Source organism: Brevibacterium rongguiense, from assembly GCF_009857845.1.
Taxonomy (GTDB): domain Bacteria; phylum Actinomycetota; class Actinomycetes; order Actinomycetales; family Brevibacteriaceae; genus Brevibacterium; species Brevibacterium rongguiense.
In genome coordinates this window covers 1-52522 of record NZ_WWEQ01000019.1, presented here as the reverse complement: position 1 = coordinate 52522, position 52522 = coordinate 1, and the positions used below count along the sequence as shown (strand labels likewise).

Here is a 52522-nt window from a genome sequence, read left to right as displayed (position 1 = left end):
GCGCCCGCGCGCCTCGGGCGCGGCGGACTTCCGGGCCTGCCGGGCCGCCTGAGCGCCAACCGGCCGCCTGCGTGCCCGGGCGGCCGGGGCGCGGGGCGGCTCAGACCTCGCCGGTCGCCTCGTAGTCGGCGATGATGCTCAGGCGGCGCACGTGGCGCTCGTCGTCGCTGAACGCGGCGGCGAGGAACGCGTCGACGATGGCGAAGGCCTCGTCCTGCGGGTGCTGGCGCGCTCCCACCGCGACGATCTGGGCGTCGTTGTGCTCGCGGGCGAGCTTCGCGGTCTCCGTGTTCCAGGCGAGCGCGGCGCGGGCGCCGGGCACCTTGTTGGCCGCGATCTGCTCGCCGTTGCCGGAGCCTCCGATGACGACGGCGAGCGCGTCCTGGCCCGCGGCGCGCTCGTCCACGGCCGCCTGGGCGGCGGCGATGCAGAACGCCGGGTAGTCGTCCTGGGCGTCGAAGGCCTCCGCGCCGTGGTCGATCACCTCGTGACCGGCCTTGCCGAGGTGCTCGCGCAGCGCTTCCTTGAACTCGAATCCTGCGTGGTCCGTTCCGAGATGGACTCTCATGTCCGCCTTTCTGCCCGACCGTGCGTGCGGCCGGGATGTGGGTGTGTCGTGCGGGTGCAGGGGCGGGCGGGCCGCCGCGCACCGGGCTGGGCCGGGAGGTGATGCCATCGTCGGCGGCGCCTGCGGCTCAGTCGAAGACGGGGCCGGTCGTGCGGGTGCGCTTGAGCTCGAAGAACCCGGGGACGCCGGCGACGGCGAGCACGCCGTCGTAGAGGCGCCCGGCCTCCTCGCCCTTCGGGGCCGGCGAGACGACGGGGCCGAAGAACGCGACGTCGCCCACGGCGATGACGGGGGTGCCCACGTCCTCGCCCACCTTCTCGATGCCCTCGCGATGGGAGGCGCGCAGCTTCTCGTCGTACTCGTCGGAGTGGGCGTACTGTGCCAGTTCGGCCGGCAGGCCCACCTGGGCGAGCGCATCGGCGATGACGCCGTCCCAGTCGTCGCGGCCGCCCGGGTGGATGAGCGTGCCCATGGCGGTGTAGAGGGGCTCGATGACCTCCTCGCCGTGCTGGTCGGCGGCGGCGATGACGACGCGCACCGGGCCCCAGACGGCATCCATCTTCGCCCGGTACTCCGCCGGCAGCTCGCGGCCCTCGTTGAGCACGGACAGGCTCATGACGTGGAAGCGGACCGTGACGTCGCGGACCTTCTCCACCTCCAGGGCCCAGCGCGAGGTCATCCACGCCCACGGGCAGATCGGGTCGAACCAGAAATCCATCGTGCTCTTCGCCATGGGGCCTCCTTGAAGCGGTGGGCGGGTGCCGGGTCTGCGCGGACAGCGGCCCGGTGGACGGGCCGACGCCGTGCGTACGTGGAACAATGGGATCGCCCCCATCATTTCAAACGGCGGGCAGAATCCGGAAAATGCGGGAAGGGTCTCAGTGCCACAGCACAATCTCACACGCGTCGAAGCCGCGGAGCGCGCCTCGCTCCTGTCCGTGACGTCCTACGACGTCACCCTCGTCCTCGACGGGCAGGGAGAGACGTTCCGGTCCGTGACCACCGTGCGCTTCACCGCGCACGAGGGCGCCTCCTCGTTCATCGACGCGATCACCGCGTCCGTCGACCGGCTGATCCTCAACGGCGAGGAGCTCGACGCGGCGGTGCTGCGCGGGGACGCCCGCATCGAGCTGCCGCACCTGGCCGCGGAGAACGAGCTCGTCGTCGACGCCCGCTTCTGCTACATGAACACCGGCGAGGGAATGCACCGCTTCGTCGATCCGGTCGACGACGAGGTCTACCTCTACTCGCAGTTCGAGGTCCCGGACTCCCGCCGCGTCTTCGCCGTGTTCGAGCAGCCGGACCTCAAGGCGAGCTTCTCGTTCACGGTGCTGGCCCCGCAGGCCTGGACGGTGGTGTCCAACGCGCCCACCCCGCAGCCGGAGGACGCCGGTGCTGTGGCGGAGGCGCTCGGGATCTCCGGCGAGGGCCTCGCGGCCTGGATCTTCGCCCCCACTCCCCCGATCTCCAGCTACATCACCGCCATCATCGCCGGACCCTACCGGGGCGTGCACGATGCGGTGCGCAGCTCCGACGGGGAGGAGGTCGCACTGGGCGTCTACTGCCGGGCCTCGCTGTTCGAGTACCTGGATGCCGAGGCGATCATCGGCATCACGAAGGCCGGCTTCGAGTTCTACGAGGCCGCGTTCGACACGCCCTACCCGTTCGAGAAGTACGACCAGCTCTTCGTCCCCGAGTTCAACGCGGGAGCCATGGAGAACGCCGGGGCCGTGACGATCGTGGAGAACTACGTCTTCCGTTCCCGCCCCACGGAGGCGATCGTCGAGCGCCGGGCCGTCACGATCCTCCACGAGCTCGCGCACATGTGGTTCGGCGACCTCGTCACGATGAAGTGGTGGAACGACCTGTGGCTCAACGAGTCGTTCGCGGAATTCATGTCCACGCTCGCCACCGCCGAGGCCACCGAGTTCGCCTCCGCGTGGACGACGTTCGCCTCGCTGGAGAAGTCGTGGGCCTACCGCCAGGACCAGCTGCCGAGCACCCACCCCATCGTCGCGCCCATCGAGGACCTCGCGGACGTGGAGGTCAACTTCGACGGCATCACGTACGCGAAGGGCGCCTCCGTGCTCAAGCAGCTCGTCGCCTGGGTGGGGCGGGAGAACTTCTTCGCCGGGCTCAAGGCCTACTTCGATGCGCACAGCTGGTCCAACACTGAGCTTCCCGACCTGCTGCGCGCGCTGAGCGAGGCATCGGGCCGCGATCTCGACTCCTGGACCCGCCTGTGGCTTCAGGAGTCCGGCATCAACGTCGTGCGCCCGCTCGTCGAGGCCGATGAGGAGGGCCGGCTCACCCGCCTGGCGCTCGTGCAGGAGCCGTTCGCCATCGCCGGGCAGCCGGTGCCCTCGCTGCGTCCCCACCGGATCGGCGTGGGCCTCTACGCGCTCGAAGGCCGCACCCTGGTCCGCACGGGGTTCGCGGAGGTCGACCTCGACTCCGCACTCGCTGAGGTGCCGCTCGAGCTGGGCGGGCCGCGCCCGGACGCGATCATCGTCAACGACGCGGACCTGTCCTACGCCAAGGTCCGCTTCGACGAGGCCACCCTCGCGACGGTGCTGGCCCGCCTCGACGGCTTCGAGGACTCGCTGACGCAGGTCATCGTGCTCACCACGCTGTGGGACATGGTCCGCGACGGCGAGCTGCCGGTCAGCGACTACATTGCCGCGCTCACCCGCCACCTGCCCTCGATCGAGCAGTCCACAGCCCTGCTCGTCCAGTTCCGCCAGCTCGCCACCGCACTGGGCTCCTACCTGGCGCCCGAGGCGCGCCCCGCCGCCCGCGCGCGACTCGCCGAGGCACTGTGGGACATGCTCGCCACCGCCCCCGCCGGCTCGGACCAGCAGTTCCAGTGCTTCCAGGCCTTCGTCAAGCACGCCCAGACGCCGGACCAGCTCGACCGCCTCGCGGCGATCCTCGCCGGTGCCGCCGAGGCGCCGGCCGGCATCGTCATCGACACGGACCTGCGCTGGGAGCTCATCATCGCGCTGGCCGCCGCCGAGCGGCTCGACGCCGAGGCGATCGCGCGCTGGCGCGAGTCCGACGACACCGCCGCGGGGCGCCGCGCGGCCGCGACCGCGCTGGCCGCGCCGGCCACCCCGGAGGCGAAGTCGCGGGCCTTCACCATGCTCAGCGAGGACCGCGAGCTGCCCAACGCCATGGTCGCGGCGATCGCCCGCGGGTTCGGCATCGGGCTGGAGCGCCCCGACGGCAGCCCGGTGGCAGCCGAGGCGCCACTCGACGCCTTCGCCGCCGAGTACTTCGCCCGGCTCGCCGGGTGGTGGGAGACGCGCACCCTCGAGATCGCGCAGACGCTCACGCTCGGCCTCTATCCGCCGGCCTCGGAGGCGGCAGTCGGCGCCACGCGGGTGTGGCTGGACTCTCATCCCGCCGCCCCGAAGGGGCTGGTGCGGCTCATGCGGGAGAATCTCGACACCGCCGAGCGCGCGCTCGCCATCCGCGCCGCCGACCGCGCAGACGCCTGAGCGCGCAAGGCCCCGCCCGCACCGGATGGCCGCCCCGATAGGCGGGAGTGCCCCGCTGACCTGCAGCGGAGCCCGCGCCGGTTGGCAGCGGGCCCCGCTGCCAACCGCGCTCGGCCGGCGCGGGGCGGGGGCGCCTCGGCGGCGGAGGGGGGCGTGGCCCGCAGCGCGGGCACCCGGGTGGGGCTGGCGTGCGCACGAGCACGGCCGGTGTTTCTGGGTGCGGCCTCAGCCGCACCTTGGAGCGGCGCTCAGACTCCGCCGGTAGCCTCGGAGGCGATATGACGAACGACCTCCTCACCCTCGCCTCGCCCTCGCTGCCGGGCTCCCTGTCCGCGGCCGCCGCTCAGCTGGCCGCCATCAACTGGGAGTTCATCCTCGGCACGCCGCTGCGCATCGCGATCGTCATCGTCGTGGCCGTGCTCATCAACATCGTGCTGCGCAAGGCGATCCGCAACTTCGCCCACAAGATCGCCGACGGCACGACCGCCGTGTCCCGGCGCCGCTTCTCCTCCTCCGGGGCCGACGAGCAGCAGGTCGAGCCCGCGCGCCATCGCACGGAGGCCCGCGCGGACGAGGAGACCCTCAAGCGCCGCGCCCAGCGGGCCCGGACCGTCGGCTCGATGCTGTCCTCGTTCGCCACGATCATCGTCTTCATCATCGCCTCGCTCTTCGTGCTCCAGGAGCTCGGCTTCGACCCGACGCCCATCCTCGCGTCCGCGGGCGTCGCCGGCGTCGCGATCGGCTTCGGGGCGCAGTCGCTCGTCAAGGACTACCTGAGCGGCTTCTTCATCGTCGTCGAGGACCAGTACGGGATCGGCGACTCCGTGGACCTGGGCGAGGCGATCGGCGTCGTCGAGGGCGTGGGCCTGCGGATCACGAAGGTGCGCGGCTCCGACGGCACGCTGTGGCACGTGCGCAACGGCGAGATCCTGCGGGTGGGCAACCAGTCACAGGGCTGGGCGCGCGCGGTCATGGACATCCCCATGCCCTACAACGCCTCGCAGACGCTCATCGACGAGATCGTCCACACGGCGATCGCGAACCTGCGCAAGTCGCCCACGATCGGCCCCGACATCATCGAGGACCCGGAGGTGCTGGGCGTCCAGGAGCTCACCGGCACGTCCATGACGATCCGCACGCTCATCAAGACCAAGCCCAACCAGCAGTGGGCGGTGGCGCGGGCCTACCGCGCGGAGATCAAGCGCCAACTCGATCGGCGCGGCATCGCCATCGCCCTGCCGGAGCAGACGGTGCTCACCACGATGCCCGACCCGGTGCAGGCGGCCGCCACGGCTCCCTCCAGCACTCCGACCGACGGCGATACGGCCGGTGACGGCGCATGATCGACCACGTCTCGCTGCAGCGCCCGGACAGCTTCTACGCGATGATCGGCGGGCACGCGACCTTCACGAAGCTCGTCGACGCGTTCTACGCCGGGGTCGCCCAGGACGAGCTGCTCATCTTCATGTACCCGGACGGCGCGGACCTGACGGGCGCCAAGCACCGGCTCCAGGGTTTCCTCGAGCAGTACTTCGGCGGCCCGGGCACCTATTCGCAGGAGCGCGGCCACCCGCGCCTGCGCATGCGCCACCTGCCGTTCCCCGTCACCCCGCAGGCCCGCGACCGGTGGCTCGTCCACATGCGCGCCGCGCTCGATGCGATCGAGGTGCCGCCCATGTACGACGCCATGATGTGGGACTACTTCGAGCGGGCCGCGACGGCCATGGTCAACAGCCCCGAGGGCGCCACCGAGGGGCCCGGGCTGCCGGAATCGCGCTGAGCCGCGCGCGGGGCACCGGGTCACCGGCTGGCCCGCCCAGCCGCGGGGGGGGCAGAGCCACCGGCTGCGGGGCGCAGCCGAGCCATTCTTCGCTTCGGGGAGGGGCGGAGGCATTCGCGCCGGGGAGAAGCCGAGCCATTCGCGCCGGAAGAGGCGGAGTCACCCGCTCCAGGGAGTCGCTGTGTCACCCGCTGGCTCGGGTGAGGATGTGCCCGCCGCGGGTGCTCAGCCGCAGCCAGGGCCCGCTGGCGAAGACGGTCGCCGGCTCGGAGCCCGCGGCCAGGAATCCGAGCGCGTCCATCCCGAACGCCGCACCCGCCGGAAGGAGGCCGAGCACCGGCGAGGCACCGCCGGCCGGCTCAGCGGGTCGTGCGCGGGCCGAGGCGTTGTCGGCCCCGGTGGTGCCGGCGGCCTGGGCGGTGCCGGCGGCGCCCATCCCCTCGGCGGTATCGGCGGCGCCCACCCCCTGGGCGGAGTCGCCGGCGCCCATCCCCTCGGTGGTGTCGGCGGCGCCCGCCCCCTCGGTTGAGTCGGGGGCGCCCAGCCGCTCGGCGGCCCCACCCGCCTCGACGAGGCTGCGGCCCCAGACGCGGCGGCGCAGCGCGGCCACCGCGTGCGCCCCCGAGCCCTCCGGTGTGCCCCGTGCGATCTCCGCGATGCCGGCGCGGGCGATAGCGTGCAGCACCGCGGCGGGCACGCTGCCCGCGGCCGACCAGCCCCCGCGCGGGGGCGCGATGCCGGCCCAGGCGGCGTGCACCTCCTGCGGCGGCACGCCGATGTGCAGGGAACCGCGCGAGTTCGCGCGGGCGAAGCGGTCGAGGAGCGCCGCCGCCGGCACCACGGCATCGAGGCCGTCGGCCGAGGAGTCGGCGAGGCGGATCATGCGCATCCCCAGCACCAGCGGCATGCCGTCGCCCAGGCTCGCGGGATAGAGCGGCGCGCACGTGAGCACGAGCGTCGAGCCGGCGGCGCTCAGCCGGATCGCGGCCTCGGGATCCGCGCGGCGGGCGCGCTCGACCAGCGTCTGCCAGTCGGCCAGCGCGGCCGCGCTGGGCAGGGCGATGCTCACCGGCGGCGCTTGAGCGGAATCGGGTCGACGACGACCCGGCCGAGCGCCTCGACCTCGTCCTCGCGCAGACGGCGGGCACGGCCGGAGTCCGGATCGACGAAGACGACGTCGGTCTCCGCCACCGTGTAGACCCGCGACTCGTCGGGCTCGAGGACGACGTAGCCCACCGTGATCGTCACGGGGCTCACCCGGCTGATGACGACGTCGACGGCGATCGGGCCCTCCCTGTAGGGAATGGGCAGCCGGTACTCGACGGTGTGCGTGGACACGAGGATGTCCGTGTCCGCCGAGGCGGCGCGGAAGACCGGCGGGATCGGCACGCCGAACACGGAGGGGGCGGCGCCGTCCGCGGGATCCGAGGGCGCGGCATCGCGGGCCGCGGTGGGCGAGCCGAACGCGCGCACGCGCGCCTCCTCCAGCAGCCGAACCTGGGTCACATTGTTCACGTGGCCGTACGCGTCCATATCGCCCCAGCGCAGCTCGAGCAGCACGCGGGTGAAGGGGCCCGCGATGAGCGGATCGTGTGGGGTGCGTTCCATGCGCCCCATCTTGCCATCGGGGGCCGGGGACCGCGGCGGGCGGGTGCGCGCGGTGTCCTGGGCGCCGTGGGCGGCGGCTAAGCTGATCGCAGTCAAGCAGGAGGACACATGGACGATGCGCAGAACGCTGCGAACATGGCCGAGCTCGCACGCGTGCTCGACCTCGAGCCGCTGGGCGGACCCGGCCCGGGCGGCGAGGCACACGCGTTCCGCGCGTGGAACCAGCCCAAGCCCGGCGGGCGGCTGTTCGGCGGCCAGGTGCTCTCCCAGTGCGTCATGGCCACGTCGGCCACGGTCGACGATGACCGGCCCATCCACTCGTTCCACGGCTACTTCCTGCGCGCGGGCCACGACGACGTCGAGCTGCTGTTGGGCGTCGAGGACCTGCGCGACGGCGGGTCCTTCACCACGCGCCGCGTCCAGGCCTATCAGGACGGCACGCCCATCTTCTCCGGCATCGCCTCGTTCCAGCTCCGGCAGTCGGGCCTCGAGCACCACGACGAGATGCCCGCCGGCGTCCCGCGGCCCGAGGACGTTGCCCCGCTGCAGGACATGCTCGCCGCCTCGGACAACCCGCACGTGGCCGGCTGGGTGCTCAAGCGCCCCTTCGACATCCGGCCCATCGGCGGGGAGATCCACTCGCACTTCCACGGCCCCCAGGCACCCGACCAGCGCTTCTGGCTGCGCGCGGCGACCGCCTTCCCCACGGACCCGGTGCGCAACGCGGCCGCCGCGGCCTACGCCTCGGACTACAGCCTCCTCGAGCCCACCCTGCGCGCGCACGGGCTGAGCTGGAGCGACGCCCGCCTGCGCATGGCGAGCCTCGACCACGCGATGTGGTGGCACGCCCCCATCGACTTCAACGACTGGCTGCTCTTCGACTACCGCTCCCCCGCCGCGGAGAACGGGCGCGGCCTGGGCATCGGCCGGATCTTCAGCCGCGATGGGCGCCTGCTCGCCTCGGTGGCCCAGCAGGGCATGGTGCGCGTCAAGGAGTAGCACCGCCCCTGTGGGCAGGAACGCAGTGGGACTCACCGCCGGCCCGCGCATGCGAAAGGGGGCGCCGCCCGGCAGTGCCGGGCGGCGCCCCCTTGCGTGAACCGCAGGCGCGGGTGAGGCTCAGTCGCGCGTGAGGCGGCGGTGGGTGATGCGGTGGGGGCGTGCGGCCTCCTCACCCAGGCGCTCGACCTTGTTCTTCTCATAGGCCTCGAAGTTGCCCTCGAACCAGTACCAGTTCGCGGGATTGTCCTCCGTGCCCTCCCAGGCCAGGATGTGGGTGGCGACGCGGTCGAGGAACCAGCGATCGTGCGAGGTGACCACGGCGCAGCCGGGGAAGTCGAGGAGCGCGTTCTCCAGCGAGCCCAGGGTCTCGACGTCGAGGTCGTTGGTGGGCTCGTCGAGGAGCAGCAGGTTGCCGCCCTGCTTGAGGGTGAGGGCGAGGTTGAGCCGGTTGCGCTCACCGCCGGAGAGCACCCCGGCCTTCTTCTGCTGGTCAGGGCCCTTGAAGCCGAACGCGGAGACGTAGGCGCGCGAGGGCATCTCCACCGCGCCCACCTGGATGAAGTCCAGGCCGTCGGAGACGACCTCCCAGAGCGACTTGTCCGGGTCGATGCCGCCGCGGGACTGGTCGACGTAGCTGATCCGCACGGTCTCGCCGACCTTGAGGTTGCCGCCGTCGATCTCCTCGAGGCCCACGATCGACTTGAACAGCGTCGTCTTGCCCACGCCGTTCGGGCCGATGACGCCCACGATTCCGTTGCGCGGCAGAGTGAAGGACAGGTCGTCGATGAGGAGGCGGCCGTCGAAGCCCTTCTCCAGGTCCTTCGCCTCGATGACGATGTCGCCCAGGCGCGGGCCCGGCGGGATCTGGATCTCCTCGAAGTCGAGCTTGCGGGTCTTCTCCGCCTCCGCGGCCATCTCCTCGTATCGGTTGAGGCGCGCCTTCGACTTCGTCTGGCGGGCCTTCGCGTTCGAGCGGACCCACTCGAGCTCTTCCTTCAGGCGCTTCTGCAGCTTCTGGTCCTTCTTGCCCTGGACCTTGAGGCGCTCCTGCTTCTTCTCCAGGTAGGTGGAGTAGTTGCCCTCGTAGGGGTAGAGGTGGCCGCGGTCGACCTCCGCGATCCACTGTGCGACGTGGTCGAGGAAGTACCGGTCGTGGGTCACGGCGATGACGGCGCCGGGGTAGCTGGCCAGGTGCTGCTCGAGCCAGAGCACCGATTCGGCGTCGAGGTGGTTGGTGGGCTCGTCGAGGAGCAGCAGATCCGGCTTCTCCAGCAGCAGCTTGCACAGCGCCACGCGGCGGCGCTCACCGCCGGACAGGTTGGTCACCGGGGTGTCCGGCGGCGGGCAGCGCAGCGCGTCCATGGCCTGCTCGAGCTGCGAGTCGAGATCCCAGGCGTCGGCCGCGTCGATGGCCTCCTGCAGCTTGCCCATCTCCTCCATGAGCGCGTCGAAGTCCGCCTCCGGATCCGCCATGAGCTCGGAGATCTCGTTGTAGCGGTCGACCTTCGCCTTGATCTCGCCCACGCCCTCTTCGACGTTGCCGAGGACGGTCTTGTCCTCGTTGAGCGGCGGCTCCTGCTGGAGGATCCCCACGGTGTAGCCGGGGCTCAGGCGGGCCTCGCCGTTCGAGGGCTGATCGAGGCCGGCCATGATCTTGAGGATCGTCGACTTGCCGGCGCCGTTGGGCCCGACCATGCCGATCTTGGCCCCCGGGTAGAAGGACATCGACACGTCGTCGAGGATGACTTTGTCACCGTGCGCCTTGCGCGCCTTGTGCATGGTGTAAATGAATTCGGCCATAGTGGTCCCAGGTTATCCGCCGGGCCGGTGGCCTGCCAGTCGGGGCGCGTGGGCAGGCGCTCAGTTGCCGCCCAGGCCGCCGCCGGAATCGGAGTCGCCGTCCGAGTCTCCCGAGTTCGAGCCACTGGAGCCGGGCGATCCGCCGGACGTCGAACCGCTGCCGGAGCTCGGCGACTGCGTCGACTTGGGGTTGTTGAGGTCATCGCCGGGCAGGTGGCCCGCCCCGTTGTCGGTGTCGCCGCTGCGGCGCTGCTCGCCGGTGGGCGCCTTCACGCCCTTGGGCCGCTCGACCTTGCCCATGAGGCAGGTGCCATCGGACTTCATCGGGGGCATGAGCTCGGCGGTGACCTTGCCGTCGCGGATCTCGCCGACGACGCAGCCCTCCTTGACCTTGACGCCGAACATCTTGGCGGGCACATCGTGCTTGAGAGGAGAGGAGTCGATCGTCGTCTCCAGGTTCTTCTTGGCGTACCCGGCCTTGGTCATGGCGGCGAAGAACTGCTTGCTGTCGGGCATCGTGCCCGCGTCGGTGAGCGGCTTGAGCGCGGCGGCGACCTTGTCGACCGCGGCGGGCACCTCCTTCTCCTCGGTCTTGGGCGCATTGCCCTTGGGGCCGAAGAAGCCGCACCCGCTGAGCGCGGCGAGGCCGGCACATGCGACTGCGACGGGCGCTGCCCGGAGGATGCTGTTGCTCACGCCCGCAAGCCTACCGCGAACCGGCCCACGAGCGGCCAGCGCACCGCCGCGGGGCCCTGCCTGGGCCCGCGCGACACAGCACGAGGAGCTCCGGAGGCCGGGGCGAACGCGCCCGAGTGCGCCGAACCCCGAACGGAGCCCGCCCTCGGTCAGAACGGCGGGGAATCACCGCCCCCGCCGTCCGCACCGGCGCCCACGAGGCTGCGCTCACCGTCCGCCTCGTCAGCGGAGCCCTCGGAACCGCGACGCTGGGTCTGGGCAGCGCGCCCGCCCGCTCCCGCTCCTCCCTCGACCGCGCGCTCCTTGCCGGGGCCTCCTGCACCCGCGGCGGCACCGCCGGGGCCACCACCGCCGGCCCCGGGTGCGCCCGCCGTGCCCGGGACGGTCTCCTGGGCGGTCTCGCCGCCGTCGGGGCGCTTGGCCGCGCGGCTGAAGCGCGTGGCTCCGAAGCGCATGTTGTGGCCCACCATCTCCGCGACGACCTGCGGGGTGGAGCCGGACTTCTCCTCGGTCTGCCACTCGCGCACGCGCAGCCGGCCGACGACGATGACGGGCTCGCCCTTGTGCAGGGAGGCGAAGAGGTTCTCGGCCAGCGCGCCGAAGGCCGACACGTCGAACCAGGTGGTGTCGTACTCCTCGAAGGCGCCGGTGGACGGATTGAAGCCGTCATGGGAGACGGCCATCCGGAAGCTCAGCCAGCGCTTGCCGTCCGCGGTCGTGCCCGCGCGCGGCTCTGAGCCGACCGTGCCGATGAAGTGGTTGAGGATCTTCATGGTGTCTCCTTCTGAGTCCGGGCCCAGGCAGGGCCGTGCTCAGAGGAGATCACGCGGCGGACGCGCACCCCGGGCAAACGGCGGGCGCTGTGGACGCACCTCCGGCGTCCCCAGCCACCACCTCACACCGGGCGCGGGCCTTCCACCGCTCGCAGCCGCCGCGGCCGCACGGGGAACCCGCTCAGTACAGAGGCTCCGCGCGGCGCACGCGCGCGCTTGGCAGCGCCAGCCTCAGCGCAGCGCGTCGTAGATGGCCCGGTGCTCGGCGAGGACCTGTGCGATCGGCGCGAAGTATGAGCCTGCGGCGGCCCGGCCAATGGCATCGGCCATGCGCTCGCGCACCTGGGCCGCAGCGCGATCGGCACCGCGAAGGCGGGCGCCCGCTGCCAGGACGGAAGTGATCAGCGAGCCCACGGCGCCGAGCACGAGCACCCCAGCGGGCACGATCCACAGCAGCGGGCTCCCATCGAGCAGGCCCAGCACTGCGGCGATGATCCCTGCGACCAGGGCCAGCGCGCCGATGATCGTGAGGACGAAGAACAGCACCTGGAAGAACCGTGCCGCCCCCCACCAGCCGGGCGTGGGGCGCTCCAGGTGCACGCCTGTCACCGCCTCGTCAAGGGTCTCGGTGAGCTGCGCGGTGCCGCGCTTCTCCGCCGAGCTCACGGAATCCCGCCAGCTCAACGGCAGGCCGGCAGTGGCCTCGGCGACGAATTCGTGGGCGGCGAGGTTGACCCGCGCGCTCTGGGCGGGGCTGGTCTCCGGCACGCCGGCGCGCAGCAGATCGTCCCGGTCGCCACCGTGGCGGGCACCCAGCGGGTCCGGCTTGCCGCGCTGCAGGCGGGCGAGCACGGGGTACGCGCTCACCCGGTAGGCCCGGCGCAGGTAGTCGTCGTGCACGGTCTGGGCCAGCGCCTCGACGCCGGCAGCCTCCTCCATGGCGGCCACGAGCCTGTCCGCGCCGGCAAGCTGCTCGGGATCCGCGACGGGTTCGCCGAGTTCGCCGCGGATCCGCTGGCCCATGGCCTGCAGATCGGCGACGAGGCGCTCACCGGCCGCATCGTGTGCGGAAACGGTCTCCTGCAGCAGGGTGCGCAGCTCGGGCACGCCCTCGCGGGTGGCCGCGGAGGCCAGTCGCACCTCGGCGTCGGCCAGCCCATCGTGCTCGAGCAGCTTGCGGAGGTGGTCGGCTGTGGCCCTGCGCTCGTCGAAGGCGAGCCGGTCGACCTGGTTGAGGACGACCACGACGCTGTCGGAGTACTCGGCCAGCCGGGTGAGGTAGCGCGAGTGCAGCGCGTAGTCGGCGTACTTCTGCGGGTCGACGATCCACAGGACCACATCGACCATGCCGACGAGGCGGTCGGACTCCACGCGGTGGGCCTGCGCCGTCGAGTCGTGGTCGGGCAGGTCGAGGAGCACGAGGCCGTGGAGGGCCTCCTCATCGTGGCCGTCGAGGGCGCTCTCGCGCCACGTGCGGTTCTCCGCGGGCACCTCGAGCCAGTCGAGCAGGTCCTCGCCGCCGCTGCCCCACACGCACGCGGTGGGCTTCGACGTGGTGGGCCGGCGGACGCCCACCTGGGCGATCTCCAGCCCGGAGACGGCGTTGAACAGGCTCGATTTGCCCGAGCCGGTCGAGCCGGCGAACGCGACGACGGTGAAGTCGTCGCCCAGCCCCTGGCGCTGCTCGGCGCGGCCCAGGAGCTCGGCGGCGGCCGTCGCGGTCTGCGCGCTCAGCGCACCAGCCTGGGCGTTGAGCGCGGCGCGGATGCCCGCCGCCCGGCGCTTGATCTCGCTGCGGGTGGACTCGCTGGTCACAGCAGTTCCTCCAATCGGGCGGCGGCCCCGCGCAGGGCACCGGCCTGGCGCGCGGGCACCTCGGAGACCGCGAGCGCATGGTCGTAGGGGGCGCGGCAGGCGCGCAGCAGTGCGCCGGCGTCCGTGAGGAGGCTGCGGCGCGCGGTGATGGCGAGGTCGCGCGTGACGTCCTCGCCGAAGATCGTCACGAGCAGCTTGTCGGCCACGAGTGCGGTCGAGGTGCGCTGCTGGGGTCCGCGGTCGCCGCCGATGCCGCAGAAGACGCCGATCATGAGGACGGCCGCGACGCCGTTGACGCCGAAGGACAGGATGCGGGCGCGGGCCCGCTTGCTCTGCCCGACCTCGCCGACGAGCTTGTTGACGTCGTCGATCCACTCCCCCACCAGGGCGCGCAGGCGGGCGTCGAAGTCGGCCGGCAGGCGCGTCATCTCCGGATTGGCCTGCACGATCGCGGCACCGGCCGGCGAGTCCTGCCACTGCCGCGAGGTGGCCGCGACGGCCTCGACTGCCTGCTCGCGCACGAGCACGGATACGGCGCCGGCGATCGCGTTCTCGAGTGGCTCCGCCGTGTCGCGGCGGCCGGTGACGGCGGAGGTGATGCGGTCGCGCAGGCGGGCGACGGTGGGCTCGAGGCCGCGGAAGAACTGCCCGGCGCCCACGAAGTCCTGCCAGCGGGCCAGTACCTCGCCGCGCAGGGCGCGCCCGCCCACGAGCGCGCGGGCGAGCTCGTCGGCGGCGTGGGCGAAGGCCACGTCGACGCTGCGGGACAGTCCATCGTGGGCGGCCTCCTGCTCGGCGGCGCAGTCCGCCAGCGCCTCGATGCGCGGGGGCACGGCCCGCAGGGCGCCGGCCAGGGTGCGGGCCATGACGCGTTCGCGGGCGCGCTCGCTGCGCCCCAGGTTGAGCACCCATGACTGGAGCGGGAAGATCGCGGCATCGGGGATCATCCCGTCGCGCAGGTTGAGCTCCGGCACGGTGAAGATGGGGGCGGACTCCAGGCCCTGGGCGGCGAGCAGCTCGCCCAGGTGGTGGCGGACCTCCCGGTTCGCGGCGGCGGGCACGCGGTCGAGCACGATGGCCACGGCGGTGCCGCGCTCCGAGCAGTCCGCGAGCAGCTCCCACGGCATCGCATCGGCATAGCGCGCCGCGGTCGTGACGAACAGCCACAGGTCCGCGGCGGCGAGGAGCTGGCGGGCGAGCGCCCGGTTGTCCGCCTCGACCGAATCGATGTCCGGCGAGTCGATGAGCGCCAGCCCAGGGGGCACCGCCTCGGAGGAGACGAGGCGCAGCTGCGGGTCGTCCCCGCGCTGCTCGGAGCGGGCGACGCGGCGCAGGCCGGGGAGTACGCGGGCGGGGTCGCCGAAGTGCGCGGAGTCCGCCGGGTTGTGCACGAGTACCGGCCAGCGGGTGGTGGGCCTGAGCGCGCTGGCGGCGGAGACCTCGGCGCCGATCATCGAGTTCACGAGGGTGGACTTGCCGGCGCCGGTCGACCCGCCCACGACCACGAGCAGCGGCGCGTCCGCGTGCGCGAGTCGCGGCAGGAGGTAGTCGTCGAGCTGGTCGCCGATGCTGCGCACGAGTTCGTGCCCGCGCACCCCGTCCGGGGTCCGCAGGGGGAAGCGCGTGGCGTGCACGCGGGCGGCGAGGTCGCGCAGCGCGGACCCGATGCCCGGCCGCAGCGCCTGTTCGTCGGATGCATGAGTCACGCGTCCACCTTCTCCGCTTTCTCTCAGACTCTCCACTCACCACGCCGGTGAGCCCCCGGATTCCGGGCCGCGTGCGCTCCGGCACCGTGCCCGGTGCACCGCGGCGAGCGCGAACCTCGTAGTAGTGTGTGGGCGCCGGGCGATCCGGCGCGCCTCCATAGCTCAATGGATAGAGCAACGGCCTTCTAATCCGTAGGTTCCCGGTTCGAGTCCGGGTGGGGGCACCAGGGACCCGGAGGCACGGAGGGGCGGGAGGCGCCATGGCACGCACCGCCCCGCCTCTTCACGGCACTCCCCCGGCCGCGCGCATCCTCATCGCCGGACCCTCCGGGACCGGGAAGACGACTCTCGCAAGGCGGGCCGCGAACCTCACTGGCATCCCGCACACGGAGATCGACGCCCTCTTCCACGGTCCCGGCTGGAGGCCGCTGCCGGACTTCGCTGCGAGGGTGGAGCGCCTGAGCGCCCAGAGTGCCTGGATCACCGAGTGGCAGTACCGCGAGCACGTGGGCGACCTGCTCGCCGGACGCGCTCAGCTGCTCGTCCACCTGGACTACGCGCCCCACGTGCACCTGACCCGACTCGTGCTGCGCACGCTGCGCCGCCGCCTGCGCGATGAGCCCCTGTGGGCGGACAATCGCGAACCGCCGCTGCGCACCTTCTTCACCGACCCCGAGCACATCGTGCGCTGGGGCTGGGCCACTCGCGCGCGCATCCGCCGCGCGGTCCGCACTGCCGCCGAGGCGCACCCCGGGCTGCGCACCCTCGTCCTGTCCTCGCCCCGCCAGGCGGAGGCGTGGCTGCGCTCGCTTGCGGGCGAGGGCACACAGCACTGAGGACACGCGCGGGCCGCACAGCAAGCGGCTTGAGTGCTCGAGCCAGGGTGAATTCGATGATGCCCGGGGACCTGCCCGAGGTGCCTCTGTGTCTGCGCTGGCGTCGACCAGGGGCTTTAGTCCAGAACCCCTCCGGCCCGGTGGCAACGCTCGCGGAAGCGAGTGCGCGTTGCCGCCTCCACGGCGGGACAAGTAGCCTTGCAGCAGCCGCGCCGGAGTTCTCGCGCGCGGCCACACCGCCCCACTCGCACCGCGGAGTCCGCGGTGGAGACGTCCACAGGCAAGGAGCGCCCCCGGTGAATCCCCTTCTCCTCATCCCGGGCACCTCGCCACAGGACCGCGGCGCCGTGGCCGACGCCTTCGCCCAGGCCCGCGCTGCCGCGGCGGCCCCCGACCCCATCGGCGCCGCGCTCGCGGCCGCCGATGCCTGGGCGGGCGACCTCCCACTGCCCGGTTCGAGTGCGACCGCGCTGCGCTGGTCGGCGCTCGCCGCCATCGGCGCCGCGGACCTGACCGTGGCGCGCGCCGCCGAGCCCCACCTCGACGCGCGCGCCATCCTCGCCGAGGCGCTCACAGGCGGCGCCGGGTCCCCCAATCCTGCCTCGCCCTCACCCACCGGCATCGACGTCGATGCCGGCACCGCCGCCCGCTGGGCAGTCTACGCCGCCGAAGCCCCCGGTCTGCGGGTCGAGGCCGCACAGGGTGCAGACGGCGCCTGGAGCCTCACCGGCACCAAGCCCTGGTGCTCGCTGGCCGACCGTGCGAGCGCCGCGCTCATCACCGCCGCCTACCCGGACGGGCGCCGGGGCCTGTTCGCCGTCGACCTCGGGCAGCCCGGTGTCACTGTGGGCGACGCCTCCGCGTGGCAGCCCCACGGTCTGGCCGCGATCACCACCGCCGAGGTGCGCCTGGACTCCGCCCCCGCGCTGCCCGTGGGCGGCCCGGGCTGGTACCTCGAGCGGCCGGGCTTCGCCTGGGGCGGGGTGGGCGTGGCAGCGATCTGGTACGGCGGCGCCGTGGCCATCGCCGAGCGGGCCTTCCGCCACTTCTCCGGCCGGGAACCGGACCAGGTCGCAGCCCTCCATGCCGGCCGCCTCGACCTCGTCCTGCGGGCCGCCCGCGCAGCGCTCGGCGAGGCCGCCGCCGCAGCAGACACCCCCGCGGATGATGGCTCCGAGGCACGTGGCACGTGGGCCCTGCGCGCGCGCAGCGCGGTCGCCCAGGCCGCCGATGAGGTCATCGCGCTGGCCGACCACGCGATGGGCCCGGCCCCACTCGCGCTCGACCGGGAGCACCTGACCCGCGTGTCCGACCTGCGGCTCTACGTCCGCCAGCACCACGCCGAGCGCGACGTCGCCGCCCTGGGCCGCGCGCTCATCGCGGCCCGCCGCGACCCCGCGGCAACGACAGGGTCCACCGGGGCCGACGCACCGCGCGCGGCTGCCGACGGGCAGCGCGCGGAAGCCGGCGGCCGATGAGCGCCTTCACGCACCTCGGCGCCGGCACCCCGGCTCAGGCGTGGGCCGAACGCGCGGCGGCCGAGGAGCCCGCCCGGCTCGACCTGCGGCCCTACGGCCGAGTCGTGGTCCTCGCGGCGCACCCGGATGACGAGACCCTGGGCGCGGCAGGACTCATCGCCACGGCGGTCGCCGCCGGCTGCGACGTCGAGGTCATCGTCGCCTCGCTCGGCGAGGCATCCCATCCGGACTCCCCCACGCACTCGCCGCGCGAACTGGCCCGCGTCCGGGAGGCGGAGCTGCACGCCGCCGCGGAATGCCTGGGCGTCGAGCCGGCCCACGTCTCGGTGCTCGGCATGCCCGACGGCGGGATCGCCGCGCGTGAGGAGGAGCTGGTGCACGCCGTCGTCGAACGACTGGGCGAGGCCGCCGGCACGCTGCTGGCGGCGCCGTACTCCCACGACGGGCACCCCGACCACGAGGCCGTGGGCCGCGCGGGCCGGGTCGCCGCCCTGCGCTGCGACGCCGAACTCGTCGAGTACCCCATCTGGCTCTACCACGCGCAGGCCCCGGACGCCCTGCACTGGGCAGACGTCCGCGCGCTCCCGCTGGGTGCGCAGACTCGGGCGGCCAAGCGCGCCGCGCTCGCCGCGCACGCCTCCCAGGTTGCACCCCTGTCGGATGCGCCGGGTGACGAGGCGATCCTGCAGCCGGGCATGCTCGCGCACTTCGACCGGGACACCGAGTGGTTCGTGGCCGTCCCGCGCGGCGAGCTGCGCGACGATGCGCTCGACGCCCTCCACCGCCGCCGGCCCGAACCGTGGGGCGCCCACGAGCGCTGGTACGAGGAGCGCAAGCGCGCCATCACCGTGGCGATGCTGCCCCAGCGCCGCTATGAGCGCGCCCTCGAGGTGGGCTCGTCGACGGGCTGGCTCGCAGCGGCGCTCGCCGAGCGCGCCGCCGCTGTGCTGGCCCTCGACGCCTCGCCTGCCGCCATCGCCGCCGCCCGAGCCCACGTGCCGGACACGGTGGAGCTCGAGCGCGCCCGGGTTCCCGAGGAGTGGCCCGCCGGGACCTTCGACCTCGTCGTCGTGTCCGAGACCGCCTACTTCCTCAGCCCCGCGCAGAACGCCCGCCTGCTCGAGCGCATCCGCGGCAGCCTCGCGCCGGCGGCGACGGTCGTCTACTGCCACTGGCAGCACCCGATCGCCGGCTGGCCGCTGTCGCCGGCCGCCATCCACCACCGCTTCGCGGCCGCCGGGCTGCTGGACGAGTTCGCCCGCTACCGCGACCGGGACGTGGAGATCCTCGTGCGCGCCTCGCCCGCCCACCGGCCCGATCCGGAGCGCTGAGCGTGGGCGCCATCTGCGCGGTCGTGCCCGCGTGCAACGAAGAGGACCACATCGGGGCGTGCCTTGCCGCCCTCGACACAGCGCGGCGGGTCCTCGCGGTGGAAGCCCCAGGCTGGTCCTCGCACGTCGTCGTCGTCCTCGATGCGTGCACCGATGCCACCGAGGAGATCGTCCGGCAGCACCCGGGGGTGCAGGCCATCCGGGTGCAGGAGCGCTGTGCGGGGGCCGCCCGAGCCGCCGGAGCCGCGGCTGCGCTGGACGGGCCGGCGGCAGCCCCGCGGCCGGGGCCGGTCCCGCAGCAGGCGGCAGTCCCACAGCAGCGGCAAACGCCACCGCAGGCGAAAGCCGCGGCAGCCCCGGCGCCGGAACTGTGGCTGGCCTGCACCGATGCAGACAGCACGGTGCCCGCAACGTGGCTGGTCGATCACGTGCGCGCCGCCCAGGCCGGGTGGGACGCCCGCGTCGGCACGGTCGAACCGCTCCTGGGCGAGGACTTCACCGCGGCGGACGCGCAGCGCTGGGCCTCCCAGCACACGCTGGGGCCCGGGCATCCCCACGTCTTCGGCGCCAATCTGGGCATCTCCGCCCACGCGTACCGCGCGGTGGGCGGCTTCGCGCCGCTGCACGTGGGCGAGGACGTCGACATCGTCGAGCGGATCCGCGCCCGCGGGCTGCCCGTGCAGGCGACGGCCGAGGCGCCGGTCACCACCTCCGCCCGGCCCCGCAGCCGTGTGGCCGGCGGCTTCGCCAGCTACCTCGCGCGCCTGAGCGCCCAGTAGGCCGCGCCCGGCAGGCCGCGCTCAGCCGCGGCCTGCGGTGTCTTCGCCCGCCAGTTCGGCGCGCACGGCGCCCACGAGGCGCGCCACGCCCCGTCTAGGTGCTCCTCGGTCTCGAAGGAGAACGCGGCGCGGACCGAGCTGCTGGTGGCGCCGTCGATGCGGAACATGGTGCCCGGGAGGAACACGAGCTTGCGCTCGAGCGCCCGGTCGAGCACGCGCTGGGCGTCCGCGCCCCCGGGCAGATCGAGCCAGCAGAAGAAGCCGCCCTCGGGGCGCACGTAGTGCAGGCCCACATCGTCGTGGGTGCGCAGGGCCGCAGCGAATGCCTCGAATTGGCGGCTGTAGCGGCGCGCGGATTCGCGAATCGCCTCGCGCCAGCCGCCGCGCTCGACGAACCGGGCCGCGAGCTCCTGGGCCAGCACGTTGGGCGAGATGACGCTGCTGTTCGCGGCGTTCTGCACGAGAGCGCGATACGCATCGGGGCAGACGGCCCAACCGACCCGCAGGCCGGGCGCCAGGATCTTGGAGAACGAGCCCAGGTGGAAGACGGCCTGCGGGTCATACGACCACAGCGAGGGGCGCCTGCGGCCGTCGAACGCGAGCTGGGAGTAGGCCGCATCCTCGACGATGAGCGCACCCGCGGCGCGGCAGGCCTCGACCACCCGCGGCCGGCGGTCCTCCGCCAGCGTCGTGCCGCGCGGATTGTTGAAGTCCGGGATCGTGTAGAGCATGCGCGGCGCGCGCCCCTCCCGGCCGGCCCGCGCGAGGGCCGCGTCGAGCGCCTCGGGCACCAGCCCCTCCACGTCGGTGGCGACCGGGATGACGTGCGCCCCGGCCGCCCGCAGCAGGTTGAGCATCGCCGGGTAGGTGTCCTCGTCGACGAAGACGGCATCGCCGGGGCTCACGAGCAGGCGGGTGATGACATCGAGGGCGTTCTGCGCGCCGGAGAACACCTGGACGGCATCCGCGGCGAGGTCCGCGCGCTGGTCGGCCATGAGCTCGACGATCGCCTCGCGCGTGGAGGGCTGGCCCGCGCCGGAGCCGTACTGGAGCATGGGATCACCCGGCTGGCGCAGCAGCCGCGCGGCCTCCTCGGCCATCCAGCCGGTGTCCGTGAACGCGGGGTTGGGATCGCCGCTGGCGAACGAGATGTAGCCGCCCTCCAGGGCGATCTCGAAGATGCGGCTCAACGGCTTCGGCTCGAAGGCCCGGGCATAGCGTGTGGGTTCGTCTGCGCTCGTCATCGTGGTGTCCATCGTAGTGGGGCGGCCTGTGCGGGCGTTTCGGACCCCGGACGAGTTCGGGCGCGCCCCGGTGCCGGCGCATAGGCTGAGCACCGCGGTGCAGGCCCTGCACGACACAGGGCCTGCCCCGGCCGCGCGCCGCCCCCACAACCGCCGCGCCAGCACCCGTACCCCGCAAGGAGCCACGATGTTCACCGGCCTCAACGCCTTCCCCCTCACGCCGCTCGCCGAGGACGGCATCGACGAGGCCGCCTTTACCGGCCTCATCGAGCGGCTGGCCGCCGCCGGGGTCGACGCGATCACGGCGCTGGGCTCCACCGGGTCCTATGCCTACCTCACGCGGACCGAGCGGGCGCGCACGGCACACCTCGCCGTCGCCGCCGCCGGCGAGGTGCCCGTCATGGTGGGCATCGGGGCGCTGCGCACGCGCCATGTGCTCGAGGCCGCCGAGGACGCCCAGCGCGCCGGCGCCGCCGGGGTGCTGCTGGCGCCCGTCTCCTATCAGGCGCTCACCCACGATGACGTCTACGGTCTCTACGCTGATGTCACCGCCGAGCTCTCCGTGCCCCTTGCCGTCTACGACAATCCCGGGACCACGCACTTCGCCTTCGACGATGAGCTCTACGCGGCCATCGCGAAGCTGCCCGGGGTGGCGTCGATCAAGATCCCCGGCGTGCCCGCGGACCCCGGTGAGGCCCGGGCGCGGATCGACCGCCTGCGCGCGCTGCTGCCCGACCGCGTGACCCTGGGCGTCTCCGGCGATGCGTGCGGCGCCGCGGGCCTGGCCGCCGGCTGCGACGCCTGGTACTCCGTCATCGCCGGCACCCTGCCCCAGGCGGCCCTCGCGATCGCCCGCCCGGCCCTGGCCGGGGACCGCGCGGCCGCGCACGCCGCATCCGAGCGCCTCGCGCCCCTGTGGGAGATGTTCGCAGCCCACGGCAGCCTGCGCCCCACCGCCGCGATCGCCGAACAGCTGGGGCTCGTGGCCCGGCCGTGCCTGCCGCTGCCCATCCGCGGCCTGGGCGAGGGCGAGCGTGCCCGGCTGGCGGGGATCGTCGCCGACCTCGGGCTGGACGGCTGAGGCGCCCGTGAGCGCACCCCGGAATCCGCCCGGCCCGCCGCCCGAGTCCGAGGCCGCGGCGTCCGCAGCCCGGCCGCGCGTGCGCGGCGCGCTGGCCCTCGTGGGGCTCCTGCTCATCGCGTCGAACCTGCGGGCGGGCATCACGAGCGTGGGCCCCGTCGTCGGCCTCATCCGCGCCGATCAGCACCTGAGCGCGGTGGCCGCCTCGGTCATCGTGAGCACGCCGCTCGTCGCATTCGCCCTCGTATCCCCCATCGCCCCCGCGGTCGCCGCGCGCTTGGGCCTCGAGCGCGCCCTGGGCCTGGCACTGGCCATCCTCGCCTGCGGCATCGTCCTGCGCTCCACCCCGCCGCAGCTCCTCCTGTGGGTGGGCACCGCGCTGCTGGGCGTCGCGATCGCGCTGCTCAACGTCTTGCTCTCCGCGCTCGTCAAGCGCGACTACCCCGACCGCATCGCGCCCATCACCGGCCTCTACGCCTCCGTCCAGTCCGCCATGGCGGCGCTGGCCTCCGGGCTGGCCGTGCCGCTGGCCGGCGAGCACCCCAGCGGCTGGCGGCTGGCCCTGGGCGTCTGGGCCGGCCTCGCACTCATCGCGCTTGCCGTCTTCGCCCCGCGCCTGCGCGCCAGGCCCCACCCGCCCACGGTGCTCGCCCACGCCGCAGCGGGCCCCGCCGAGGCGCGGGCCGACGCCGGCGCGCCCGTGCCGGCCAGCGCCTCGGCGGCGGGCTCCCACCGTGCCCGCACCCGCGCCCGGGCGATGTGGACGAGCCCGCTGGCCTGGCAGGTCACGCTGTTCATGGGCCTGCAGTCGCTGGCGTTCTACGTGCTCATCGCCTGGCTGTCCTCCATGGAGCAGTCCGCAGGGATCACCGCGGCGCAGGCCGGCTTCCACCTGCTGCTGTTCAACCTGTGCGCGCTCGTGGGCAACCTGCTGTGCTCCTCGCTCACCCACCGCACCTCCGACCAGCGCCTGATCGCCGCGGGCTGCTCGCTCGTGCTCATCGGCGCCTACGTGGGCCTCATCCTCGCGCCGCAGGCCGGCGTCGTCTGGGCCTGCGCGTCCGGGTTCGCCGGCGGGGCGACGATTGTGCTGGCGCTCTCGCTGTTCGGCCTGCGCACCCGTGACCACGCCGCGGCGGCCGCGCTGTCCGGCATGGCGCAGGCGGTGGGCTACGCGATCGCGGCGGTGGGGCCGATCCTCATCGGCGCGCTGCACGACGCGGCCGGCGGCTCGTGGACCCCGGGACTCCTCGTGCTCATCGGCGCCGGAGCGCTGCAGCTGCTGTTCGGGGTCCTCGCCTCCCGGCCCCGCATGGTCCAGTGAACGCCCGCCCGGGATGGGAGGCGCCGCGCGGGCCCGGAGTAGGCTGAGCCGCAGCCATTGGAGCCCCGAGCGAAGGAACGACGAGCATGTCCGAGCGCGCACCCCTGCCCCTGCCCCGCGGGATCCAGCACCTCGGCATCACCGTGCCGGACCTGGATGCCGCCACCCGCTTCCTGCAGGACGGACTGGGCGCCCGCATCGCCTATGACGGCCTCACCGCCGCAGACGAACCGCGCCAGGGCGCCGAGGTCGAGCGCCAACTCGGCCTCCCGCCGGGCGCCAGGATCGTGCGGCAGCGGATGTTCGCGGTCGGCGACGGGCCGGGTCTCGAGGTCTTCCAGATCGAGGGAGACCAGTGCCCGGCCAGCGGCCTGGCCGATCTGGGCCTCAACCACATGAGCCTCTACTGCGACGACATCGACGGCTGCCTGCAGCGGCTGCGCGCGGCGGGCGGTGAGCCCCTGAGCGAGGTGCACGGCAATAGCCGGCACGAGGACACCCCGGGCAACGGCAGCGTCTACGTGCGCGCTCCCTGGGGTATGCTCATCGAGCTCCAGACGATCCCGGGCGGCCACTACTACCCGCCGGACAGCGAGGCCGAGGTGTGGATGCCCTCCCCGCGCGACGCCGCGGACGCCCCCGCCCAGGCCGCGGACAGCGACGCGGCCGGCAAGCCGCGATGAGCGCCGAGGAGCGCTACCCTACCGCCGAGTCGACGGAGGACTTCGCCCGCAATCTCGCCCAGGTCAGCGCCCGCATGGACGCCGCCGCCGCGCGGGCCGGCCGCAGCGGGGACCGGGTGCGCCTGCTGCCGGTGAGCAAGACGGTCCCCGCGGAGCGGATCCGGCTCGCCGCGGCCGCCGGCTGCACCCGGCTGGGTGAGAACAAGGTCCAGGAGGCCGACCGCAAGCACAGCGAGCTGGCCGACCTGCCCCTGGAGTGGGCGATCATCGGCCACCTGCAGCGCAACAAGGCCCGCGAGGTCGCCGGCTTCGCGGCGGAGTTCCACGCGCTGGACTCGCTGCGCCTGGCCGAGGCCCTCCAGCGCCGCCTCGTCGCCGCCGAGCGCACACTGGACGTCTACGTGCAGGTCAACACCTCCGGTGAGGCCTCGAAGTACGGCCTCGCCCCCGAGGAGCTGGCCGACTTCCTCCGTGAGCTGCCGGCCTTCGACCGCCTCCGGGTCCGCGGGCTCATGACACTGGCGGTCCTGAGCGCGGATGCCGAACGGGTGCGCGGCTGCTTCCGGCTCCTGCGCGAGCTGCGCGATCGCACCCGCCAGGAGGAACCGGATCTGCTCGGACCCGGTGAGCTGTCCATGGGGATGTCCGGGGACTTCGAGACGGCCATCGAGGAAGGCGCCGACGTGGTGCGCGTGGGCCAGGCGATCTTCGGGGCGCGGGCGACCTCGGACGCCCACTACTGGCCGGCGGAGGGCTGAGCGTGGCGGGGGCGCCGGCCGCGGGACTCGACTTCGTCGCGATCGACTTCGAGACAGCCAATCGCACGAGCGCCTCGGCGTGCCAGGTGGGCGTGGCCGTGGTGCGCGACGGCACCGTGGTGGCAGCCGACGGCTGGTTCATCGTCCCGCCCACCGGGCTCGATGCCTTCGATGCGTGGAACATCCGGATCCACGGGATCACCCCGGATGCGATTGTCCGCGGCGGCGGCCTGAGCTGGGCGGACTCCGTGGGGCGTCTCATGGGCATCGCCGGGGGCCTGTCGTTCGTGGCCCACAACGCGCCGTTCGACCGCGGGGTGATGGCCGCCGCGTGCGGCCTGACCGGCGTGCCGATGCCCGCCAACGACTGGCGCGACACGGTCCCGCTTGCGCGCCGGCACCTGCCCGGGCTGCCCAATCACAAGCTGCCCACCGTGAGCGAGCACCTGGGTGCCGCGCCCTTCGCCCACCACGATGCGGCCGCCGATGCGCTCGCCTGCGCGCAGATCGCCGTCGAGGTCGCCAGGCGGGCCGGCCTGCACACGGTGGCCGAGCTCTGGCCGCAGCCGGCTCCGGGTGCGAGCCGGCCCGGTTGGGCGGGGAAGAACGCGAAGCCGCTGCCGCCGGACCCGGCGGCCGATCCCGCCCACCCCCTGCACGGGCGGCGCATCGTCCTCACGGGCGACGTGGCGGGGTTCACCCGCGCCGAGCTGTTCGCAGCCCTCGCCGCGCGCGGCGCCATCGTCCAGTCGAGCGTGACGAAGGCCACGGAGGCCCTTGTGATCGGCGGCGTGGGCAGCGTCGAAGCGGGCTATCCGTTAGAGGCCGGCACGGGCAAGGAGCGCAGGGCCGCCGCCTATCGGGCGGCCGGGCAGCCGATCGCGCTGCTGGGCGCCGACGACATCCGCCTGTTGCTGGGCGGCTAGCGGACCCGCCGCGCCCGGCGCTGGAGCACCAGCCACGCGAGCGGTCCGGCGATCGGAAACGCGACGATGCCCGCGCCGGCATCCGCGATGCCGGCGCGGCGGGCCGGCGCCTCAGTCCGCGTCCGCCTGGGCGATCGCGTTCTCGAGGCGTTCGAGCTTGCCGGTCAGCTCACCGGTGTGCCCGGGCCGGATGTCGGCCTTGATGACGAGCGAGACGCGCGGGCCGAACGCGCCCACGGCCTCGGTGGCGCGCTTGATGACGTCGAAGACCTCATCCCACTCGCCCTCGAGGGTCGTGAACATCGCGTCGGTGCGGTTGGGCAGCCCGGATTCCCGGACGATGCGCACGGCGGCGGCCACCGCCTCGTGGACGGAGCCGTCGCCCGCGTCGGCACCGCCGGAGGGGGCCACGGAGAATGCCGCGAGCATCGTCAGCGCCCCGCGACGTCGAGCACGAGCGCATCGCCCTGGCCGCCGCCGCCGCACAGGGCGGCGACGCCCTTGCCGCCGCCGCGCCGGCCCAGCTCGCTGACGATCGCGAGCACCACGCGCGCCCCGGAGGCCCCGATGGGATGCCCCAGCGCGATCGCGCCGCCGTTGACGTTGACCTTCTCGGCATCGATGCCGAGGTCCTTCATGCTCGCCAGCGACACGGCGGCGAACGCCTCGTTGATCTCGTAGAGGTCGAACGCCGCGGCATCGACGCCCTCGCGCTGCGCCGCCGCCTTGATGGCCTGCGAGGGCTGGTGCTGGAGCGTCGAATCGGGCCCGGCGGTCCAGGCGTGGGCGCGGATCTCCGCGAGGATGGGGGCGCCGAGCTCCTCGGCCTTCGTCCGGCTCATGATGACGAGCGCTGCCGCGCCATCGGAGATCTGCGAGGCCGAGCCCGCCGTGATCGTGCCGTCCTTGCGGAAGGCCGGCTTGAGCTTGCCCAGCCCCTCGGCCGTCGTGTCCGGGCGCACGCCCTCGTCGCGCTCCACGACCGTCTCGCCCTTGCGCGACTTCACGGTCACCGGCGCGACCTCCTCGTCGAAGCGGCCGGCCTCCCACGCCGCCGCGGCGCGCTGGTGGGACTGCGCGGCGAACGCGTCCTGCTCCGCGCGGCTGAACTCCCGGTCGCCCTTGTTCGCATCGTCGGTCAGACCGCCCATCGCCTGATCGGTGAACGCGTCCCACAGCCCGTCGTAGTCCATGTGGTCGCGCACGGGGATCGTGCCGTACTTGTAGCCGGCGCGGGAGTGCTCGAGCATGTGCGGGGCGTTCGTCATGGACTCCTGTCCACCGGCCACGACGATGTCGTACTCGCCGGAGCGCACGAGCATGGCCGCATGGGTGATGGCGGAGATCCCGGAGAGGCAGAGCTTGTTGATCGTCTCCGCGGGCACGCTCATGGGGATCCCGGCCTTGGCCGCGGCCTGGCGCGCGGGGCCCTGCCCCTGGCCGGCCTGCAGCACCTCGCCCATGACGACGAACTGCACCTGCTCGGGCGAGATCCCGGCCCGCTCGATGGCCGCTCCGATCGCGTGGGCGCCCAGCTCCGGGGCGCTCAGCGAGCCCAGCGCGCCGGACATCCGGCCCAGCGGCGTGCGTGCGCCTGCAACGATGACTGCGTCTTCCATGTTCGCTCCTCGTCTGCGCTCGGTGCGCGGGTGTGCGCGGGATCCGCGCGATGGGCGCTGCGGGCGGCGATGCCCCGCGGCGCGGGCCGCCCGTGCGCTGCGCGCCGGGCCGTCGAGGCCCACCCTAGTGCAGTCCCCCGCAGCGCGGCGCGCCACCGGGGGCGCCCGCCCGGGCGCGGCGCTCAGCCCGCCCGCGGTTTGGGTCGATAGAGTGGGGACCAGCAGACAGGCGTGCGCCTGCGGGTGTCACCGCTGACACAGAGGCCAACAGACAGGAGATGGACCGTGTCGCCTTCCGATGAGTTCCGCACAGCCATGCGCGGCTATGAGAAGAACGAGGTCGAGGCCCGCATCGGCCAGCTCCGCCAGGAGATCGACTCGCTGCGCAAGGCGCTGGCCGACGCGCGCTCCCAGGTCATCACCGCCGACCGCGCCAAGCTCCAGATCGCCGGCGAGCTCTCCGAGGCCAGGGCGCAGCTGAAGAAGGCGAGCACGGACCAGGGCGAGGCGCAGGGCGCGCCCGGCAGCCGCATCGACCACCTGCTCAAGATCGCCGAGTCCCAGGCGCGCGAGACCCTGGCCCAGGCGACCGCGGATGCGGAGACGATCCGCAACAAGGCCCGCGCCGATGCCGCGAGCGCCCGCGCGCGCATGCACACGGAGAGCGACGACACGCTCAACAGCGCCCGCTCGGAGGCCGAGGCCACGACGCAGTCGGCGGAGCTGCGCGCCGCGGAGACGATCGCGTCGGCCGAGACCCGCGCCGAGGAGATCCGCGCCGCCGCCGAGCGCGAGGCCTCGCAGCTGCGCGAGACCGTCGCCGCGGAGGCCGCCGAGGCCCGCGAGTCGCTCAAGCGCGAGCTCGCCAGCCGCAGCGCCGACGCGGGCGCGGAGGCCGCCCAGCTCACCGCGCGGGCCAAGGAGGAGGCCGAGGAGCGTCTGAGCTCGGCGCGCGCCCAGGCCGAGCGGGCGACGAAGGAGGCCGATGCGCACGCCGAGCAGGTCACCTCCGAGGCCCAGGAGCAGGCCCGCGTCGCCACCGAGGGGGCGCGCGCGCAGGCCGAGCGCGTCACCCGGGAGGCCGCGGCCGAGGCCGAGCGCGTCACCGCCGAGGCGAATGCCGAGGCCGAGCGGCTGCGCACCGAGGCGCAGGAGGCCCATGCCTCGGCGCGCGCCGCGGCCGATGCGCTCGACGTCGAGCTCGCCGAGCGCCGCCAGGCGCATGAGAAGGACGAGCAGGAGCGCTTCGCCCGCGCCGCGGAGGAGAGCCGCCGCCTGCACGAGGAGGCGAAGGCGCGCGCGGCGAAGGCCGACGAGGAGGCGCGCGAGGCCGCCCAGCGCGCGGAGGCGGCGCGGCAGGAGGCCGTGGAGAAGGCCGACACGATCATCGCCGACGGCAGGAAGCGGGCCCAGGACCTCATCGCGGAGGCCCGCGCCACGGCCGAGGCGACCATCGAGGAGTCCTCCGCGGAGGCCAAGCGCAATGTCCAGGCCGCCCAGTCCCAGGTCGACCTGCTCACCAAGCAACGGCGCACGATCACCGCCCAGCTCGAGCAGCTGCGCTCGATGTTCTCCGCGCCGGGGCTGTTCGAGGGCGTCGACTTCGACGACGACAAGTCCGATCAGGCCGCGAAGGCCGCGGTGCCCACCGAGCGCATCGCGTCCGAGTCCGAGCTGCGCGCGATCGCCGAGCGCGCCGATGACGCGGCCGATGACGCGGAGGTCAGCGAGGCCCAGGCCGCGCCGATCGCCCAGGATCAGGACCCGGATCAAGGCGAAGAACAAAGCCAAGGCCAGGACACGGCCCACGACTCGGCCCAGGATGCGGACGACGGCGCCGCCGCGGGACAGGCGCCGGGCCGCGCGCAGGAGCAGGAGGCGCCGCGGGAGCCGCGCGCCGACACGCTGGTCATCGACGCCGAGGCCGTGAGCGCGCAGGGCGCTGACGGTCAGAGCGCGGAGGCGCCGGCCACGCAGGCGATCGACGCGCAGGCAACCGAGGCCCACGAGGTGGTGGCCGACGGGGCGAAGGACGAGGTCTTCGACGCCGAGGGCGGCGCCGAGTTCGACGGCTCGCTCGACCACGGCGGGGAGGCCGACAAGCGCCTGCGCTGAGCCCCGCACCCACCCCACTCATCAGCCACCCGCCGCGCCCGAGGCGCGGGCCCAGCGCGAGCCGGGCCCGCGCCTCGGGCGCTCACATGCGGCGGGTGCGGGCGTTGAAGCAGGCCGTGTGCCAGTGGCGCCGGCCCGTGACCCCCGTGCCGTAGCCGAAGTCGTCATCGGAGCGCCAGGCGACGGTGTGCGGCGTGGCGGCCGCGAGCTCCTGGTGGCAGCCGGGGCACGTGTAGACCTTGCCCGAGGCGCTGCCGCGCACCTGCTGGATGACCCACGTGCCGTCGGGCTCGACCGCGGTGCGCCGCAGCGCGCTGACCGCGGCTCCCAGCTCCCGCTGGGGCCGCTGCCACTTGTTCGCGCGGCGCGAGGACGAGGACCGGGGCATGGGTGCAAGCGTAGTCTCGGCCGCCCGCCGCGCGCACGCCGCCCGGCGCCGGCCGGCGCGTTGCCCTCCACCGCGCGGCGTGGCTCCGCTCACCGCCGTGCCGTCCGCACGGCGGCGCTCGGTAGGCTGGTGCCGTGCGATTGGTGATAGCGAACTGCAGCGTCGACTACGCGGGCCGGCTGACGGCCCACCTGCCCCTGGCCCCCCGGCTCATCATGCTCAAGGCCGACGGCAGCGTCCTCGTCCACTCCGACGGCGGATCGTACAAGCCGCTCAACTGGATGACGCCGCCGGCCGCGCTCACGATCGCGGAGCCGAGCGCCGAGCAGGCCGAGGCCGGGATCGCGGAGATCTGGACGGTGCGGCAGGCCAAGACGGACGACCGGCTCGTCATCTCCGTGGCCGAGGTGCTCTCCGACACCCAGCACGAACTCGGCGTGGACCCCGGGCTCACGAAGGACGGGGTCGAGGCCCACCTGCAGGAGCTGCTCGCCGAGCACATCGAGACCCTGGGCGAGGGGTACTCCACGATCCGCCGGGAGTACATGACCGCGGTGGGGCCGGTGGACATCCTCGCCCGCGACGCGCGCGGCGCGGCGGTGGCGGTGGAGATCAAGCGCCGCGGCGGCGTGGACGGCGTCGAGCAGCTCACCCGCTACCTCGAGCTCATGAACCGCGATCCGCTCCTGGCACCCGTGGCCGGGGTGTTCGCCGCGCAGGAGATCCGACCGCAGGCGCGCACGCTCGCCGAGGACCGCGGGATCCGCTGCGTGGTGCTCGACTACGACGAGCTGCGCGGGATGGACGACCCGGAGTCGCGGCTGTTCTGAGCCGGGCTCAGTAGTCGACGGCCTCGCGGACAATCGGGCAGGTCATGCAGTGCCCCCCGCCGCGCCCGCGGCCCAGCTCCGCGGAGTCGATCTCGATGACCTCGACGCCAGCGGCGCGCAGCAGCGCGTTCGTGTGGACGTTGCGGTCGTAGCCGACGACGACGCCCGGCTCGAGCGCCACGACGTTGTTGCCGTCGTCCCACTGCTCCCGCGCGGCCTGGTAGGCGTTGCCGCCCGTGGGCACCGTGCGCAGCTTCGGCAGCCCGAGCGAGCGCGCGACGACGTCCATGAACGGCCGCTCCTCGAGGGTGGCGGAGAAGCCGCGCCGGTGGTCGTCGGGGCGCAGCGTGATGGGCTTGATGCCGGCCACCACGTCGTCGAAGGCCGTGACGAGGTCCCGGTCGCAGAAGGAGAAGACCGTGTCCAGGTGCATCGAGGCCCGGTCGCGGCCCATCGCCGCCACGACCACCTGCTCGGCCGCGCCCCCGTCGAAGAGCCGCATGGCCAGCTGCGAGATCGCCTGCCACGATGACCGCTCCCCCATGCCCACGAGGACGACCCCGTTGCCGATCGGCATGATGTCCCCGCCCTCCAGGCTCGCCAGCCCGTGCTGGCGGTCCGGATCGCCGTACCAGATCGAGAAGTCCTCGCCCGTGAAGCGCGGGTGGAAGCGGTAGATCGCGCTCGTGAGCATCGTCTCCTGCTGCCGCACCGGCCAGAACATGGGGTTGAGCGAGACGCCGCCGTAGATCCAGGCGGTGGTGTCGCGGGTGAACTGGGTGTTGGGCAGCGGGGGGAGGATGAATTCGGTGGGCACGCGGGAATCGGCGAGCACCCGCAGCACGTGCCCGGAGAAGTCCCGCGGCAGGTCCGCATACGCCAGGCCGCCGATGAGCGTCTCGGCCAGCCGGTCCGCGGGCATCTCCGCAAGGAAGGCGCGCAGCTCATCGCCGACGCCCAGGCCCACGAAGTCCGGGGTGAGCTTGCGGTCGAAGATCCACTCGCGGGCCTCGTCGATCGCGACGGTCTGGGCGAGCATCTCCTGCATCTCGAGGACCTCGATGCCGCGCCCGCGCATCATCGCGATGAACGCCTGGTGGTCTTCGCGGGCGCGCTGGACCCACAGCACCTCGTCGAAGAGCAGCTCCTCGCGGTTGCGCGGGGTCAGGCGCTGGTGGGCCAGCCCGGGCGAGCAGACCATGACGGTCTGGAGCCGGCCGACTTCCGACCACGCTCCGATCGGGGTGTGCGACATCGGGGATCCCTTCGCAGGTGCCGGGGCCGCCCCCGGGCAGGTGAGACCCAACCTACCCCAACCGGGCTGCCCCGGTGCCCCCGCGCGCAGGCGCCCCGGCCGCGGTGCCCACCGGCGCCGAGGCGCGGCGCGGCCCCCGCTCCCACGGTCGGGAGCGGGGGCCGGGTCCGGGCCCGCCCCGGGCGCGATGCCGGCGGCCCGGCCCTGCGCCTCGTGGCCGCCTCAGCCGGCGACGACCGAGGTGCCGGCGGTGCCCGCGACGAGGCCCTCGATGTCGGCGAGCGCGCCGATGACGGCCCGCCTGCCGGTCTCGCGGACGAAGTTGCAGGCGGCCTGCACCTTCGGGCCCATGGAGCCCGCGGCGAACTCGGAGCCCTCCGCCTCGGCCAGCGTCAGCTGCGGGATGAGCTCCTGCGCGCCGGTCCCCCAGTTGCGGTAGACGCCCTCGACATCGGTGGCGATGACGAGCACGTCCGCGTCCAGGTGGGCGGCGAGCATGGCGGCGGCGAGGTCCTTGTCGATGACCGCCTCGATGCCGCGCAGGATGCCGTCGGAGCCGAGCACCGTGGGGATGCCCCCGCCGCCGGCGCAGATGACGAGCGTGCCGGACTCGACGAGGAGCTTGATGGGCTCCTCCTCGATGACGCGCACCGGCAGCGGCGAGGCGACGACCCTGCGGAAGTAGGGGCCGTCGGGCGCGATCGCCCAGCCCTTCTCCTCCGCGAGCCGGTTCGCCGCGTCCTCGTCGTAGACGGGCCCGATGAACTTCGTCGGGTGCTCGAACGCGGGGTCCTCGGGGTCGACCTCCGTCATCGTCAGCACCGTCACGAGGTGCTGCTCGGGGGGCATGACGTTGCCGAGCTCCTGTTCGAGCATGTAGCCGATCATCGCCTCGGACTCGGCCCCCAGGACGTCGAGGGGGTAGGCCTCGACGTCCGTGTAGGCCGCCGCCTGGAGGGCGAGCAGACCCACCTGGGGGCCATTGCCGTGGGCGACCACGACCTCGTTCTCCCCGGAGATCCGCGCGATCCGCTCCGCGGCGATCGCGATGTTCGCGCGCTGGTTGGCCGCGGTGAGCGGCTCCCCGCGCTTGAGCAGGGCGTTGCCGCCCAGTGCCGTGAGGACTCGCATGATCCCTCCCTCAGCCCATCGTCGAGACGAGGACGGCCTTGATCGTGTGCATGCGGTTCTCCGCCTGGTCGAAGGCGATGTTGTAGGAGGACTCGAAGACCTCCTCGGTCACCTCGATGCCCCCGGCCAGCTGCGGGTACTGCTCCGCGATCTGCTTGCCCACCTTCGTCTCCGAGTTGTGGAACGCGGGCAGGCAGTGCATGAAGCGCACGCGCGGATTGTGCGCCGCCTCGATGAGGTCCATGTTGACCTGGAACGGCAGCAGCGCGTCCACGCGCTCGCCCCAGCTCTCGATGGGCTCGCCCATGGAGACCCACACGTCCGTGTGGATGAAGTCCACGCCGTCCACGGCCTCCTTCGGATCGTCGGTGATCATGATGCGCGCACCGGACTCCTTGGCCCAGTCGCGGCACTTGGCCACGAGCTCGTCGTCCGGCTGGAGGGCCTTCGGGGCGGCGATGCGCACGTCCATGCCCAGCTTGGCGCCCAGCAGCAGCAGCGAGCGGCCCATGTTGTTGCGGGCGTCGCCCACGTAGGCGTAGGCGATGTCGTGCATGGGCTTGTCCGAGTGCTCGATCATCGTGAGCGCGTCGGCGAGCATCTGGGTGGGGTGGAACTCATCGGTGAGGCCGTTGAAGATCGGCACGCCCGCGAACTCCGCGAGCTCCTCGACCGTGTGCTGGCTGAAGCCGCGGTACTCGATCGCGTCGTACATCCGGCCGAGCACGCGGGCCGTGTCCTTCATCGACTCCTTGTGCCCGATCTGCGAGGAGGTGGGATCGATGTAGGTGAGGTTCGCGCCCTGGTCGTAGGCGGCGACCTCGAACGCGCAGCGGGTGCGCGTGGAGGTCTTCTCGAAGATGAGCGCGATGTTCTTGCCCGTGAGCGTCGGCTGCTCGGTGTGGGAGTACTTGGCGCGCTTGAGATCGCGGGCCAGGTCGATGAGGAAGCGCAGCTCCTGGCCGGTGTGGTGGGTGAGAGAGAGCAGGTTGCGGTTGAGCAGGTTCATGCCCATGGTGGTCTCCTTCTGCTGGTGGTACGGGGATGGTCGTGGGTTCGGTCATCCCGGGCCCGAGGTGCGGGCCCGGGGCGCCGCGCCGGCGGGGTCCGCCGGCGCGGCGGTGCTCAGTAGTCCACGGGATCGCGGGTGATGGGGCACGTCATGCAGTGCCCGCCGCCGCGGCCGCGGCCCAGCTCGCCGGAGTTGATCGTGATGACCTCGACGCCGGCCTTGCGCAGCTGGGTGTTCGTGTGGGTGTTGCGGTCGTAGCCGATGACGACGCCCGGGGAGAGGGCGACGACGTTGTTGCCGTCGTCCCACTGCTCGCGCTCGGACTGGTAGGCGTTGCCGCCCGTGGGCACCTCGCGCAGCTTCGACAGCCCGAGGGCCGAGGCCACGACGTCGGTGAAGGGCCGCTTCTCCATGGTCACGGAGAAGCCGCGGTCGCGGTCGGCCGGGCGCAGGGAGATCGGGCGGATCGTGTCGACGACGTCGCGGAAGACCGTGACGAGGTCGCGGTCGCAGAACGAGAACACCGTGTCCAGGTGCATCGAGGCGCGGTCGCGGGCCATGGCGGCCACGATGATGTGCTGCGCGGCGCCGTGGGCGAACAGGGACTGCGCGAGCTGCGAGATCGCCTGCCACGAGGACCGCTCGCCCATGCCGATGAGCACGACCCCGTTGCCCACGGGCATGATGTCGCCGCCCTCCAGGCTGGAGAGCCCGTGGTTGACGTCGACGTCGCCGTACCAGGTGGAGAACTCGCGGTCGGCGAACTTCGGGTGGAACTTGTAGATCGCGGCGTCGAGCATCGTCTCCTGCTGGCGCACCGGCCAGTGCATGGGGTTGAGCGTGACGCCGCCGTAGATCCACGCGGTCGTGTCGCGGGTGAACTGCGTGTTGGGCAGCGGCGGGAGCAGGAAGTCCGTGGGCACGTGCGCCCCTGCGAGGGCCACGATGACCGAGCGGTTGAAGTCCGCCGGGAGGTCCGCGTAGGCCAGGCCGCCGATGAGGTAGTCGGCGAGCTCGTTCGAGGGCAGCTCGTCGAACCAGGCGCGCAGCTCCTCGTCCACGCCCAGGCCCACCATGTTCGGGCTGAGCTTGCGGTCGAGCACCCAGGCGCGTGCCTTGGGCTGCTCGAGGATGTCGCGCAGCAGATCGTGCATCTCCAGCACGTCCACCCCGCGGTCGCGCATCTTCGCGATGAAGTCCAGGTGGTCGCTCTTGGCCTTCGCCACCCACAGCACCTCGTCGAACAGGAGCTCTTCGCAGTTGCGGGGGGTCAGGCGCTGATGGGCCAGGCCCGGGGTGCAGACCATGACCTCGCGGAGCTTGCCGACTTCCGACCAGGCTCCGATGGCAGGTGCGTTCATGGTGTTCCATCCTTTCGATGTGCGGCGGGGCGCCGCGTCAGGAGTGCAGTCCGCGGACTGCGGAGGCTGCGTGGGACAAGGTGGGGCGGGAGGGGATGCCTCCCGTGGGGCCCGCCGGCGGCGGGCCCCGGGCGGCTCAGCCGAGGAGGCTGAGCGAGCCGTTGGCGAGGCGGACGATGGCGATGACCGCGCCGATTGCGAAGACCGCGACGACGAGCAGCTCCCACCAGGTGAAGAGCTTCTTCGCGTGCTGTTCGCGCTTGGCCCAGATGTAGACGATCACGCCGGGCAGGTAGATGAGGGCGGAGAGCAGGAGGCTGCCGAGCCCCGCCGCCACGAGGAGCCAGATCCCGTAGACCACCGCGATGATCGAGAGGATGAGGTCGCGCACCCGGCCCTTCCTGTGCGCCCCGGTGTAGGTGTCGCCGGTGACGGTGACCTCCAGCGCGTACCCCGCGGAGAGCAGGTAGGGCAGGAGGATGAGCGCCGCGGCGAGCGTCGCCATCGCCAGGTAGACGTCCTCGGAGAAGAACGTGAGGATGAGGATCGCCTGGCACAGGCCGTTCGTCACCCAGAGCGCGTTGGCCGGGGCGTGGTGCTTGTTGAGCTTGCCGAAGAACGCCGGCATGGTGCCGTCCGAGCCCGGGACCTGCATGGTCTCGCCGCACAGGAGGATCCATGCGAGCAGCGCGCCCAGCAGGGAGATGATGACGCCCACGCTGATGAAGACGGAGCCCCAGGGGCCCACGACCGCGGCGAGCACGTCGCCCATGGAGGCGTCGCCCAGGCCCGCGAGCTCCGCGCGCTGCATGATGCCCATGGACAGGAGGTTGACCGCGACGAGCATGGCGAGCACGGCGAGGAAGCCGATGATCGTGGCCTTGCCGACGTCGCTGCGCTTGCGTGCCCGCTGCGAGTAGATCGACGCGCCCTCGATGCCGATGAAGACCCAGACGGTCACGAGCATCATGTTCTTCGTCTGAGCGAGCACGGAGCCCAGGTCCGAGTTCTCGCCCCAGAAGTCGAAGGAGAACAGGTCGTACTTGAAGCCCACCGCGCAGATGACGATGAAGACGATGAGCGGCACGATCTTCGCGATCGTCGTCACCGTGTTGACGAACGCGGCCGTCTGGACGCCCTTGATGACGAGCAGGTGCGTAAGCCACAGCAGCACGGAGGCGCAGAGGATGGCGATGGGGGTGTTGCCGCCCTCGAAGGCGGGGACGAACTTGCCGATCGTGGAGAACAGCAGCACGAGGTAGCCCACGTTGCCGATGAGGGCCGAGAGCCAGTAGCCCCAGGCCGAGTTGAAGCCGATGTACGAGCCGAACCCGGCGCGGGCGTAGGCGTAGATGCCGTTGTCGAGCTCCGGCTTGCGGTTGGCGAGGAACTGGTAGACGAAGGCGAGCGAGATCATGCCGATGCCGGTGATCGTCCAGCCGATGATGACGGGGCCCGCTGCGGCGGCCGAGGCGATGTTCTGCGGGAGCGAGAAGATGCCACCGCCGATCATCGAGCCGATGACGAGGGCGAGGAGCGCCGGCAGGGACAGCCCGCCCGGTGCGGTGCCCGCGGTGGGGGCTTTCGACTCCGTTGTCGTAGACATTGGCATCCTTTCACCAATCGGGGTGACTGCCAGCGGCGGAATTTCCGCTGCGATACGTGCACCCGCGCTATGGGAAATACGCTAGTCGGGCCCCCGCCGGGAATCAACAGAAAGGGGCCGTTCGAGTCCTGGATCACACGTTGTATCTGCCTGCCGACCCCGATTTGTCCGTTATGCGATACGGCGGATAAAACAGGGGCGTCGGGACCGTCTGCACACGCTCACCGACGCGCAGGCGGGCCGTACTTGAGCGGCTGACCCGCATGGACGCGACGTTAACCGCGGGCGTCCGGCGGGTGCGCTGCCCGCGCCGAGCCACCCGGAGAGCCCACCCTCGCCACACCCGATGGCCGCGCGCAGGAGAAGATGAGGCGCCGCTGCGGAGGCAGGGAATATCCGCAGCACATTGTTGCGCGGATATTCCAAACGCCGCATGAATATGCATCGCAATGAATGCATAGAAGATCCCAAATGAATGCGCGAAGAATGAATGCGCCGCAGTGCTCCGCACCCTCCGGACGGAGGATCGCCACCGGGCGACGGACTACCGCCCGCAGCCCCGGCACGCCAGCACCCCGCACCCCAACGCCCCGGGGCCGCGGCCGCCTCAGAGCTCGGGCGGGAGGATGTCGGGGCGCTCGCTGCGGGCCACCGTCGCCCCAAGCGCGCGCAGCTGGGCGTCGAAGTGCTCGTAGCCGCGGTCGATGTGGCTGACCCCCGCCACCTCGGTGCGACCGTGGGCCGCGATGCCGGCGATCACGAGCGCGGCGCCGGCGCGGATGTCGGACGCCTCCACCTCGGCGCCGGACAGGCGCTCGACGCCGGTGATGAGCGCGTGGTTGCCGTCCACGCTCACCTGCGCGCCCAGCCGGGCGAGCTCGCTGACGAAGCGCCAGCGCGCCTCGAAGAGGTTCTCCGTCAGCAGGCCCTCGCCGTCGGCCACCGCGTTGAGCGCGACGACGAAGGGCTGCAGGTCGGTGGGGAACCCCGGGTAGGGCAGCGTGGAGACGCGGATGCTGTGCGGCCGCGCCGGGCCCACCACCCGGAATCCGCCGTGGGGGGCGTCGAGCTCGGTGACCCGGGCGCCGGCGGCCTCGAGCTTGTCGAGCACATTGGGCAGCAGCCCGGGATCCGCCCCGAGGACCTCGACATCGCCGCCGGTGATCGCGGCAGCGAAGCCCCAGGTGCCGGCCACGATCCGGTCGCCCACGCAGCGGTGCTCCACCGGGTGCATCCGCGCCACGCCCGTGACGGTGAGCGTCGACGTCCCGATGCCCTCGATGTGGGCGCCCATCTGCACGAGCAGCGAGCAGATGTCGATGATCTCCGGCTCCTTGGCCGCGTTCTCGATCCGCGTGGTGCCGCGGGCCAGGCACGCGGCCATGACGAGGTTCTCCGTGGCCCCGACGGAGGGGAAGTCCAGCCGGATCTCCGCGCCCGTCAGCCCCTCGGGCGCCGCGGCGACGAAGTACCCGTGCTCCAGGCGCACCTGCGCGCCGAGGGCCCGCAGGCCGGCCTCGTGGAGGTCGAGGCCCCGCGAGCCGATCGCGTCGCCGCCCGGCAGCGCCACCTCGGCCGAGCGCATGCGGCCCACGAGCGGCCCGAGCACGGAGATCGAGGCGCGCATGGCCCGCACCAGCTCGTAGTCGGCCTTGATGCCCGGTGCCTCGGGCACGTCGATGGCGACGGTGCCCGCCGCCTCGTCGTAGTCGACGGCGCAGCTCAGGCGCTCGAGCAGCTTGGCCATGATGGCGACGTCGAGGATCGCCGGGACATTGGTGATGACGGAGCGGCCGGGCGCGAGCAGGCAGGCGGCCATGAGCTTGAGGACGCTGTTCTTGGCCCCGCGCACCTCGACCCTGCCGCGCAGGCGGGCCGGGCCCTCCACGGAGAGGATCTCCATCAGGTGAACCGTCCGATCGCAAGGTTGTAGCCGGGTGGGGAGGATTCGAGCCACGAGGACAGCGCGGACACCGCGTCGCGCTCGAGGGCCACGCGCGTCTCCACGGGCCTGCCCGCGTGGTCCCCGCAGCGCAGCACGATGACCTGCGCGTCTGCGAGCACGCTGTGCCGGTCGTCCGGAGCGGGCTCGCTGCGGGAGGCGATGACCATGTCGGCGCGCGGCAGCCGGATCGCCGGGCGGCGGGAGAAGCCGAAGACCGGGTACCAGTTGAACGTCGTGGCGGTGAGGAGGCCCACCCCCAGACGCCAGCGTGGGCGAGGGGTTCCCTCGCCCACGCGGATGGAGCAGTCGAACGAGCCGGCCATCCGGCTCATGGCGCGCCGCCGCGAGGTCAGCGCGTACGCGACGATGAGCCCCAGGCCTGCCGCCGAGAGCAGAATGAGCAGCAGGGCTGAGGGGTTCACGGTCGCCGGCGGAGGCTCAGACGAGCTCGGCCTGATCGGCGACGACCGTCACGCGGTCGTTCTCCACCGAGAGGAAGCCCCCGTCCGCCCGGGCGCGGATGTTCTCGCCGTCGGCGGTGAGGATGCGCACCTCTCCCCCGGCCACGAGCGCCATGACGGGCTCATGGCCGGTGAGGATGCCGATGTCGCCGTCCCAGGTCTTCGCGACCACGCGCGAGGCCTCACCGGACCACACGGCGTGGTCCGCGGCCACCACGGTCACGTTGAGGGCCATGGGTCAGTTCTCCTTCTTGAGCTTCTCGTAGTTGGCGAGCACGTCCTCGATCGGGCCGACGTTGAAGAACGCCTGCTCCGGGATGTGGTCGTACTCGCCGTCGCAGATGCCCTTGAAGCCCGCGATCGTGTCCTTGATCGACACGGTGGAGCCCTCGACGCCCGTGAACTGCAGCGCCGTGTAGGTGTTCTGCGAGAGGAACTGCTCGATGCGGCGCGCGCGGTGCACCGTGAGCTTGTCCTCCTCGGAGAGCTCGTCGACGCCGAGGATCGCGATGATGTCCTGCAGCTCCTTGTTCTTCTGCAGGATCTGCTTGACCCGCACCGCCGTGTCGTAGTGCTCCTGGCCCACGTACAGCGGGTCGAGGATGCGCGACGTGGACGTCAGCGGGTCCACCGCGGGGTAGAGGCCGCGCGAGGCGATGTCGCGGGAGAGCTCGGTCGTCGCGTCGAGGTGCGCGAAAGTCGTCGCCGGCGCCGGGTCCGTGTAGTCATCGGCCGGGACGTAGATCGCCTGCATCGAGGTGATCGAGTGGCCGCGGGTCGAGGTGATGCGCTCCTGGAGCACGCCCATCTCATCGGCCAGCGTGGGCTGGTAGCCCACGGCCGAGGGCATGCGGCCCAGCAGCGTCGAGACCTCGGAGCCCGCCTGCGTGAAGCGGAAGATGTTGTCGATGAACAGCAGCACGTCCTGGTTCTGCACATCGCGGAAGTACTCCGCCATGGTCAGGCCCGTGAGCGCGATGCGCAGGCGGGTGCCCGGCGGCTCGTCCATCTGGCCGAACACGAGCGCGGTCTTGTCGAGCACGCCCGACTCGTCCATCTCGAAGATGAGGTCGTTGCCCTCGCGGGTGCGCTCGCCCACGCCGGCGAACACGGAGACGCCGCCGTGGTCCTGCGCGACGCGGGTGATCATCTCCTGGATGAGGACGGTCTTCCCAACGCCGGCGCCGCCGAACAGGCCGATCTTGCCGCCCAGCACGTACGGGGTGAGCAGGTCGATGACCTTGATGCCCGTCTCGAACATCTGGGTCTTCGACTCGAGCTGGTCGAAGTTCGGCGCCTCGCGGTGGATGGGCCAGCGCTCGGTGATCTCGTAGGGCTCCTCGATCATCGACGTGTTGAGCACATCGCCGGTGACGTTGAAGACCTTGCCCTTCGTGACATCGCCGACCGGCACCATGATGGGCGCGCCGGAGTCGATGACCTCCTGGCCGCGGACCAGGCCGTCAGTGGGCTGCAGCGAGATGGCGCGGACGATGCCGTTGCCCAGCTGCAGCTCGACCTCGAAGGTGACCTTGCGGGTGCCCTCCGAGAGCTGCACCTCGGTGGACAGCGAATTGTAGACGGCGGGCACGGCGTCGAGCGGGAACTCGATGTCGACGACGGGGCCGATCACGCGTGAGATACGGCCGACCGACTTCTGGGTCTGGGTGGTATCCGGAACTGTGGCAGTCATGTTCTCTTTCTTCTCTGCTCTCGTCGCCGCTCAGTCGTCGGCACCGGATGCCGCAAGGGCATCGGCGCCGCCGACGATCTCGGAGATCTCCTGGGTGATTTCGGCCTGGCGGGCCGTATTCGCCATGCGGGTGTAGGTCTTGATGAGGTCGTCGGCGTTCTCGACCGCGGTGTGCATCGCCTGCTGGCGGGCGGCCTGCTCACTGGCCGCCGAGTTCAGCAGCGCGGTGAGGATGCGCGAATCGATGTACTTGGGCAGCAGCGCATCGAGCACCGCCTCCGCGCTCGGCTCGAACTCGTAGAGCGGGAACACCTCGTCGTGCGCCGGGTGGCCAGCGCCGGCGCCGTGGCCGCGGTCGGCGTGCGCCTCATCGGCGTCCACGACGGCGAGCGGCAGGAGCCTCCGGTACTGCGGATCCTGGCTGACGCTCGAGACGAAGCGCGTGTCCACGAGGTAGATCTCGTCGACGCCGCCCTCCTCGTGCGGGCGGTGGAAGTCCGCGAGCAGCGCCTCGCCGATCTCCGCCGCGTGCTCGGCGGTGGGGGACTCGGAGAAGCCGGTCCACGCCTGCCGGATCTCACGATCGCGGAAGGTGTAGTACGTCTCGGCCTTGCCGCCCACGGTGAAGAGCGCGATGTCCTTGCCCTTCTGGCGCAGGAGAGTGATGAGCTCCTCCCCCTTGCGGATGAGGTTCGCCGAGTAGGCGCCCGCGAAGCCGCGGTCCGGCCCGATCACCAGCACGGCCGCGCGCCGGATCTCCTCCGGCTCGACCGTGAGCGTGTGCGCGACGTTCGACTGCGTCGCCACCGCCGCCACCGCCCGGGTGAGGGCGGAGGCGTACGGCGACGCCGCGTGCACGCGGTCGATGGCCTTCTGGATGCGCGAGGCAGCGATGAGCTCCATGGCCTTGAAGATCTTCCTCAAGGACTGGGTCGAGTTGATCTTCGCTTTGAAGACCCGCTGCTGGGCTCCCATCAGCTCTTCCTTTCGTCTGTCGTCATGAAGATGAGGCTCAGCGCTTCTTCTGCATGACGATCTGCTCCTGCTGGACGTCGTCGGCCTGCGCGGCCGCGAACTCCTCCGTGCCGGCGCCGGAGCCCTCCTCGGTGGGCTGGAACTCCTGGGCGAACGCGTCGGTGGCCTTCTTCAGCTCGGCGAGCACGTCGCCGCCCAGCTTGTCCTTGAGCTCGCCGATCGTGGTCAGCAGGTTCGTCTTGCGCTCGAGGTAGTCGTGGTACTCCGCCTCGAAGCGCAGCACGTCGGAGACCGGGATCTCGTCGAGGTAGCCCTCGGAGCCCGCCCAGATCGACACCGTCTGCTTGGCGGCCGACATCGGCTGGAACTGGCCCTGCTTGAGCAGCTCGGTCATGCGCGCGCCGCGGTCGAGCTGGCGACGGGTCACCGGGTCGAGGTCCGAGGCGAACATCGCGAACGCCTCGAGCGAGCGGTACTGCGCGAGCGTGAGCTTGAGCGTGCCGGACACGCCGCGCAGCGGCTTCGTCTGCGCCGAGCCGCCCACGCGCGACACGGACACGCCCACGTCGACCGCGGGGCGCTGGTTCGCGTTGAACAGGTCCGACTGCAGGAAGATCTGGCCGTCGGTGATCGAGATGACGTTCGTCGGGATGAACGCGCCGACGTCGTTGGCCTTCGTCTCGATGATCGGCAGGCCGGTCATCGAGCCGCCGCCCAGGGCGTCGGAGAGCTTCGCGCAGCGTTCGAGGAGGCGCGAGTGCAGGTAGAAGACGTCGCCCGGGTATGCCTCGCGGCCCGGCGGACGGCGCAGCAGGAGGGAGATCGCACGGTAGGCCTCGGCCTGCTTGGACAGGTCGTCGAAGACGATGAGGACGTGCTTGCCCTCGTACATCCAGTGCTGGCCGATCGCGGAGCCCGTGTAGGGGGCGAGGTACTTGAAGCCGGCGGGGTCCGAGGCGGGGGCGGACACGATCGTCGTGTACTCGAGCGCGCCGTTGTCCTCGAGCGCGCGGCGCACCGAGGCGATCGTCGAGCCCTTCTGACCGCAGGCGACGTAGATGCAGCGAACCTGCTTCTTCGGGTCGCCCGACGCCCAGTTCTCGCGCTGGTTGATGATCGTGTCGAGCGCGATCGCCGTCTTGCCGGTCTTGCGGTCGCCGATGATGAGCTGGCGCTGGCCGCGGCCCACGGGGATCATCGCGTCGATGGCCTTGAGGCCGGTCTGCAGCGGCTCCTTGACCTCCTTGCGGTCCATGACGCCGGCGGCCTGGAGCTCGAGCTCGCGGCGGCCCACCGTCTCGATGTCGCCGAGGCCGTCGACGGGGTTGCCGAGCGGGTCCACGACGCGGCCCAGGTAGCCGTCGCCCACGGGCACGGAGAGGACCTCGCCCGTGCGGTAGACGTTCTGCTCCTCGGCGATGCCGGAGAACTCGCCCAGGATGACGACGCCGATCTCGCGCTCGTCGAGGTTCTGGGCGAGGCCCAGGGTGCCGTCTTCAAATCGCAGGATCTCGTTGGCCATGGTGCCGGGCAGGCCGGACACGGACGCGATGCCGTCGCCGGCCGTGACGACCTTGCCGACCTCGGTCTTGTCAGCGGCCTCGGGCTTGTACGACTCGACGAATCGGCCCAGGGCGCCCCGGATCTCCTCCGGGGAGATTGTCAGTTCCGCCATTGCGGTTTCCCTGCTTCCTTCATTCCTCGCAGCGACCCAGCGGACCGCCGCCTGCGTATGTGTGTGTGGGCTCAGCCGACGAGCCGCCGGCGGAGGTCCGCCAGGCGATCCGCGATGGTGGCGTTCATGACCTCGTCGCCGATCTGCACGCGCACGCCCCCGACGACCTCGGGGTCGACGTGGACGTTGAGCACGAGGCGCCGTCCGTAGGAGGCGGACAGCGCGTCGGCCAGCCGCTGCGCCTGGTCGGCGCTGAGCGGACGGGCGACGGTGACGTCTGCCACCGAGCGCTGCTGGCGGAACGCGAGGATCTCGCTGTAGTTCTCCAGCGCCTCGGTGACCCGCTTGGAGCGCGGGTGCAGCGCCGCCTGGGTGGCGAGCTCGATGGTCTGCGCGGCGGCGCGGCCGCCGAGCAGGTTCGCGACGAGCTGGGCCTTCGCCTCGCCCGAGGCGGTGGACTCGAACGCGAGGTCGAGTTCGTGCTCGGAGACGATGAGGCGGGTGAAGCGGAAGAGCTCCTCCTCGACCTCGCCGAGCCGGCCCTCGGCCTGCGCCTGCGCGGCGACCGCGGTCACGCCGGCCGTCTCGAGCGCCGTCACGAGGTCCTGCCCGCGCGCCCAGCGGCGCGCGGCGGCCTTCGCGGCGACCTCGAGGGCGGTGGCGTCGACCTTCCCGCCGAACACGGAGGACAGCAGCCCGCGCTTGGCGTCGGCGGCGAGCGCCGCGTCCGCCAGCGCCCGCCGCAGCGGCGCGCTGTCGGCCAGCACGCCCACCATGGACAGCAGGCCCCCGCCGAGGCCCGCGGCCAGGCCGGCGTCGATGCCCGCGTTCGCGTCCTCGAGCGTGAGGGCGAGCGAGTTCCTGCTCGACTGGAGCATCAGTTCTCCTTGGCGGCCGCGGCCGGGGTCTGCTTCTCCAGATCGGAGATGAAGCGGTCGACGACGTTCGCGGCGCGGGCATCGTCGGTGAGCGTCTCGCCCACGATGCGCCCGGCCAGGTCCGTCGCCAGGCTGCCGACCTCGCCGCGCAGCGAGACCATGGCGGCCTGGCGCTCGGCCTCGATCTGCACCTTCGCCTGCGCGGTGATGCGCTCGGCCTCGTCGGCGGCGCGCTGCTTCATCTCGGCGATGATCTGCGCGCCCTCCTCCTGGGCCTCGGCGCGCATGCGCGCGGCCTCGGCCCGGCCGTCGGCGAGCTGCTTCTGGTACTCCTGAAGCGCGGCATCGGCTTCCGCCTGCACCTTCTCGGCCTTCTCGATGCCGCCCTGGATGCGCTCGGCGCGCTCGTCCAGGGTCTTCTTGAAGGCGGGCAGCACCATCTTCCAGAACACGAGGAAGATGACGATGAAGACGACCGCGCTCCAGAAGATGTCGTAGACCGCGGGGATGAGCGGGTTCGGCGTCTCTTCCGCGGCGATGAGCATGGGAGTCATGGAGGTGGTCACCCTGTTCTTACTTCAGGAAGAACGGCGTCGCGATGCCGATGAGGGCCAGCGCCTCGATGAGGGCGATGCCGATGAACATGAGGCCGCGGAGCTGGTTGGCCATCTCCGGCTGGCGGGCGGTGCCCTCGATGGTCTTGCCGATGACGATGCCGAGGCCGACGCCCGGGCCGATCGCGGCGAGGCCGTAGCCCACGGTGGAGAGCGAGCCGTTCATTTCAGCGAGAATATCCACTTGGGAGTTTTCCTTTCGGTTGCGCCCCGGCCCATGCCGGAGCGTGCAGCGGTGCGTTCAGGGGGTCGGTGCGGGTCAGTGCTCGGCCGAGGCGGCCTGGCGGATGTAGACGGCGGCCAGCAGCGCGAACACGTAGGCCTGTAGCAGGGCGATGAGGATCTCGAGCAGCGTGACGAAGAAGCCGCCGGCGATCGTGATGATCCCGAAGAACTTGAAGCCCAGCGAGGCGTCGAAGAAGAAGAACCAGGTCGCGGAGAAGCACAGCACGAGCAGCAGGTGGCCCACGATCATGTTGCACAGCAGTCGCAGCGTCAGCGTGAAGGGCTGGATGACGAACTTCGTGAGCGCCTCGATGGGGACCATGAGGAACTGCAGCGGCAGCGGCACGCCCGGCAGCACGAGGGCGTTCTTGAGGTAGCCGAAGAGGCCCAGCTCGCGGATGCCCTCGATGTGGTAGCTGAAGTACACGATGAGCGCGAGCAGCAGGGGCACGCCCACGACGGAGGAGCCGGCGATGTTGAGGAACGGGATGATGCCCGTGATGTTGAGGGCCAGGACCATGAAGAAGATCGTCGTGATGAGCGGCAGGAAGCGCTCGGCCATCTTCTTGCCCATCGAGTCCTCGGCGATGCTCACCCGCACGAAGTCGAGGGTCATCTCCATGACCGACTGCCCGCGGCTGGGGACGAGCTTGAGCCGGCGGGCGCCGATGGCGAACACCGCGCACAGCGCCAGGGCGGCGATGACGCGGATGATCATGATGCGGTTCATCTCGAACGGCGTGCCCTCGAAGAGGACCGCGGGCGGGAAGAACTCCATGATGCTCGGGGCGTGGAAGCCGCCTTCGGCCAGAACGGTGGTCGCAATCGCCATGTCTTCGGTATTTCTCCCACATCCGGGCCCGAGGTGATCGGACCGCACCGGTTCGCCGGGCGCCGGGGCGACACCGCCCCAGGGCTCTCACAGAAGCATTCTGTGCGGGGGCTTGGCGCCCATCGCGCACGCGCCCCACTCTACCAATCGGGCCTTGCAGTTCACAAATCCTCGACAGCCGGCCGCGCGCCGCCTGAGTGCGCTCGCCGGCGCTCCCACCGGGGCCGTGGAGGCCGGCGGCCCGCCGCGGACGGGCTCAGCCGGCCTCGGGGTCGACGTAGGGGATCCGGGCGCGCTGGACGGTGAGCACCTCGAGCGCGGAGGTCGCCAGCACCGCGGCGACGATCGTGAAGAACGCCACCGGGCCGCTGAGCCACGGCGCGTCCTTGATGTTCCACACGATGATCATGAAGATGAACGCCTTGAACGCGAACCCGATCCCCAGCATGCCGCCCACGGCGGTCAGGCTCGCATTGCGGCCCACGTACATGACGCCGACGCTCACGAGGACGAAGACGGCGGCGAGCGCGGAGCCCACGCCCGCGCCAGCCAGGCCCCGGGCGCCCGCGAGCAGGCCGCCCACCAGCAGGGAGGCGGCCGCGATCGCCGCGACCACGCACGCCCCGCGCACGAGCAGCCGCAGCCACACGCGCCGCCAGGCGGCCTGAGCGGCGGTCTCGGCCGGCCGGCCGCCGCCCGCCGCGGAATCGGCCGGGCTGTGCTCAGTGCTCATGCGAGGGTCTTCTTTCGGTGCAGGAGGAACGGCGAGAACGTCAGCGCCAGGGTGACGACGACGGCGCCGGCGAGGATCGGGATGACCGCCCCGGCCGGGTAGACGAGGAACGCGACGGAGCCGAACGCGAAGTCGGCCGTCCACAGGTACATGATGAGCACCGCGCGGGCGTGGGAGTGGCCCAGCCTGAGCATGCGGTGGTGGAGGTGCTTGGCGTCCGCGGAGAACGGGGACTTGCCCGCCGCCATCCGCCGGACCACCGCGAGCATGAGGTCGATGAGCGGCAGGGCCATGACGGCGATCGGGAGGATGATCGGCAGGAACGTGGGCAGGGCGCGCTCGTCGCTGAGCACGGCCGGGTCCACCTGGCCGGTCACGCGGATCGTCGAGGCGGCGAGCAGCAGGCCGATGAGCATCGAGCCCGAGTCGCCCATGAAGATCCGCGCGGGGTTGAAGTTGTGCGGCAGGAAGCCCAGGCAGGCGCCGACGAGCAGCGCGATGATGAGGGAGGCGAGGTTGGCGTAGCTGTCCGGGCTCGTGTCCCGGGCGAGCATGTAGGAGTAGGCGAAGAACGCGGCGCCGCCGATCGACACGACGCCGGCGGCGAGCCCGTCGAGGCCGTCGACGAAGTTCACGGCGTTGATGGTCACGAGCACGACGAGGACCGTGATGACGATCGACATGCGCGGCGAGCCGATGATGACGCCGTTGAACGGGATGGAGAGCAGGGAGACGCCGTTGAGGGCCATGAAGCCCGCCGCCATGGTCTGGCCGGCGAGCTTCGTGATCCAGTTGAGGTCCCAGATGTCGTCGATGACGCCCAGCAGGCACAGCATCGCCCCGGCACCGGCCACGCCGACAATGGGCCCGGGGGCGTCGAAGAGCCGTTCGAGGAACGGGGTGCCGGAGGCGAAGGCGAGCCCCGCGAGCAGCCCGGCGAACATCGCCACCCCGCCCATCCGCGGGGTGGGCACGGAGTGCACATCGCGGTCGCGCAGGGGCGAGAAGATGAGCCCGCGCTCGGCGATCCTGCGCACCATCGGGGTGACGAGGTAGCACGTGATCGCGCTGACGAGGACGATGAAGAGGTAGGCGCGCACTCAGCTTCCCGCATCCGGGTCGGGGCACTCGGGGTCTGCGAGGTCCGCGACGATCTCGCGCAGCGCGGCGGCGCCGATCGGGCCCGCGCGGAGGATGCGCGGGGGCTGCGAGGTCATGTCGACGATCGTCGAGGATGCCTGGCCGGGTGCCTCGCCCCCGTCGAGGTAGACGTCCACCGAGTCGCCGAGCATCTCCTGGGCGCCGGCCGCGGTCACCGCGGCGGGAGCTCCCGAGGTGTTGGCGCTGGAGACCGCGAGGGGCCCCGTGCGCGCGAGCAGCTCGAGGGCGAGCGGGTGGTCGGGCATGCGCACCGCGACCGTGCCGTGGGTGTCGCCGAGGTCCCAGTCCAGCGACGGCTGGGCGGGGCACACGATCGTGAGGGGACCCGGCCAGAAGCGCTCGGTGAGCTCCATGATCCGCTGGTCGAGCGCCTCGGCGATGCCGAGGAGCGTGCTGCGCTGGCCGATGAGCACGGGAGGGGGCATGTCGCGCCCGCGCCCCTTGGCGGCGAGCAGCCGGGCCACGCCGGCGGCGGAGAACGCGTCCGCGGCGATGCCGTACACGGTGTCCGTGGGGATGACGAGCAGCCCGTCGTCGGCGACCACCCGGGCACTCTCGTCGAGGATGAGGTCCCTCACCTGCTCGGAGCGCAGGTCGAAGTTCCGCGCCATGTGCTCAGCTCTCCATCCGGTGTGCCGTCGTGTACCGATCCCGGCCAGTGTAGTCCGAGTGCGTGGCCGCTCCCCCAAACCCCAGCGCGTGGGCCGCGTGCCGCAGGGCGGGCCCCTGCGCCTCCGCGTGCTCGAGGACGAGCAGCCCCCCGGGGGCGAGCAGCGCGGCCGCGGTCGCGATGATGCGACGCGGGATCTCGGTGCCGTCGGGACCGCCGCCCCACAGGGCCGCCGCGGGATCGCTCGCGGTGACCTCCGCGCTCGCAGCGCCCGGGGGCACATAGGGCGGGTTCGACACGACGACCTGCGGGCGCTGGCCGAGCTCGCGCTGGACGAGCCCGGCGACCTCCGCGGCCTGCGTCGCATCGCCCTGGGCGAGCAGCAGCCGGGAGCCGGCGGCCGCCAGCTCGTCCGCGTGCTCGGCGCGGGCGCGGCGGGCCCACTCGAGGGCGGCCTCGGATCGCTCGATGCCGAGCACCCGCGCCCCGGGGGCCTCAGTGGCGAGCGCGAGCCCGATCGCACCGCTGCCGGCGCACAGGTCGACGGCCACGGGCGCGGCCGAGGTGCGGGCGAGCACCGCGTCGACGAGCAGCTCGGTCTCGGGGCGGGGCACGAAGACCCCCGGCCCCACGGGCAGCGTGAGGCGGCGGAACGGGGCCCGGCCCGTCAGGTGCTGGACGGGCGCGCCGCCGGCGCGCGCGGTGAGCAGCTCGCGGTAGACCCGCGCTGTGCGGGGGGCGACGGACTCGCCCATGAGGCGGGCGCGGGCCAGCTGGGCCCCCGTGCGGTCCCACGCGTGGGCCAGCAGGAGCGCGGCGTCGGCGGCCGGGGAGGCACTGCCCGCCAGAGCCGCCGCGCCCTCGCGCAGCAGGGCATCGGCGGTGGGGCCGGGGTCCGCGTGAGCGGGGCCCTTGTGCGCAGGGGCCGTGTGCTCGGGGCCCGCGGACTCGGTGCTGCCGGCTGCCATCAGCGGCTCATCCGATCTCCTCGAGGCGCTCGGCGCGCTCGGCGGCGCGTAGGGATTCGACGACCTCGTCGAGCCGGCCGGCGAGCACCTGATCGAGGTTGTAGGCCTTGTAGCCCGTGCGGTGATCGGCGATCCGGTTCTCCGGGAAGTTGTAGGTCCGCACCCGCTCGGAGCGGTCCACGGTGCGCACCTGCGAGCGGCGGCGGTCGTTCTCCTCCGCCGCGGCCTCCTGTGCGCGCACGGCGAGCAGGCGGGCGCGCAGCATGCGCAGCGCCGCCTCCTTGTTCTGCAGCTGGGACTTCTCGTTCTGGCAGCTCGCGACGATGCCGGTGGGCAGGTGGGTGATCCGCACGGCGGAGTCGGTCGTGTTCACCGACTGGCCGCCGGGGCCCGAGGAGCGGAAGACGTCGATGCGCAGGTCGTTCTCGTCGAGCGAGACCTCCTCCGGCTCATCGGCCTCCGGGAAGACGAGCACGCCCGCCGCCGAGGTGTGGATCCGGCCCTGCGACTCCGTCACCGGCACGCGCTGGACCCGGTGGACGCCGCCCTCGAACTTCGTCCAGCCGTAGACTCCCCCGGTCTTGGCCTTGACGGCCAGGGTGATGTCCTTGTACCCGCCGAGCGCGGACTCGGCGGCGTCGAGGATCTCCGTGGACCAGCCGTGGGACTCGGCCCAGCGCTGGTACATGCGGGTGAGGTCGGCCGCGAAGAGCGCGGACTCCTCGCCGCCCTCCCCCGCGCGCACCTCGATGATCGCATCGCGCGCGTCATCCGGGTCGCGCGGCACGAGCAGCTCGCGCAGCTCAGCGCCCAGGACCTCGCGCTCGGCGGCGAGGTCGCGCGCCTCCGCCGCGAACGACTCGTCCTCGGCCGCGAGCTCGCGGGCCGCGCCCAGGTCGCGCTCGACGGCCTCGAGCCTGCGCCACGCGGATGCCACGGCGTCGAGCTCCGCGTAGCGCCGGTTGAGACGGCGCGCGCGCCCCGCGTCGGCGTGCACGGCCGGATCGGCGAGTTCCGCCTCGATCCGGCCGTGCTCGTCGAGCAGGGCGCGCACGCTGCTGACCAGCGACTCGAGGTCGCCGGGGGTGCTCATCAGAGGTCGTCGGCCGCCGACTTCGGCAGCGGAGTCGACTTCTGGACCTGCATGAGGAACTCGGCGTTCGAACCGGTCTCCTTGAGCTTCGTGAGCAGCAGCTCCACGGCCTGCTGCTGTTCGAGGCCGGCGAACAGGCGGCGCAGGCGCCACATGATCTTCATCTCCTCGGCGCTCATGAGGTTCTCCTCGCGGCGCGTGCCGGAGCCGTTGACGTCCACGGCCGGGTAGATGCGCTTGTCCGCGAGGTTGCGCGACAGGCGCAGCTCCATGTTGCCGGTGCCCTTGAACTCCTCGAAGATCACCTCGTCCATCTTCGAGCCGGTCTCGACGAGCGCGGTGGCGAGGATGGTCAGCGAGCCGCCGCCCTCGATGTTGCGCGCCGCGCCGAAGAACTTCTTGGGCGGGTAGAGCGCGTTCGCGTCGACGCCGCCGGAGAGGATCCGGCCGGAGGCGGGCTGCGCCAGGTTGTAGGCGCGGCCCAGGCGGGTGATGTTGTCGAGCAGGACGACGACGTCCTGGCCCATCTCGACGAGGCGCTTGGCGCGCTCGATGGCGAGCTCCGCGATCGTCGTGTGGTCATCGGCCGGGCGGTCGAAGGTCGAGGCGATGACCTCGCCCTTGACCGCGCGCTGCATGTCCGTGACCTCCTCGGGGCGCTCGTCGACGAGGACGACCATGAGGTGGACCTCGGGGTTGTTCGTCGTGATCGCGTTCGCCAGCTGCTGCATGATCGTCGTCTTGCCGGCCTTGGGGGGCGAGACGACGAGGCCGCGCTGGCCCTTGCCGATGGGCGAGACGAGGTCGACGATACGCGTGGCGATGAGCTTCGGATCCGTCTCGAGCCGCAGGCGCTCCTGCGGGTAGAGCGGCGTGAGCTTGGAGAACTCGACGCGGCGCTTGGCCTCGTCGGCGCTCAGGCCGTTGATGCTGTCGAGGCGCACGAGCGCATCGAACTTCTCACGGCGGTTGCTCTTCTCGCCCTCGCGCTGCTGGCGGATGGCGCCCACGACGGCATCGCCCTTGCGCAGGCCGTTGCGCTTGACCATGTTGGCCGAGACGTAGACGTCGTTGGGGCCGGGCAGGTAGCCGGAGGTGCGCAGGAACGCGTAGTTGTCGTGGACGTCGAGGATGCCGCCCACGGGGATGAGGACGTCGTCGGGGCGCAGGTCCTGCTCGTCCTCGCGCCCGTTGCCGCCGCGGCGCTTGCGATCGCGCCGGTTGCGCCCGCGGCGGTCGTCCCCGTCGCGGCCGTCGCCCCGGTTGTTGTTGTCGCGGCCGTTGCCGTCGTTGCGGCCGTTGCCGCCGTCGCCCCGGTTGCTGTCGCGACCGTTCTTGCTGTCACCGCGGTTGTCGTAGCGGCCACCGTTGTCGCGGCCGCCGTTGTTGTCGTTGCGGCCGTTGCTGTCGCCGCGGTCCGCGCGGCTGTCGCGGCCCTCGCGGCTGTCGCGGGCCTCGGAGTCGCCGTCGCGGCTGCCGCGGCGGCTGCGCCCGCGGCGCTCGTCGGACTCGGTGCGCTCGGCGCGATCCTGCTGGCCGCGCTCCTGGCCGTCCTCGGCGTCGCCGCGTCGGCCCTCGCCCCGGCGGCGGCGCTGGCCGCGCTCCGGGCGGTCCTCCTCGCGCTGCTGCTCGGCGGCCGCACCGCGGTGCTCGG

General features: G+C 72.4%; 49 protein-coding genes and 1 tRNA gene. 16 read left to right on the top strand and 34 right to left on the bottom strand.

Annotated elements, in window-relative coordinates:
* Positions 1–100: 100 nt before the first annotated feature.
* Both GSY69_RS06290 and GSY69_RS06285 read right to left on the bottom strand, forming a co-directional pair.
* Complete coding sequence (locus GSY69_RS06290) at positions 101–568, bottom strand: ribose-5-phosphate isomerase (RefSeq protein WP_160953022.1); 468 nt, start codon at positions 566–568, stop codon at positions 101–103.
* 127 nt (positions 569–695) lie between these two features.
* Positions 696–1301 carry a mycothiol-dependent nitroreductase Rv2466c family protein gene (locus GSY69_RS06285; RefSeq protein ID WP_160953021.1) on the bottom strand — a complete coding sequence of 202 codons (606 nt, stop codon included), beginning with the start codon at positions 1299–1301 and terminating at the stop codon, positions 696–698.
* 148 nt (positions 1302–1449) lie between these two features.
* On the opposite strand from GSY69_RS06285, the gene pepN reads away from it, so the two are divergent.
* The 3 genes from pepN (at position 1450) to GSY69_RS06270 (ending at position 5848) form a co-directional block, all read left to right on the top strand.
* Positions 1450–4068, top strand: coding sequence for an aminopeptidase N (gene pepN / locus GSY69_RS06280; RefSeq protein ID WP_160953020.1), 2619 nt, complete (start codon positions 1450–1452; stop codon positions 4066–4068).
* A 278-nt stretch (positions 4069–4346) separates the two neighbouring features.
* Positions 4347–5411: a mechanosensitive ion channel family protein gene (locus GSY69_RS06275; protein WP_160953019.1), complete on the top strand. Its 1065-nt coding sequence runs from the start codon at positions 4347–4349 to the stop codon at positions 5409–5411.
* Complete coding sequence (locus tag GSY69_RS06270) at positions 5408–5848, top strand: globin (RefSeq protein ID WP_160953018.1); 441 nt, start codon at positions 5408–5410, stop codon at positions 5846–5848. Before GSY69_RS06275 ends, GSY69_RS06270 begins: the two co-directional genes overlap by 4 nt.
* A 184-nt stretch (positions 5849–6032) precedes the next feature.
* Here the strand turns inward: GSY69_RS06270 and GSY69_RS06265 are convergent, their stop codons facing one another.
* Positions 6033–6917 (bottom strand): hypothetical protein, encoded by an 885-nt coding sequence (locus GSY69_RS06265; protein ID WP_160953017.1) that lies wholly within the window; start codon positions 6915–6917, stop codon positions 6033–6035.
* Positions 6914–7456, bottom strand: coding sequence for an acyl-CoA thioesterase (locus tag GSY69_RS06260; protein WP_160953016.1), 543 nt, complete (start codon positions 7454–7456; stop codon positions 6914–6916). The genes GSY69_RS06265 and GSY69_RS06260 overlap by 4 nt, the downstream gene beginning before the upstream one ends.
* A gap of 108 nt (positions 7457–7564) precedes the next feature.
* Here GSY69_RS06260 and GSY69_RS06255 point away from each other — a divergent pair, with 108 nt between their 5' ends.
* Entirely contained in the window at positions 7565–8455 is an 891-nt protein-coding gene (locus tag GSY69_RS06255; RefSeq protein ID WP_160953015.1) for an acyl-CoA thioesterase, read from the top strand.
* 120 nt (positions 8456–8575) lie between these two features.
* Here GSY69_RS06255 and ettA read toward each other — a convergent pair whose 3' ends face one another.
* From ettA to GSY69_RS06230, 5 genes are all read right to left on the bottom strand, one after another.
* Positions 8576–10258 (bottom strand): energy-dependent translational throttle protein EttA, encoded by a 1683-nt coding sequence (gene ettA / locus GSY69_RS06250; protein ID WP_160953014.1) that lies wholly within the window; start codon positions 10256–10258, stop codon positions 8576–8578.
* 60 nt (positions 10259–10318) lie between these two features.
* Positions 10319–10954 (bottom strand): DUF6993 domain-containing protein, encoded by a 636-nt coding sequence (locus tag GSY69_RS06245; protein WP_235936334.1) that lies wholly within the window; start codon positions 10952–10954, stop codon positions 10319–10321.
* 149 nt (positions 10955–11103) lie between these two features.
* The gene (locus tag GSY69_RS06240; RefSeq protein ID WP_160953013.1) at positions 11104–11727 is read right to left on the bottom strand and encodes a single-stranded DNA-binding protein; all 624 of its coding nucleotides are present in this window, start codon (positions 11725–11727) and stop codon (positions 11104–11106) included.
* A 231-nt stretch (positions 11728–11958) separates the two neighbouring features.
* Positions 11959–13542 carry a GTPase gene (locus GSY69_RS06235; RefSeq protein ID WP_160953012.1) on the bottom strand — a complete coding sequence of 528 codons (1584 nt, stop codon included), beginning with the start codon at positions 13540–13542 and terminating at the stop codon, positions 11959–11961.
* Positions 13539–15248 carry a dynamin family protein gene (locus tag GSY69_RS06230; protein WP_328698781.1) on the bottom strand — a complete coding sequence of 570 codons (1710 nt, stop codon included), beginning with the start codon at positions 15246–15248 and terminating at the stop codon, positions 13539–13541. The genes GSY69_RS06235 and GSY69_RS06230 overlap by 4 nt, the downstream gene beginning before the upstream one ends.
* 151 nt (positions 15249–15399) lie before the next feature.
* Here GSY69_RS06230 and GSY69_RS06225 point away from each other — a divergent pair.
* From GSY69_RS06225 to GSY69_RS06205, 5 genes are all read left to right on the top strand, one after another.
* A tRNA-Arg gene (locus GSY69_RS06225) sits at positions 15400–15475 on the top strand.
* A 33-nt stretch (positions 15476–15508) separates the two neighbouring features.
* Entirely contained in the window at positions 15509–16084 is a 576-nt protein-coding gene (locus GSY69_RS06220; RefSeq protein WP_160953011.1) for an AAA family ATPase, read from the top strand.
* Between the two features lie 296 nt (positions 16085–16380).
* Positions 16381–17562 (top strand): acyl-CoA dehydrogenase family protein, encoded by a 1182-nt coding sequence (locus tag GSY69_RS06215; protein WP_160953010.1) that lies wholly within the window; start codon positions 16381–16383, stop codon positions 17560–17562.
* Positions 17559–18893 carry a PIG-L deacetylase family protein gene (locus GSY69_RS06210; RefSeq protein ID WP_160953009.1) on the top strand — a complete coding sequence of 445 codons (1335 nt, stop codon included), beginning with the start codon at positions 17559–17561 and terminating at the stop codon, positions 18891–18893. Before GSY69_RS06215 ends, GSY69_RS06210 begins: the two co-directional genes overlap by 4 nt.
* A gap of 2 nt (positions 18894–18895) precedes the next feature.
* Positions 18896–19672, top strand: a complete 777-nt coding sequence (locus tag GSY69_RS06205) for a glycosyltransferase (protein ID WP_160953008.1) — start codon at positions 18896–18898, stop codon at positions 19670–19672.
* Here the strand turns inward: GSY69_RS06205 and GSY69_RS06200 are convergent.
* Positions 19645–20916 carry an aminotransferase-like domain-containing protein gene (locus tag GSY69_RS06200; RefSeq protein WP_160953007.1) on the bottom strand — a complete coding sequence of 424 codons (1272 nt, stop codon included), beginning with the start codon at positions 20914–20916 and terminating at the stop codon, positions 19645–19647. The two genes, GSY69_RS06205 and GSY69_RS06200, sit on opposite strands and share 28 nt — an antisense overlap.
* 187 nt (positions 20917–21103) lie before the next feature.
* Here GSY69_RS06200 and GSY69_RS06195 point away from each other — a divergent pair, with 187 nt between their 5' ends.
* The 5 genes from GSY69_RS06195 to GSY69_RS06175 all read left to right on the top strand — a co-directional run bounded on the left by GSY69_RS06195 (position 21104) and on the right by GSY69_RS06175 (position 25688).
* Complete coding sequence (locus tag GSY69_RS06195) at positions 21104–21997, top strand: dihydrodipicolinate synthase family protein (protein WP_160953006.1); 894 nt, start codon at positions 21104–21106, stop codon at positions 21995–21997.
* Positions 21998–22004: 7 nt separating this feature from the next.
* Entirely contained in the window at positions 22005–23321 is a 1317-nt protein-coding gene (locus GSY69_RS06190; protein WP_160953005.1) for a CynX/NimT family MFS transporter, read from the top strand.
* An 86-nt stretch (positions 23322–23407) separates the two neighbouring features.
* Positions 23408–24004 (top strand): VOC family protein, encoded by a 597-nt coding sequence (locus GSY69_RS06185; RefSeq protein WP_160953004.1) that lies wholly within the window; start codon positions 23408–23410, stop codon positions 24002–24004.
* Complete coding sequence (locus tag GSY69_RS06180; protein WP_160953003.1) at positions 24001–24762, top strand: YggS family pyridoxal phosphate-dependent enzyme; 762 nt, start codon at positions 24001–24003, stop codon at positions 24760–24762. The genes GSY69_RS06185 and GSY69_RS06180 overlap by 4 nt, the downstream gene beginning before the upstream one ends.
* A gap of 2 nt (positions 24763–24764) precedes the next feature.
* Positions 24765–25688 (top strand): exonuclease domain-containing protein, encoded by a 924-nt coding sequence (locus GSY69_RS06175; RefSeq protein WP_160953002.1) that lies wholly within the window; start codon positions 24765–24767, stop codon positions 25686–25688.
* Between the two features lie 111 nt (positions 25689–25799).
* On the opposite strand, the gene GSY69_RS06170 is transcribed toward GSY69_RS06175, so the two are convergent.
* Both GSY69_RS06170 and GSY69_RS06165 read right to left on the bottom strand, forming a co-directional pair.
* Entirely contained in the window at positions 25800–26117 is a 318-nt protein-coding gene (locus GSY69_RS06170; RefSeq protein WP_160953001.1) for a thiamine-binding protein, read from the bottom strand.
* Positions 26118–26119: 2 nt separating this feature from the next.
* Positions 26120–27307, bottom strand: a complete 1188-nt coding sequence (locus GSY69_RS06165; RefSeq protein ID WP_160953000.1) for an acetyl-CoA C-acetyltransferase — start codon at positions 27305–27307, stop codon at positions 26120–26122.
* Between the two features lie 285 nt (positions 27308–27592).
* On the opposite strand from GSY69_RS06165, the gene GSY69_RS06160 reads away from it, so the two are divergent.
* Positions 27593–29422 (top strand): coiled-coil domain-containing protein, encoded by a 1830-nt coding sequence (locus tag GSY69_RS06160; RefSeq protein ID WP_160952999.1) that lies wholly within the window; start codon positions 27593–27595, stop codon positions 29420–29422.
* An 82-nt stretch (positions 29423–29504) separates the two neighbouring features.
* Here GSY69_RS06160 and GSY69_RS06155 read toward each other — a convergent pair whose 3' ends face one another.
* The gene (locus GSY69_RS06155; RefSeq protein ID WP_235936333.1) at positions 29505–29810 is read right to left on the bottom strand and encodes a hypothetical protein; all 306 of its coding nucleotides are present in this window, start codon (positions 29808–29810) and stop codon (positions 29505–29507) included.
* A gap of 134 nt (positions 29811–29944) precedes the next feature.
* On the opposite strand from GSY69_RS06155, the gene nucS reads away from it, so the two are divergent.
* Complete coding sequence (gene nucS, locus GSY69_RS06150) at positions 29945–30640, top strand: endonuclease NucS (RefSeq protein WP_160952998.1); 696 nt, start codon at positions 29945–29947, stop codon at positions 30638–30640.
* 7 nt (positions 30641–30647) lie between these two features.
* Here nucS and GSY69_RS06145 read toward each other — a convergent pair whose 3' ends face one another.
* From GSY69_RS06145 to rho, 21 genes are all read right to left on the bottom strand, one after another.
* The gene (locus GSY69_RS06145) at positions 30648–31895 is read right to left on the bottom strand and encodes an arginine deiminase (protein ID WP_160952997.1); all 1248 of its coding nucleotides are present in this window, start codon (positions 31893–31895) and stop codon (positions 30648–30650) included.
* A 222-nt stretch (positions 31896–32117) separates the two neighbouring features.
* Complete coding sequence (gene arcC / locus GSY69_RS06140; RefSeq protein WP_160952996.1) at positions 32118–33026, bottom strand: carbamate kinase; 909 nt, start codon at positions 33024–33026, stop codon at positions 32118–32120.
* A gap of 10 nt (positions 33027–33036) precedes the next feature.
* On the bottom strand, positions 33037–34041 hold the full coding sequence (locus tag GSY69_RS06135; RefSeq protein ID WP_160952995.1) for an ornithine carbamoyltransferase: 1005 nt from the start codon (positions 34039–34041) through the stop codon (positions 33037–33039).
* 110 nt (positions 34042–34151) lie between these two features.
* On the bottom strand, positions 34152–35399 hold the full coding sequence (gene arcA / locus GSY69_RS06130; protein WP_160952994.1) for an arginine deiminase: 1248 nt from the start codon (positions 35397–35399) through the stop codon (positions 34152–34154).
* Between the two features lie 136 nt (positions 35400–35535).
* Positions 35536–37005, bottom strand: coding sequence for an arginine-ornithine antiporter (gene arcD / locus GSY69_RS06125; RefSeq protein ID WP_235936332.1), 1470 nt, complete (start codon positions 37003–37005; stop codon positions 35536–35538).
* 607 nt (positions 37006–37612) lie between these two features.
* Positions 37613–38908 carry a UDP-N-acetylglucosamine 1-carboxyvinyltransferase gene (gene murA / locus GSY69_RS06120; RefSeq protein WP_160952992.1) on the bottom strand — a complete coding sequence of 432 codons (1296 nt, stop codon included), beginning with the start codon at positions 38906–38908 and terminating at the stop codon, positions 37613–37615.
* Positions 38908–39372, bottom strand: a complete 465-nt coding sequence (locus GSY69_RS06115; RefSeq protein WP_160952991.1) for a DUF2550 domain-containing protein — start codon at positions 39370–39372, stop codon at positions 38908–38910. Before GSY69_RS06115 ends, murA begins: the two co-directional genes overlap by 1 nt.
* Positions 39373–39388: 16 nt before the next feature.
* Positions 39389–39646, bottom strand: a complete 258-nt coding sequence (locus tag GSY69_RS06110; protein WP_160952990.1) for a F0F1 ATP synthase subunit epsilon — start codon at positions 39644–39646, stop codon at positions 39389–39391.
* Positions 39647–39649: 3 nt separating this feature from the next.
* Positions 39650–41104 carry a F0F1 ATP synthase subunit beta gene (gene atpD, locus GSY69_RS06105; protein WP_160952989.1) on the bottom strand — a complete coding sequence of 485 codons (1455 nt, stop codon included), beginning with the start codon at positions 41102–41104 and terminating at the stop codon, positions 39650–39652.
* Positions 41105–41134: 30 nt separating this feature from the next.
* The gene (locus tag GSY69_RS06100) at positions 41135–42079 is read right to left on the bottom strand and encodes a F0F1 ATP synthase subunit gamma (RefSeq protein ID WP_160952988.1); all 945 of its coding nucleotides are present in this window, start codon (positions 42077–42079) and stop codon (positions 41135–41137) included.
* Between the two features lie 37 nt (positions 42080–42116).
* On the bottom strand, positions 42117–43754 hold the full coding sequence (gene atpA, locus GSY69_RS06095) for a F0F1 ATP synthase subunit alpha (RefSeq protein ID WP_160952987.1): 1638 nt from the start codon (positions 43752–43754) through the stop codon (positions 42117–42119).
* A gap of 71 nt (positions 43755–43825) precedes the next feature.
* Entirely contained in the window at positions 43826–44632 is an 807-nt protein-coding gene (locus GSY69_RS06090; protein ID WP_160952986.1) for a F0F1 ATP synthase subunit delta, read from the bottom strand.
* Positions 44632–45186 (bottom strand): F0F1 ATP synthase subunit B, encoded by a 555-nt coding sequence (locus tag GSY69_RS06085; protein ID WP_160953024.1) that lies wholly within the window; start codon positions 45184–45186, stop codon positions 44632–44634. Before GSY69_RS06085 ends, GSY69_RS06090 begins: the two co-directional genes overlap by 1 nt.
* 19 nt (positions 45187–45205) lie before the next feature.
* Positions 45206–45412 carry a F0F1 ATP synthase subunit C gene (atpE, locus tag GSY69_RS06080; protein ID WP_202410866.1) on the bottom strand — a complete coding sequence of 69 codons (207 nt, stop codon included), beginning with the start codon at positions 45410–45412 and terminating at the stop codon, positions 45206–45208.
* 93 nt (positions 45413–45505) lie between these two features.
* Positions 45506–46303 carry a F0F1 ATP synthase subunit A gene (gene atpB / locus GSY69_RS06075; RefSeq protein WP_202410865.1) on the bottom strand — a complete coding sequence of 266 codons (798 nt, stop codon included), beginning with the start codon at positions 46301–46303 and terminating at the stop codon, positions 45506–45508.
* A 256-nt stretch (positions 46304–46559) separates the two neighbouring features.
* The gene (locus GSY69_RS06070) at positions 46560–47036 is read right to left on the bottom strand and encodes a hypothetical protein (RefSeq protein WP_160952984.1); all 477 of its coding nucleotides are present in this window, start codon (positions 47034–47036) and stop codon (positions 46560–46562) included.
* Entirely contained in the window at positions 47033–48136 is a 1104-nt protein-coding gene (locus GSY69_RS06065; RefSeq protein WP_160952983.1) for an MraY family glycosyltransferase, read from the bottom strand. Before GSY69_RS06065 ends, GSY69_RS06070 begins: the two co-directional genes overlap by 4 nt.
* Positions 48137–48808 (bottom strand): L-threonylcarbamoyladenylate synthase, encoded by a 672-nt coding sequence (locus tag GSY69_RS06060; RefSeq protein WP_160952982.1) that lies wholly within the window; start codon positions 48806–48808, stop codon positions 48137–48139.
* 4 nt (positions 48809–48812) lie between these two features.
* Entirely contained in the window at positions 48813–49775 is a 963-nt protein-coding gene (locus tag GSY69_RS06055) for a N5-glutamine methyltransferase family protein (protein ID WP_160952981.1), read from the bottom strand.
* Positions 49776–49782: 7 nt separating this feature from the next.
* Complete coding sequence (gene prfA / locus GSY69_RS06050) at positions 49783–50868, bottom strand: peptide chain release factor 1 (RefSeq protein ID WP_160952980.1); 1086 nt, start codon at positions 50866–50868, stop codon at positions 49783–49785.
* On the bottom strand, positions 50868–52522 hold a 1655-nt coding region (gene rho / locus GSY69_RS06045), incomplete at its 5' end, for a transcription termination factor Rho (protein WP_160952979.1). The genes rho and prfA, both read right to left, overlap by 1 nt.

Bases quoted from the DNA above. Each gene is read 5' to 3' on its own strand.
- GSY69_RS06290 (WP_160953022.1), bottom strand. From the start codon at position 568: ATGAGAGTCCATCTCGGAACGGACCACGCAGGATTCGAGTTCAAGGAA.
- GSY69_RS06285 (WP_160953021.1), bottom strand. From the start codon at position 1,301: ATGGCGAAGAGCACGATGGATTTCTGGTTCGACCCGATCTGCCCGTGG.
- GSY69_RS06275 (WP_160953019.1), top strand. From the start codon at position 4,347: ATGACGAACGACCTCCTCACCCTCGCCTCGCCCTCGCTGCCGGGCTCC.
- GSY69_RS06270 (WP_160953018.1), top strand. From the start codon at position 5,408: ATGATCGACCACGTCTCGCTGCAGCGCCCGGACAGCTTCTACGCGATG.
- GSY69_RS06260 (WP_160953016.1), bottom strand. From the start codon at position 7,456: ATGGAACGCACCCCACACGATCCGCTCATCGCGGGCCCCTTCACCCGC.
- GSY69_RS06255 (WP_160953015.1), top strand. From the start codon at position 7,565: ATGGACGATGCGCAGAACGCTGCGAACATGGCCGAGCTCGCACGCGTG.
- ettA (WP_160953014.1), bottom strand. From the start codon at position 10,258: ATGGCCGAATTCATTTACACCATGCACAAGGCGCGCAAGGCGCACGGT.
- GSY69_RS06240 (WP_160953013.1), bottom strand. From the start codon at position 11,727: ATGAAGATCCTCAACCACTTCATCGGCACGGTCGGCTCAGAGCCGCGC.
- GSY69_RS06220 (WP_160953011.1), top strand. From the start codon at position 15,509: ATGGCACGCACCGCCCCGCCTCTTCACGGCACTCCCCCGGCCGCGCGC.
- GSY69_RS06210 (WP_160953009.1), top strand. From the start codon at position 17,559: ATGAGCGCCTTCACGCACCTCGGCGCCGGCACCCCGGCTCAGGCGTGG.
- GSY69_RS06200 (WP_160953007.1), bottom strand. From the start codon at position 20,916: ATGACGAGCGCAGACGAACCCACACGCTATGCCCGGGCCTTCGAGCCG.
- GSY69_RS06195 (WP_160953006.1), top strand. From the start codon at position 21,104: ATGTTCACCGGCCTCAACGCCTTCCCCCTCACGCCGCTCGCCGAGGAC.
- GSY69_RS06185 (WP_160953004.1), top strand. From the start codon at position 23,408: ATGTCCGAGCGCGCACCCCTGCCCCTGCCCCGCGGGATCCAGCACCTC.
- GSY69_RS06180 (WP_160953003.1), top strand. From the start codon at position 24,001: ATGAGCGCCGAGGAGCGCTACCCTACCGCCGAGTCGACGGAGGACTTC.
- GSY69_RS06170 (WP_160953001.1), bottom strand. From the start codon at position 26,117: ATGCTCGCGGCATTCTCCGTGGCCCCCTCCGGCGGTGCCGACGCGGGC.
- GSY69_RS06165 (WP_160953000.1), bottom strand. From the start codon at position 27,307: ATGGAAGACGCAGTCATCGTTGCAGGCGCACGCACGCCGCTGGGCCGG.
- GSY69_RS06155 (WP_235936333.1), bottom strand. From the start codon at position 29,810: ATGCCCCGGTCCTCGTCCTCGCGCCGCGCGAACAAGTGGCAGCGGCCC.
- GSY69_RS06145 (WP_160952997.1), bottom strand. From the start codon at position 31,895: ATGTCGCACACCCCGATCGGAGCGTGGTCGGAAGTCGGCCGGCTCCAG.
- arcC (WP_160952996.1), bottom strand. From the start codon at position 33,026: ATGCGAGTCCTCACGGCACTGGGCGGCAACGCCCTGCTCAAGCGCGGG.
- GSY69_RS06135 (WP_160952995.1), bottom strand. From the start codon at position 34,041: ATGGGCATGAACCTGCTCAACCGCAACCTGCTCTCTCTCACCCACCAC.
- arcA (WP_160952994.1), bottom strand. From the start codon at position 35,399: ATGAACGCACCTGCCATCGGAGCCTGGTCGGAAGTCGGCAAGCTCCGC.
- arcD (WP_235936332.1), bottom strand. From the start codon at position 37,005: ATGTCTACGACAACGGAGTCGAAAGCCCCCACCGCGGGCACCGCACCG.
- murA (WP_160952992.1), bottom strand. From the start codon at position 38,908: ATGGAGATCCTCTCCGTGGAGGGCCCGGCCCGCCTGCGCGGCAGGGTC.
- GSY69_RS06110 (WP_160952990.1), bottom strand. From the start codon at position 39,646: ATGGCCCTCAACGTGACCGTGGTGGCCGCGGACCACGCCGTGTGGTCC.
- atpD (WP_160952989.1), bottom strand. From the start codon at position 41,104: ATGACTGCCACAGTTCCGGATACCACCCAGACCCAGAAGTCGGTCGGC.
- GSY69_RS06100 (WP_160952988.1), bottom strand. From the start codon at position 42,079: ATGGGAGCCCAGCAGCGGGTCTTCAAAGCGAAGATCAACTCGACCCAG.
- atpA (WP_160952987.1), bottom strand. From the start codon at position 43,754: ATGGCGGAACTGACAATCTCCCCGGAGGAGATCCGGGGCGCCCTGGGC.
- GSY69_RS06090 (WP_160952986.1), bottom strand. From the start codon at position 44,632: ATGCTCCAGTCGAGCAGGAACTCGCTCGCCCTCACGCTCGAGGACGCG.
- GSY69_RS06085 (WP_160953024.1), bottom strand. From the start codon at position 45,186: ATGACTCCCATGCTCATCGCCGCGGAAGAGACGCCGAACCCGCTCATC.
- atpE (WP_202410866.1), bottom strand. From the start codon at position 45,412: ATGAACGGCTCGCTCTCCACCGTGGGCTACGGCCTCGCCGCGATCGGC.
- atpB (WP_202410865.1), bottom strand. From the start codon at position 46,303: ATGGCGATTGCGACCACCGTTCTGGCCGAAGGCGGCTTCCACGCCCCG.
- GSY69_RS06070 (WP_160952984.1), bottom strand. From the start codon at position 47,036: ATGAGCACTGAGCACAGCCCGGCCGATTCCGCGGCGGGCGGCGGCCGG.
- GSY69_RS06060 (WP_160952982.1), bottom strand. From the start codon at position 48,808: ATGGCGCGGAACTTCGACCTGCGCTCCGAGCAGGTGAGGGACCTCATC.
- GSY69_RS06055 (WP_160952981.1), bottom strand. From the start codon at position 49,775: ATGGCAGCCGGCAGCACCGAGTCCGCGGGCCCCGAGCACACGGCCCCT.
- prfA (WP_160952980.1), bottom strand. From the start codon at position 50,868: ATGAGCACCCCCGGCGACCTCGAGTCGCTGGTCAGCAGCGTGCGCGCC.